This window comes from Pantoea sp. CFSAN033090 (assembly GCF_001264395.1).
GTDB lineage: Bacteria > Pseudomonadota > Gammaproteobacteria > Enterobacterales > Enterobacteriaceae > Pantoea > Pantoea agglomerans.
In genome coordinates this window covers 1-57,509 of the sequence record NZ_LGYX01000010.1, presented here as the reverse complement: position 1 = coordinate 57,509, position 57,509 = coordinate 1, and the positions used below count along the sequence as shown (strand labels likewise).

At 54.8% G+C, this 57,509-nt stretch carries 51 protein-coding genes, 1 tRNA gene, 3 pseudogenes and 1 riboswitch (1 of these 56 running past the window's edge); of the genes and pseudogenes, 26 read left to right on the top strand and 29 right to left on the bottom strand.

Annotated features, from left to right (window positions below; translation table 11 throughout):
* The 3 genes in view from AFL22_RS11520 to AFL22_RS11510 are tightly spaced (at most 7 nt apart) and all read left to right on the top strand, a layout consistent with a single transcriptional unit that may run on beyond the window.
* Positions 1-134, top strand: partial view of a molecular chaperone gene (locus AFL22_RS11520; RefSeq protein WP_010671112.1) — the 3' portion only. It extends 565 nt beyond the left edge of the window; only the last 134 of its 699 coding nucleotides appear in the window; its start codon lies off the left edge, out of view; it ends in the stop codon at positions 132-134.
* Between the two features lie 7 nt (positions 135-141).
* A complete protein-coding gene (locus AFL22_RS11515; RefSeq protein WP_052271474.1) occupies positions 142-2,589 on the top strand; it encodes a fimbria/pilus outer membrane usher protein in 2,448 nt (815 codons plus the stop codon).
* Complete coding sequence (locus tag AFL22_RS11510) at positions 2,586-3,563, top strand: spore coat U domain-containing protein (RefSeq protein ID WP_010249011.1); 978 nt, start codon at positions 2,586-2,588, stop codon at positions 3,561-3,563. The genes AFL22_RS11515 and AFL22_RS11510 overlap by 4 nt, the downstream gene beginning before the upstream one ends.
* Here AFL22_RS11510 and AFL22_RS11505 read toward each other — a convergent pair.
* The 3 genes from AFL22_RS11505 to exbB all read right to left on the bottom strand — a co-directional run bounded on the left by AFL22_RS11505 (position 3,560) and on the right by exbB (position 6,269).
* A complete protein-coding gene (locus tag AFL22_RS11505) occupies positions 3,560-4,882 on the bottom strand; it encodes an MFS transporter (protein WP_010671115.1) in 1,323 nt (440 codons plus the stop codon). The two genes, AFL22_RS11510 and AFL22_RS11505, sit on opposite strands and share 4 nt — an antisense overlap.
* 235 nt (positions 4,883-5,117) lie before the next feature.
* Positions 5,118-5,540 (bottom strand): TonB system transport protein ExbD, encoded by a 423-nt coding sequence (exbD, locus tag AFL22_RS11500; RefSeq protein ID WP_010249013.1) that lies wholly within the window; start codon positions 5,538-5,540, stop codon positions 5,118-5,120.
* A 6-nt stretch (positions 5,541-5,546) separates the two neighbouring features.
* Complete coding sequence (gene exbB / locus AFL22_RS11495; RefSeq protein ID WP_022623877.1) at positions 5,547-6,269, bottom strand: tol-pal system-associated acyl-CoA thioesterase; 723 nt, start codon at positions 6,267-6,269, stop codon at positions 5,547-5,549.
* 352 nt (positions 6,270-6,621) lie between these two features.
* On the opposite strand from exbB, the gene AFL22_RS11490 reads away from it, so the two are divergent.
* From AFL22_RS11490 to AFL22_RS11470, 5 genes are all read left to right on the top strand, one after another.
* Positions 6,622-7,593 carry a TRAP transporter substrate-binding protein gene (locus tag AFL22_RS11490; protein ID WP_052271473.1) on the top strand — a complete coding sequence of 324 codons (972 nt, stop codon included), beginning with the start codon at positions 6,622-6,624 and terminating at the stop codon, positions 7,591-7,593.
* Between the two features lie 48 nt (positions 7,594-7,641).
* Positions 7,642-8,148, top strand: a complete 507-nt coding sequence (locus AFL22_RS11485; protein ID WP_010249016.1) for a TRAP transporter small permease — start codon at positions 7,642-7,644, stop codon at positions 8,146-8,148.
* Between the two features lie 14 nt (positions 8,149-8,162).
* The gene (locus AFL22_RS11480; protein WP_010671118.1) at positions 8,163-9,449 is read left to right on the top strand and encodes a TRAP transporter large permease; all 1,287 of its coding nucleotides are present in this window, start codon (positions 8,163-8,165) and stop codon (positions 9,447-9,449) included.
* A 135-nt stretch (positions 9,450-9,584) separates the two neighbouring features.
* Entirely contained in the window at positions 9,585-10,775 is a 1,191-nt protein-coding gene (gene metC, locus AFL22_RS11475) for a cystathionine beta-lyase (RefSeq protein WP_052271472.1), read from the top strand.
* Positions 10,776-10,985: 210 nt separating this feature from the next.
* Positions 10,986-11,648 carry a DedA family protein gene (locus AFL22_RS11470; RefSeq protein ID WP_010249020.1) on the top strand — a complete coding sequence of 221 codons (663 nt, stop codon included), beginning with the start codon at positions 10,986-10,988 and terminating at the stop codon, positions 11,646-11,648.
* A 32-nt stretch (positions 11,649-11,680) separates the two neighbouring features.
* Here AFL22_RS11470 and AFL22_RS11465 read toward each other — a convergent pair whose 3' ends face one another.
* On the bottom strand, positions 11,681-12,589 hold the full coding sequence (locus AFL22_RS11465; protein ID WP_010249021.1) for an AraC family transcriptional regulator: 909 nt from the start codon (positions 12,587-12,589) through the stop codon (positions 11,681-11,683).
* Between the two features lie 204 nt (positions 12,590-12,793).
* Here AFL22_RS11465 and dkgA point away from each other — a divergent pair, with 204 nt between their 5' ends.
* Positions 12,794-13,618 (top strand): 2,5-didehydrogluconate reductase DkgA, encoded by an 825-nt coding sequence (gene dkgA / locus AFL22_RS11460; protein WP_010249022.1) that lies wholly within the window; start codon positions 12,794-12,796, stop codon positions 13,616-13,618.
* 98 nt (positions 13,619-13,716) lie between these two features.
* Here dkgA and ftsP read toward each other — a convergent pair whose 3' ends face one another.
* From ftsP to AFL22_RS11440, 4 genes are all read right to left on the bottom strand, one after another.
* Entirely contained in the window at positions 13,717-15,147 is a 1,431-nt protein-coding gene (ftsP, locus tag AFL22_RS11455; protein WP_010249023.1) for a cell division protein FtsP, read from the bottom strand.
* A gap of 141 nt (positions 15,148-15,288) precedes the next feature.
* On the bottom strand, positions 15,289-16,026 hold the full coding sequence (locus AFL22_RS11450) for a 1-acylglycerol-3-phosphate O-acyltransferase (protein ID WP_010671121.1): 738 nt from the start codon (positions 16,024-16,026) through the stop codon (positions 15,289-15,291).
* Positions 16,027-16,071: 45 nt separating this feature from the next.
* Positions 16,072-18,345: a DNA topoisomerase IV subunit A gene (gene parC / locus AFL22_RS11445; RefSeq protein ID WP_052271471.1), complete on the bottom strand. Its 2,274-nt coding sequence runs from the start codon at positions 18,343-18,345 to the stop codon at positions 16,072-16,074.
* 192 nt (positions 18,346-18,537) lie between these two features.
* Complete coding sequence (locus tag AFL22_RS11440; protein WP_061703106.1) at positions 18,538-19,302, bottom strand: transporter substrate-binding domain-containing protein; 765 nt, start codon at positions 19,300-19,302, stop codon at positions 18,538-18,540.
* Positions 19,303-19,470: 168 nt separating this feature from the next.
* On the opposite strand from AFL22_RS11440, the gene AFL22_RS11435 reads away from it, so the two are divergent.
* Together AFL22_RS11435 and AFL22_RS11430 are read left to right on the top strand one after the other, a co-directional pair.
* Positions 19,471-20,052: an NAD(P)H-dependent oxidoreductase gene (locus AFL22_RS11435; RefSeq protein WP_010249028.1), complete on the top strand. Its 582-nt coding sequence runs from the start codon at positions 19,471-19,473 to the stop codon at positions 20,050-20,052.
* Between the two features lie 48 nt (positions 20,053-20,100).
* Positions 20,101-20,409 carry a putative quinol monooxygenase gene (locus AFL22_RS11430; RefSeq protein WP_010249029.1) on the top strand — a complete coding sequence of 103 codons (309 nt, stop codon included), beginning with the start codon at positions 20,101-20,103 and terminating at the stop codon, positions 20,407-20,409.
* Between the two features lie 296 nt (positions 20,410-20,705).
* On the opposite strand, the gene AFL22_RS11425 is transcribed toward AFL22_RS11430, so the two are convergent.
* The 6 genes from AFL22_RS11425 to nudF form a co-directional block, all read right to left on the bottom strand.
* A complete protein-coding gene (locus tag AFL22_RS11425; protein WP_010671124.1) occupies positions 20,706-21,605 on the bottom strand; it encodes a LysR substrate-binding domain-containing protein in 900 nt (299 codons plus the stop codon).
* Between the two features lie 94 nt (positions 21,606-21,699).
* Positions 21,700-23,595 carry a DNA topoisomerase IV subunit B gene (gene parE, locus AFL22_RS11420; protein ID WP_010249031.1) on the bottom strand — a complete coding sequence of 632 codons (1,896 nt, stop codon included), beginning with the start codon at positions 23,593-23,595 and terminating at the stop codon, positions 21,700-21,702.
* 49 nt (positions 23,596-23,644) lie between these two features.
* On the bottom strand, positions 23,645-24,226 hold the full coding sequence (yqiA, locus tag AFL22_RS11415; RefSeq protein ID WP_033772614.1) for an esterase YqiA: 582 nt from the start codon (positions 24,224-24,226) through the stop codon (positions 23,645-23,647).
* A 3-nt stretch (positions 24,227-24,229) separates the two neighbouring features.
* Positions 24,230-25,057 carry a 3',5'-cyclic-AMP phosphodiesterase gene (gene cpdA, locus AFL22_RS11410; protein ID WP_010671125.1) on the bottom strand — a complete coding sequence of 276 codons (828 nt, stop codon included), beginning with the start codon at positions 25,055-25,057 and terminating at the stop codon, positions 24,230-24,232.
* A gap of 42 nt (positions 25,058-25,099) precedes the next feature.
* Positions 25,100-25,525: a DUF1249 family protein gene (locus tag AFL22_RS11405; RefSeq protein ID WP_008925735.1), complete on the bottom strand. Its 426-nt coding sequence runs from the start codon at positions 25,523-25,525 to the stop codon at positions 25,100-25,102.
* Positions 25,522-26,157 carry an ADP-ribose diphosphatase gene (nudF, locus tag AFL22_RS11400; RefSeq protein ID WP_033758832.1) on the bottom strand — a complete coding sequence of 212 codons (636 nt, stop codon included), beginning with the start codon at positions 26,155-26,157 and terminating at the stop codon, positions 25,522-25,524. Before nudF ends, AFL22_RS11405 begins: the two co-directional genes overlap by 4 nt.
* Before the next feature lie 213 nt (positions 26,158-26,370).
* Between nudF and tolC the strand changes: the two genes are divergently transcribed.
* The 3 genes from tolC to AFL22_RS11385 all read left to right on the top strand — a co-directional run bounded on the left by tolC (position 26,371) and on the right by AFL22_RS11385 (position 29,819).
* Positions 26,371-27,837, top strand: coding sequence for an outer membrane channel protein TolC (gene tolC, locus AFL22_RS11395; RefSeq protein WP_052271470.1), 1,467 nt, complete (start codon positions 26,371-26,373; stop codon positions 27,835-27,837).
* Positions 27,838-27,979: 142 nt separating this feature from the next.
* Entirely contained in the window at positions 27,980-28,651 is a 672-nt protein-coding gene (locus AFL22_RS11390) for a DUF1190 family protein (protein WP_010249037.1), read from the top strand.
* 7 nt (positions 28,652-28,658) lie between these two features.
* The gene (locus tag AFL22_RS11385) at positions 28,659-29,819 is read left to right on the top strand and encodes a glutathionylspermidine synthase family protein (protein WP_033769850.1); all 1,161 of its coding nucleotides are present in this window, start codon (positions 28,659-28,661) and stop codon (positions 29,817-29,819) included.
* Positions 29,820-29,870: 51 nt separating this feature from the next.
* Here AFL22_RS11385 and ygiD read toward each other — a convergent pair whose 3' ends face one another.
* Positions 29,871-30,656: a 4,5-DOPA dioxygenase extradiol gene (ygiD, locus tag AFL22_RS11380; protein WP_052271469.1), complete on the bottom strand. Its 786-nt coding sequence runs from the start codon at positions 30,654-30,656 to the stop codon at positions 29,871-29,873.
* A 235-nt stretch (positions 30,657-30,891) separates the two neighbouring features.
* On the bottom strand, positions 30,892-31,548 hold the full coding sequence (ribB, locus tag AFL22_RS11375) for a 3,4-dihydroxy-2-butanone-4-phosphate synthase (protein ID WP_022623886.1): 657 nt from the start codon (positions 31,546-31,548) through the stop codon (positions 30,892-30,894).
* Between the two features lie 110 nt (positions 31,549-31,658).
* A riboswitch (FMN riboswitch) is annotated at positions 31,659-31,816 on the bottom strand.
* 171 nt (positions 31,817-31,987) lie between these two features.
* On the opposite strand from ribB, the gene AFL22_RS11370 reads away from it, so the two are divergent.
* Positions 31,988-32,377 (top strand): accessory factor UbiK family protein, encoded by a 390-nt coding sequence (locus AFL22_RS11370; RefSeq protein WP_052271468.1) that lies wholly within the window; start codon positions 31,988-31,990, stop codon positions 32,375-32,377.
* A gap of 39 nt (positions 32,378-32,416) precedes the next feature.
* Here the strand turns inward: AFL22_RS11370 and hldE are convergent, their stop codons facing one another.
* From hldE to AFL22_RS11355, 3 genes are all read right to left on the bottom strand, one after another.
* Positions 32,417-33,841, bottom strand: coding sequence for a bifunctional D-glycero-beta-D-manno-heptose-7-phosphate kinase/D-glycero-beta-D-manno-heptose 1-phosphate adenylyltransferase HldE (hldE, locus tag AFL22_RS11365; RefSeq protein WP_031590883.1), 1,425 nt, complete (start codon positions 33,839-33,841; stop codon positions 32,417-32,419).
* 70 nt (positions 33,842-33,911) lie between these two features.
* Positions 33,912-36,764: a bifunctional [glutamate--ammonia ligase]-adenylyl-L-tyrosine phosphorylase/[glutamate--ammonia-ligase] adenylyltransferase gene (gene glnE / locus AFL22_RS11360; RefSeq protein WP_052271467.1), complete on the bottom strand. Its 2,853-nt coding sequence runs from the start codon at positions 36,762-36,764 to the stop codon at positions 33,912-33,914.
* A gap of 33 nt (positions 36,765-36,797) precedes the next feature.
* On the bottom strand, positions 36,798-38,108 hold the full coding sequence (locus AFL22_RS11355) for an inorganic triphosphatase (RefSeq protein WP_052271466.1): 1,311 nt from the start codon (positions 38,106-38,108) through the stop codon (positions 36,798-36,800).
* Between the two features lie 272 nt (positions 38,109-38,380).
* Here AFL22_RS11355 and AFL22_RS11350 point away from each other — a divergent pair, with 272 nt between their 5' ends.
* Entirely contained in the window at positions 38,381-39,001 is a 621-nt protein-coding gene (locus AFL22_RS11350) for a TIGR04211 family SH3 domain-containing protein (protein ID WP_010671133.1), read from the top strand.
* A 158-nt stretch (positions 39,002-39,159) separates the two neighbouring features.
* Positions 39,160-40,392 carry a multifunctional CCA addition/repair protein gene (locus AFL22_RS11345; protein WP_052271465.1) on the top strand — a complete coding sequence of 411 codons (1,233 nt, stop codon included), beginning with the start codon at positions 39,160-39,162 and terminating at the stop codon, positions 40,390-40,392.
* Between the two features lie 15 nt (positions 40,393-40,407).
* On the opposite strand, the gene bacA is transcribed toward AFL22_RS11345, so the two are convergent.
* A complete protein-coding gene (bacA, locus tag AFL22_RS11340; RefSeq protein WP_052271464.1) occupies positions 40,408-41,226 on the bottom strand; it encodes an undecaprenyl-diphosphate phosphatase in 819 nt (272 codons plus the stop codon).
* 191 nt (positions 41,227-41,417) lie between these two features.
* A complete protein-coding gene (folB, locus tag AFL22_RS11335) occupies positions 41,418-41,777 on the bottom strand; it encodes a bifunctional dihydroneopterin aldolase/7,8-dihydroneopterin epimerase (RefSeq protein ID WP_052271463.1) in 360 nt (119 codons plus the stop codon).
* 108 nt (positions 41,778-41,885) lie between these two features.
* Between folB and plsY the strand changes: the two genes are divergently transcribed.
* Entirely contained in the window at positions 41,886-42,491 is a 606-nt protein-coding gene (plsY, locus tag AFL22_RS11330) for a glycerol-3-phosphate 1-O-acyltransferase PlsY (RefSeq protein WP_010249063.1), read from the top strand.
* A gap of 226 nt (positions 42,492-42,717) precedes the next feature.
* Here plsY and tsaD read toward each other — a convergent pair whose 3' ends face one another.
* Entirely contained in the window at positions 42,718-43,731 is a 1,014-nt protein-coding gene (tsaD, locus tag AFL22_RS11325; RefSeq protein ID WP_052271462.1) for a tRNA (adenosine(37)-N6)-threonylcarbamoyltransferase complex transferase subunit TsaD, read from the bottom strand.
* A gap of 278 nt (positions 43,732-44,009) precedes the next feature.
* Between tsaD and rpsU the strand changes: the two genes are divergently transcribed.
* The 3 genes from rpsU (at position 44,010) to rpoD (ending at position 48,373) form a co-directional block, all read left to right on the top strand.
* On the top strand, positions 44,010-44,225 hold the full coding sequence (gene rpsU, locus AFL22_RS11320; protein ID WP_001144069.1) for a 30S ribosomal protein S21: 216 nt from the start codon (positions 44,010-44,012) through the stop codon (positions 44,223-44,225).
* 118 nt (positions 44,226-44,343) lie between these two features.
* On the top strand, positions 44,344-46,089 hold the full coding sequence (gene dnaG / locus AFL22_RS11315) for a DNA primase (RefSeq protein ID WP_052271461.1): 1,746 nt from the start codon (positions 44,344-44,346) through the stop codon (positions 46,087-46,089).
* A 442-nt stretch (positions 46,090-46,531) separates the two neighbouring features.
* Positions 46,532-48,373 carry an RNA polymerase sigma factor RpoD gene (rpoD, locus tag AFL22_RS11310; protein ID WP_010678531.1) on the top strand — a complete coding sequence of 614 codons (1,842 nt, stop codon included), beginning with the start codon at positions 46,532-46,534 and terminating at the stop codon, positions 48,371-48,373.
* Between the two features lie 74 nt (positions 48,374-48,447).
* Here rpoD and mug read toward each other — a convergent pair whose 3' ends face one another.
* On the bottom strand, positions 48,448-48,966 hold the full coding sequence (mug, locus tag AFL22_RS11305; protein ID WP_052271460.1) for a G/U mismatch-specific DNA glycosylase: 519 nt from the start codon (positions 48,964-48,966) through the stop codon (positions 48,448-48,450).
* A complete protein-coding gene (locus AFL22_RS11300; protein WP_052271459.1) occupies positions 48,963-49,547 on the bottom strand; it encodes a TetR/AcrR family transcriptional regulator in 585 nt (194 codons plus the stop codon). The genes mug and AFL22_RS11300 overlap by 4 nt, the downstream gene beginning before the upstream one ends.
* Positions 49,548-49,685: 138 nt before the next feature.
* Here AFL22_RS11300 and AFL22_RS11295 point away from each other — a divergent pair, with 138 nt between their 5' ends.
* The 3 genes from AFL22_RS11295 to AFL22_RS11285 all read left to right on the top strand — a co-directional run bounded on the left by AFL22_RS11295 (position 49,686) and on the right by AFL22_RS11285 (position 51,846).
* A complete protein-coding gene (locus AFL22_RS11295) occupies positions 49,686-50,477 on the top strand; it encodes an SDR family oxidoreductase (RefSeq protein ID WP_052271458.1) in 792 nt (263 codons plus the stop codon).
* 202 nt (positions 50,478-50,679) lie between these two features.
* Positions 50,680-50,755 (top strand) — tRNA-Ile (locus AFL22_RS11290).
* A gap of 368 nt (positions 50,756-51,123) precedes the next feature.
* Positions 51,124-51,846 (top strand): HNH endonuclease signature motif containing protein, encoded by a 723-nt coding sequence (locus AFL22_RS11285; protein WP_052271457.1) that lies wholly within the window; start codon positions 51,124-51,126, stop codon positions 51,844-51,846.
* Positions 51,847-51,985: 139 nt separating this feature from the next.
* On the opposite strand, the gene AFL22_RS23430 is transcribed toward AFL22_RS11285, so the two are convergent.
* Both AFL22_RS23430 and AFL22_RS11280 read right to left on the bottom strand, forming a co-directional pair.
* Positions 51,986-52,204, bottom strand: a complete 219-nt coding sequence (locus AFL22_RS23430; RefSeq protein WP_072123913.1) for an ogr/Delta-like zinc finger family protein — start codon at positions 52,202-52,204, stop codon at positions 51,986-51,988.
* Positions 52,205-52,269: 65 nt separating this feature from the next.
* Positions 52,270-52,702: pseudogene (locus tag AFL22_RS11280) on the bottom strand (phage late control D family protein); the annotation flags it as partial.
* Between AFL22_RS11280 and AFL22_RS23425 the strand changes: the two are divergent.
* Positions 52,697-53,053, top strand: a pseudogene (locus tag AFL22_RS23425) (oxidoreductase); the annotation flags it as partial. The pseudogenes AFL22_RS11280 and AFL22_RS23425 overlap by 6 nt on opposite strands.
* A gap of 53 nt (positions 53,054-53,106) precedes the next feature.
* Positions 53,107-54,096 (top strand): annotated as a pseudogene (locus AFL22_RS11275) (phage portal protein).
* Between the two features lie 91 nt (positions 54,097-54,187).
* Here the strand turns inward: AFL22_RS11275 and AFL22_RS11270 are convergent.
* From AFL22_RS11270 to AFL22_RS11260, 3 genes are all read right to left on the bottom strand, one after another.
* The gene (locus AFL22_RS11270) at positions 54,188-54,856 is read right to left on the bottom strand and encodes a retron system putative HNH endonuclease (RefSeq protein WP_052271456.1); all 669 of its coding nucleotides are present in this window, start codon (positions 54,854-54,856) and stop codon (positions 54,188-54,190) included.
* Between the two features lie 9 nt (positions 54,857-54,865).
* Positions 54,866-56,491, bottom strand: coding sequence for an AAA family ATPase (locus tag AFL22_RS11265; protein WP_052271455.1), 1,626 nt, complete (start codon positions 56,489-56,491; stop codon positions 54,866-54,868).
* On the bottom strand, positions 56,488-57,509 hold a 1,022-nt coding region (locus AFL22_RS11260; protein WP_347230944.1), incomplete at its 5' end, for a retron St85 family RNA-directed DNA polymerase. The genes AFL22_RS11260 and AFL22_RS11265, both read right to left, overlap by 4 nt.

Genomic DNA, 57,509 nt, shown 5'->3' with positions numbered 1-57,509 from the left:
GCAAACTGGGCGAAGGCTTGTACGGCTATGTGCTGGCTGACAGCTATCACCGCTGGCCGCTTACCTCGCCGGTGAGCGGCGAACTCACCGCAGAGGTTAACAAGAGCCAGTGGCGCAGCGCTGCCCAGAAGTAAGCGCTGAATGAGACCGTTTTCCCTGCATCCCTGCACGCTGGCCGTGGCCAGCGTTATTTACGCTTTTACGCCGGATCCTGTGCTGGCGGAGACTTACTCATCCCTGCCCCCGCCGCCCAGCCTGCAGACCAGCAGCAACGGTCAGCAATATATGCTGGAGCTGGTGATTAACCAGCAGGAGAACGGCAATATTGTGCCGGCAGAGCAGCGTGATGGTCATTTCTGGATTCGCAGTGGCGATCTGCAGCGTGCCGGCCTGCCAGCGGATAAGCTGGGCCAGCAGCCGCAGGTCGATGTCAGCAGCCTGCAACCCATCAAAGTAGAGTATGACGCTGCGCGACAGCGTCTGCTGCTGACCGTACCGCCTGAGTGGCTGCCCGGTCAGGTGATTGGCGAGGCGAAGAACGGACCGCGCTATCCGGGCCGTACCAGCAGCGGCGCGCTGATTAATTATGATCTTTACGCCAGCCGCACGGATAACAGTGGCTCCCGCCTGTCCGCCTGGAACGAACTAAGGCTGTTTGGTGATGCCGGTCATTTCTCCACTAACGGCGTCTGGCAACAGCAGCTGGAAGGCAGCACGACTTATCAGGATGATGGCTATATCCGCTACGACACCTGGTGGAGCAATGAAGATGAGAATGCGGCGGTAAGCTGGCGAGTCGGCGATCTGGTCACCGACTCGCTGGCCTGGAGCAGCAGCGTGCGGCTCGGTGGCATCCGCGTCGGTCGCGACTTCAGCGTCCGTCCCGATCTGGTGACCTATCCGCTGCCCGCCTTTTCCGGTCAGGCCGCCGTGCCTTCCACCGTCGATCTCTTTATCAACGGCTATCGCTCCAGCCAGGCGAACGTGCAGCCTGGCCCCTGGTCGATGACCAATGTGCCATTCGTTAACGGCGCAGGTGATGCCGTGATCACTACCACCGATGCGGTTGGCCGCCGTGTCACCACCACCATGCCGTTTTACGTCTCCAGTAACCTGCTGAAATCGGGGCTGTCGGACTACGCCTTCTCTGCCGGGGCAATCCGCGAAAACTATGGCATAAAGAACTTCGATTATGGTGAGGCAGCGGCCAGCGGCTCTTATCGTTACGGTATGACCGACTGGCTGACGCTGGAGAGCCACGCCGAAGGCAGCGAAACGCTGGCGATGGGCGGGCTGGGTGGTCAGCTGCGCGTCGGCAGCTGGGGCGTGGTCAACGGCGCGGTGGCGCAAAGTCAGCTCGATGGCGAGAGCGGCAGGCAATATAGCTGGGGATATCAGTACAACAACCGCTGGTTCAACATCGGCACTCAACAGACCCAGCGCAGCAGCGACTTCGGCAATCTGGCGCTGGTCGGCAGCCGTGCCGGTAGCCAGGCGGATAGCCGCTACGCACTCTCACGCCGCAGTGCTCAGTACAGCGCCAGCGTCTCGCTGAACCGCTTTGGCAGCGTCGGTGCCGCTTTCATCGACATCACTGACGGTCAGGGCGATCGCACCCGGCTGTGGAACCTCTCATGGAGTAAAAACCTGTGGGGTAACAGCAGTCTGTATGTCTCGGCCAGCCGCGATCAGCAGGAGAAAAGCTGGACCGGAGCGATTTCGCTGGTGATCCCGTTTGGCGAACAGGGCAGCGTGGCCCTCAGCAACGAACGCGACCAGCGTGGCCGCGACAGTCAGCGCGTTTATGCCTCACGCGCCATGCCCAGCGACGGCGGGTTCGCCTGGGATGCCTCCTGGGCGAATCAGAGCGGAGACAGCGGCGATTATCGTCAGGGCAGTCTGCGCTATCGCAACAACCAGATTGATACCTCGGCGGGCTTCTATGGCGATGATGATAACCTCACCCAGTGGGCCGATCTCTCGGGTGCGCTGGTGTTAATGGACAACAGCGTCTTTGCCGCTAACGAGATCAACGACGCCTTTGTGCTGGTGAAGACCAACTATCCCGACGTTAACGTGCGCTACGAGAATCAGTCGATGGGACGCACCAATCAACAGGGTTATCTGCTGGTGCCCGCCATCAGCAGCTACTACCCGGCCAAATATGATATCGACACCCTCGACCTGCCGGCAGATATGACCACGCCACGGGTTGAGCAACGCTTTGCGGTGAAACGCCAGAGCGGCTATCTGCTCAACTTCCCGGTGGAGAAACTGCGCTCAGCCAGCGTAATCCTGGTCGATGCGCAGGGCCAGCCGCTGCCGGTATCAAGCCTGGTGCAGCGTCCCGATCATCCCACCGGGTATGTCGGCTGGGATGGCATCGTCTGGATGGAAGATCTCACCGCCAGTAACCCGATGCAGGTGGTGACGCCCGATGGCCGCCAGTGCGAAACCGAACTGCGCATCGCCAGCGGTCAGCCGCAGGCGCTGAAAACTTACGGCCCCCTGACCTGTGCGCTGCCCGCCCCTGCCGCAGGCAGCGCCCCCTCTCCCGCTGAATCTTTTACGTCCGGAAACCGACCATGATGAAATCTGTGATACTGGCTGGCCTGCTACTCTTACTGCCGTCGCTGGGCTACGCCGCCTGCGCCCTGCCCGCATCGACCGCCAGTTTCGGTTCAGTCACGACTTTTGTGGCGAACACCACTGTCAGTTCCACCACCACCAATGCCAACGTCAACTGTGGCGCGGGTGCCGGGCTGTCGCTGCTGGGCAATAACCAGATCACCTTTCAGCTGACGGGCGCGACCAATAGCAACGGCACGCGCGGTACGCTGAAACGCAGCGGTGATACCGGCAGCGATAACGTGCCGGTGCGGCTCTGCACCGACACGGCCTGCGCTACTGAACTGACGATTGGCGGCACACCGTTTGTCTATGGTTCGCAGACCCTGATCAACCTGGCGGGTTTGCTGGGCAGCCTTAACTTCGCCATTCCGGTCTATCTGCGCACCGTTCCCGGTCAGGTGGTCGCCGCCGGGACCTACCAGCTGACGCTGAATATGGCTGTGACTTATCGCATCTGCACCAGCGTTGCGATTGGCAATATCTGTTTAAGCGAGCAGAACGGCAGCGGTGTCATCCCGATTAATATCACCGCCATTCTTACCAATGACTGCACCACCATCACCGCGCCGAATATCAGCTTTGGCAGCGCGCCGCTGGTCGGCAGCTTCTCCGCCGTGTCACAGACCATCAATGTGTTGTGCAGCAAAGGCAGCACCTATACCGTCGGGCTGAGCAACGGCAGTTATCCGGTGGGCAGCGTCAGGAATATGGCGAGCGGCGCGAATCGGCTGAGCTATGAAATTTATAAAAGCACCACCAGCAATCGCTGGGGATCGGCAGGCACTGAACGCTGGAGCAGTACCACCTCGACGGCGGTATCCACGGATGGACTGACGCGCGGTTTTAACTACACCGCGCGCATCCTGACCACGCAGAACACGCCGCCAGCCGGAAACTACAGCGACAGCGTGGTGGTCGATTTGTCGTTTTAGAGTGAAGCACTGACCGGCGTGCCGCTGTGACGGGTCTGATACTGCTTCACCATCCGGCCAATCAGCAACGTGCCGATTAACCCACAGACTGCGGCAAAGGTCAGCCAGACGCCCGGCATCGCTTTGTCACCGGTGGCGTGAATCAGATAGCTGGAGATGGCAGGCGTAAAGCCGCCAAACAGCGCCGTCGCCAGGCTGTAAGCCATAGAGAAACCGGCGGCGCGCACTTCAGCAGGCATGATCTCCGCCAGATAGACCACCATCGCGCCGTTATAGCTGGCATAGAGAAACGACAGCCACAGTTCCGCTTCCAGCAGGTGGGCGAAGCTGGCCGATCCCACCAGCCAGTGCAGCACCGGCCAGGTGGTGACAATCATCAGCAGGGTAAAAATGATCAGCAGCGGACGGCGTCCGACGCGGTCCGACAACGCCCCCATCAGCGGCAGCCAGATGAGGTTTGAGACACCGACACAGAGCGTCACCAGGAACGCCTGCTTGTCACTCATCATCAACACCGTTTTACCAAAGGTCGGGGTAAAGGCGGTGATCATGTAGAACATTACCGTGGTGGTGACCACCATCAGCATCCCCGCCAGCACCAGCGCCCAGTTACTGGCGACGGACCGCATGATTTCCGTCATGCTCGGATGATGTTTACGTTTGCTGAACGCCTCGGTCTCTTCCAGCATCCGGCGGATATAGAACAGGAACGGCACAATCAGACAGCCGATCACAAACGGGATACGCCAGCCCCACTCCGTCACCGCCTCTTTCGCCAGCAAATGATTCAGCATCAGACCCAGCAGAGCAGCAAAGATCACCGCAATCTGCTGGCTGCCCGACTGCCAGCTGACGAAAAAGCCTTTGCGTCCTTTGGGCGCGACTTCGGCCAGATAGACCGACACGCCACCCAGCTCCACGCCCGCCGAGAAGCCCTGCAACAGCCGTCCCAGCAGGATCAGAATCGGCGCTGCCACGCCCAGGGTGGCGTAGCCCGGCACCAGCGCGATGGTCAGGGTGCCCATCGCCATTAAGCCCAGCGTCAGCAACAGCCCTTTACGACGACCATGATGGTCGATGTAGGCACCGAGGATGATCGCCCCCAGCGGGCGCATCAGGAAGCCGGCACCGAAAGTCATCAGGGTCAGCATCAGGGAGGCAAACGGGTCATCGCCGGGAAAGAAGGTTTTTGAAATGGCAGTAGCGTAGTAGCCAAACACCATAAAATCGTACATCTCCAGGAAGTTACCACTGGTGACGGTGAAGATGGTTCGGGCGGCACTTTTCGGCGGCTTTTGTAAAGACGGGGTGTGACTCATAACGGCTTCCTGTTGTTTTTTAGCCGTTTTAGCCTGCCTGATGCGGGATTAATGTGACCTGGCTCACCATTGCACTTTACAAATCTATGTACATAAGTAACAACCAATTAACAATTCAGCTCAGGCAGCATAAGTGATTACCCTGGCCCTGATTTGCCTGATTTTATAGGGCTGGAGAGCAGCCATAAAAAAAGGCGACCTGAACAGTCGCCTTTTTCCTGAGCCGGATAACCCGCTATTTCTTCACGGTTTCCATGCCCATCAGACCAATTTTAAGATAGCCCGCCGTGCGTAGCTTATCCATCACGCTCATCAGCGTTTCATAATCGACTGACTTATCCGCCTGGAAGAAAATGGTGGTCTCTTTGTTGCCCTGGGTCTGGTTAGTCAGCACGTTAACCAGCGACTCCGGCGTGACCTGATCGTTACCGACGTAAAGCTGCTTATCCGCTTTAATCGACAGATAAACCGGCTTTTCCGGGCGCGGCTGTGGCGCGCTGGTTGAGGCGGGCAGATTGACGCGTACGTCGACCGTGGCCAGCGGCGCGGCCACCATAAAGATGATCAGCAGAACCAGCATGACGTCGATAAACGGCGTCACGTTGATCTCATGCATTTCACCATCCGTTTCCAGATCGTCGTTTAATCGCATTGCCATAAGAACTTACCCTAAGCGCAGTTTCTGAGCCGTCGCAGGACGCGGAACATCAGTGGCGACGGTGCCCAGATCGATATCACGGCTCTGCAGCAGCATCACCTGAGCGGCGACATCACCCAGCGAGGCTTTGTAGTTGGCGATCATGCGGGCAAAGACGTTGTAGATCACCACCGCCGGAATCGCAGCGATCAGGCCAATCGCGGTTGCCAGCAGCGCTTCGGCGATACCTGGTGCAACAACCGCAAGGTTCGTCGTCTGGGTTTTAGCGATGCCGATAAAGCTGTTCATGATGCCCCATACGGTGCCGAACAGGCCGATAAACGGCGCAACCGAACCGATGGTGGCCAGGAAGCCATTGCCCCGGCCTGCATGGCGGCTGAACGCAGCGACGCGGCGCTCAAGGCGGAAACTGGTACGATCTTTAATCCCGTTGGTATCTTCCACGCCAGCCGACAGTTCAAGCTCATTCTGCGCATCATTCAGCAGCACCACACTGTGGCTGTGACCGGTAAACGACTGGGCAATGCGGGCGGCGTCATTCAGATTGCGGGCTTCGCCCAGCGCCAGATGCTCGCGCTTCAGACGGCGCTTAGCGGCGCTGAGTTCGGCATATTTGCCGAAGAAGATCGCCCAGGTCACCACTGAGGCCAATAACAGGCCAATCATGACCACCTTTACCACGATATCGGCATGTTGATACATGCCCCAAACGGAGAGGTCCGTTTGCATCAAATCACTGGCTACCACGCTGCTTCTCCAACTTCTGATTCAGGGATGCGAGACAAGCGCGAATAATAGCAAAACGACGGCGAATTGATAGTAGTTCTCATTAGTATTTACAAAGCTGATCGCCGCCATTTACCCGCAATTGACCAGGTTTAAACACTTTTGACAAGGATGTTTCGAAAATGTGAAGTTGCATGAAAATTTATTAAAACATCGTTTCAAAATGTGATGGCATTCATTCAATCAGCATTGCCGCATTTTACTGGCGCGCGTTTTCACTATGCTGGCTCCACACGGTTCTCTCCGGTTAGCCCCCGACGCCGGACGCCGTCCTACCTCAGCGGGAGACAAAATAATGAGAATGACGAAAACATGCCTGGCCAGTGCCCTGGCGGTGATGATGATGAGCGCCACCGCCACGGCACAGGTGATCAAAGTGGCTGAAGTCCAGCCTGCCGGTTATCCGACCGTGGTCGCCCTGCAGCACATGGGCGACAAACTCAAACAGGCCACCGATGGACGGCTGGAGATGAAGCTCTTCGCCGGTGGCGTGCTGGGGGACGAAGATCAGACGCTGCAACAGGTGCAGCTGGGCGCAATCGACATGATCCGTGTGTCGCTGGCGCCAGTCACCTCGATCGCCCCGGAAACCAGCGTGCTGACCCTGCCCTACATTTTCCGCGACATTGACCACATGCACAAAGTGCTGGATGGCGAGATAGGCCGCGAGATTGCCGACAAATTCGATAAAGATCCCAACGCCCGCATGGTGTTCCTGGGCTGGACCGATGCCGGTGAGCGCAACATGATCACCAAGAAGCCGCTGGCAAAACCGGAAGATCTGAAAGGCATGAAGATCCGGGTGCAGAACAGCGCCATCTCATTGGCGACGCTGAAAGCGATGGGCGCGAATCCGGTGGCGATGGGCGTCAGTGAAGTGTTCAGTGCGATGCAGACCGGTGTGGTCGATGGCACCGAGAACAACCCACCGACCTTTGTCGCCCATAACTATATGCCAGTGGCGAAGTACTACACCCTCAGCGGCCACTTTATCCAGCCAGAGATGATCCTGTTTTCAAAACGCGCCTGGGATCGCCTGGAACCTGAGGATCAGGCGCTGCTGAAGAAGCTCGGCAAAGAGGCGCAGGATGAGGAGCGCCAGCTCTGGGCGACCTATACCGAAGAGTCGATCGCCAAAATGAAGGCAGGTGGCGTCACCTTCCAGCAGACCGACCGTGACTACTTCGTCAAAGCGACCCAGCCGGTGCGCGATCAGTTTGGCGGCAAATATCAGGATCTGATGACCCGGATCGCTGAGGTGAAATAACCCTTCCGCGCCACACTGCCGTGTGGCGTGCTTAATCAGGTATCAATTATGGCTGCTTATACACGTCTGATGGATGGGCTCTATCTGCTCTGCATGCTGGTGGCCGCCGTGGCACTGATGATTATGGTGACGGTGATCCCGATCGGGATCTTCGCCCGCTACGTGATGAACGGCGCGCTCTCCTGGCCGGAACCGGTAGCCATTATCTGCATGATCATTTTTACGTTTATTGGCGCACCGGTCGGACTGCGGGCCGGAACGCATATCTGCGTTTCCATGGTCACCGATCGCCTGTCACCCGCCCGGCAGCGCCTGATGCTGCGCGTCAGCGATCTGCTGATGATCATCACCTGTCTGGTGATCTTTCAGGCCAGTTACAGCCTGTGTGAAGCGATGTGGGTGCAGACGCTCGCTTCATTACCGGCAGTAACTTACGGCGAGATGTATCTGCCGATTCCGATTGGCGCGATCTTCACCCTGCTGTTTGTTGTTGAGCGATTGCTGACCGGCGATCAGAGCCAGCGGCCGATTGTCACGCTGGGCGGCACCCACTAACGCGGAGCAGAAAAATGGATGCATTGATCTTGATAGGCAGTTTGCTGGTGTTGCTGATGGTGGGTTTTCCGGTCGCCTTTGCGGTGGGGCTGAGCGCCTTTATTGGCGCCTGGTGGATCGATCTGCCGCTGGAAGCGGTGGTGATTCAGGTGACCAACGGCATTAACAAATTTTCGCTGCTGACTATCCCGTTCTTTATTCTCGCGGGTGCGATTATGGCGGAGGGCGGGATTGCCCGGCGGCTGGTCAACTTCGCCTATATCTTTGTCGGCTTTATTCGCGGTGGCCTGTCGCTGGTGAACATTGTCGCTTCCACCTTCTTTGGCGCGATTTCCGGCTCATCGGTGGCGGATACCGCCTCGATTGGCTCGGTGATGATTCCGCAGATGGAGGAGAAAGGCTATCCGCGTGATTTCGCTGCCGCAGTAACCGCCAGCGGCTCGGTGCAGGCGGTGCTGACGCCACCCAGCCACAACTCGGTGATTTACTCGCTGGCGACCGGCGGCATGGTGACCATCTCCTCGCTGTTTGTTGCCGGTATCTTTCCTGGCCTGCTGCTGGGTGGCTGCCTGATGATAATGTGCCTGGGTTTTGCCCATAAACGCGGCTATCCCAAAGGAGAACGTATTCCGTTTCGTCAGGCGCTGAAAATCTTCTTCGACGCGTTCTGGGGCCTGTTTACCGTGGTGATCATCATGGGTGGCATTCTCTCCGGCATCTTTACCGCCTCGGAGTCCGCCGCGATCGCCTGTATCTGGGCCTTTTTCGTCACCATGTTTATCTACCGCGACTTTAAATGGAACCAGTTGCATATCCTGCTGTTCCGCACCATTAAAACCGTTACCATCGTGATGGTGCTGATCGCCTTCGCGGCCGGATTCGGCGCGGTGATGACCTTTATGCAACTGCCGACGATTATCACCGAGGCGTTCACCAGCCTTTCCGATAACAAATATGTGATCCTGATGTGTATCAACATCCTGCTACTGGTGGTGGGAACGCTGATGGATATGGCACCGCTGATCCTGATCCTGACGCCAGTGCTGTTGCCGGTCGCCACCGCGCTTGGCGTCGATCCGGTTCACTTCGGCATGATCATGCTGACCAACCTCGGGATCGGCCTGATCACCCCGCCGGTCGGTACGGTACTGTTTGTCGCCAGTGCGGTCAGTAAGCAGAAAATCGAGCAGGTGGTCAGAGCCATGCTGCCGTTTTACGGCATGCTGTTTATCGTGCTGATGCTGATTACCTATATTCCCGCCATCTCCCTCTGGTTACCGCGCCTGATGGGCGTGATGTAGCGTCGGCAAAATCGGGTCCGGTGGCGGACCCGATTTTCATCCTGCGAAGCACTCTGATAATCACCATTGAGTCTCAACCCTGCTGGTCGTTTCGTGGTAACGTGAGGGCTTAGTCAGAAGCGGCAAAGGCGACTCATGACCACCAGAAAAATTGATACCACGCTCGTCAGTGCAGGACGCAGCAAGCGTTATACCCAGGGCTCGGTGAACAGTGTGATTCAACGGGCCTCCTCGCTGGTTTTTGATACGGTCGCGGAGAAGAAACGCGCCACCGCCGGTCGGGCAAAAGGCGAACTCTTTTATGGCCGTCGTGGCACCCTGACGCACTTTGCACTGCAGGATGCGATGACGGAGCTGGAAGGCGGCGCAGGCTGTGTGCTCTACCCCTGCGGCGCGGCTGCCGTGGCGAACGCGATTCTGGCGTTTGTCGAGGCGGGCGACCACGTGCTGATGAGTGGCGCAGTCTATGAACCGACCCAGGATTTCTGTACTAAAATCCTGACTAAGCTGCAGGTTTCAACGGGCTGGTTCGATCACTGCATCGGCAGTGAAATCGGTGAGCTGGTGCAGCCCAATACCCGGGTCGTTTTCCTGGAATCACCGGCCTCTATTACGATGGAAGTTCAGGATATTCCGGCGATTGTGGCGGCGGTTCGCGCCAAAGCGCCCGAGGCGATCATTATGATCGACAACACCTGGGCAGCCGGTATCTTATTTGATGCGCTGGCGCACGACATCGATATTTCGATTCAGGCGGGCACCAAATATCTGATTGGTCATAGCGATGCGATGATCGGCACGGCGGTCGCCAATGCGCGCTGTATCGATCAGCTGCGCGAGAACTCCTATCTGATGGGTCAGATGGTCGATGCCGATACCGCCTACATGGCGAGTCGGGGGCTGCGCACGCTGGGCACCCGTCTGCGTCAGCATGAAGAGAGCGCGATTCAGGTGGCAGAGTGGCTGGCAGCGCGTCCCGAAGTGGCGCGGGTTAATCACCCGGCGCTGGCGCAGAGCAAAGGTCATCAGTTCTGGCAGCGTGATTTTAACGGCAGCAGCGGCCTGTTCTCTTTTATCCTGCAGGAAAAACTCAGCGCACCCCAGCTGGCGGAATATCTCGATCACTTCCATCATTTCAGCATGGCTTACTCCTGGGGCGGCTATGAATCGCTGATCCTGGCGAATCAGCCGGAAGAGCTGGCCGCGATTCGTCCGGCGGGTGGAGTCGATTTCACCGGTACGCTGGTGCGACTGCATATTGGTCTGGAGCACGTTGACGATCTGCTGGCTGACCTGGACGCCGGTTTTGCGCGCCTGACGCGTTAATAAATTCAGGCAAAAGATAAACAGACGCTAAACAGAAGATGAACCGGGTAGCGGCCACCCGCAGAGTTTGCCGGGCTGCTGCTCATTTATTGTTAAAATTTATCCCAGACCGTTCAGGTCATCAGTGAGGTCGCTGCATTTATTGCGCAGCGCCGCGACCGATTGCCTGAATGCAGACGGATAGTTCCTTGTGACGTGATGGAATAGCAAATGGGTGTTTTACACGAGATTGTCCACGCGCTCTGGCATCAGGATTTTGCCGCGCTGGCAAATCCGGATGTGGTGTGGGTGGTGTACGGCGTGATGTTCCTGACGCTGTTTCTGGAAAATGGGCTGTTACCCGCCTCTTTCCTGCCGGGCGACAGCCTGCTGCTGCTGGCGGGTGCGATGGTGGCAAAAGGGGTGATGGATTTTGTGCCGACGATGGTGATCCTCACCACCGCCGCCAGCCTGGGCTGCTGGCTGAGCTATCTGCAGGGTCGCTGGCTGGGAAATACCCGGCTGGTGAAGAGCTGGCTGATGCATCTGCCCGCGCAGTATCACCAGCGTGCCTGGAATATGTTTAACCGTCACGGCCTGATGGCGCTGCTGGTCGGCCGTTTTCTGGCCTTCATCCGGACGATCCTGCCGACCATGGCGGGCATTGCGGGCTTGCAGAATGGTCGCTTTCAGCTGTTCAACTGGCTCAGCGGCGTGCTGTGGGTCGGCATCGTCGTGACGTTTGGCTATGGCATCAGCCAGGTGCCGTTCATCAAGCGTCATGAAGATCAGGTGATGGCGATCCTGATGATACTGCCGATGGTGTTGCTGTTTCTCGGGCTGTTCGGCAGCATTCTGGTTATCTGGAAAAAGCGTCGGCAGAAACAGGCCTGACGTCAGCGCGTAGCATCAGGATCCGCCGCCACTCAGGCGGACGGATCCGCTACCGTCTGCCGCACACGATTCACCTCTTCCCCTGGCGTCACGCCAAAATAGCGCTTAAATTCCCGCGAAAACTGTGAGGGACTTTCATAGCCAACCCGCACCGCCGCCGCACTCGCTTTCAGTCCATCGTGCAGCATCAGCAATCGCGCCTGATGCAGGCGATATCGCTTGAGATACTGCAGGGGCGAGGTCTGCGTAACCGCTTTAAAGTTATGATGAAAGGCTGAAACGCTCATGTTCACTTCCGCCGCCAGCGCATCGACGCTGAGGTTTTCCGCATAATGATTCTCAATCCGTCGCAGGGCACGCGCGATCAGGCTGAATTGCGTCTGTCGGCTCACCAGTGAGAGCAGCGCACCACCAATCGGGCCAGTCAACACGTAGTAGATAATCTCCCGCACAATGTGCGGCCCCAGCACCCGCGCATCGCGCGGCTGGGTCATCACATCAAGCAGCCGCTCAGCGGCACACAGCATCGGTTCCGTCAGCCACGCCGAGTGGATCCCCGAGGTCTGCGGCTGCGGCTGGAACTGATCGTCATCGCCGATTTCAATCAGCAGATCCTGCAGGCTAGCGGTATCGACATTAAGGCACAGCCCGGCAATCGGCACCTCTGGCGAGGCCCAGGTTTCGCACTCCACCGGCAGCGGCACCGTGAGCATCAGGTACTTGCTGGCGTCATACTGAAACACTGTGCTGCCGAGATAGCCGGTTTTGCTGCCCTGAAACAGGATCACAATGCCGGGCTGATACATCATCGGCGTACGGGGACGATATTGATTAGCGTAAATCAGCGACACATTTTCGACCGGGCAAAGACGGTCGTGACCATGGGTCATTAATGTGACGACCTGCTGCGCCAGCCGGTGACACAGGGCATCGTGCGCCATAGCGACTCCTTTTACGGGCAAAAAACCAGTGTGCCGTGCGAATGCCTGAATCACCAGCAGCCTGGAGAATCAGGCAAGAAATTTACCGGATCGGGCATGGCGGCAGAACCACTGTTGTTGCCTCAGCTAAGCAGGCTGAGAATTGTTGGCTAGACTTAAGCACAGTGAAATCTCACGGATTAACCGCAACGGAAAGGAGCAACTATGGCAGACCAACCCATTATCAAACTGCGCGATGGCAATATGATGCCGCAACTCGGACTCGGTGTGTGGCAGGCCAGCATTGAAGATGCACGTCATGCGGTGCTGAAAGCGCTGGAGGTCGGCTATCGCTCAATCGATACCGCCGCCGCCTATAAGAATGAAGAGGCGATTGGCCAGGCACTGCAGGAAACTGACGTGCCGCGTGAAGAGATTTTCGTGACCACCAAACTCTGGAACGACGATCAGCAGAACGTTCAGCAGGCGATGGAAACCAGCCTGGAGAAACTGAAACTGGAGCAGGTTGATCTCTATCTGATGCACTGGCCGTGCCCTGAAAAAGACAATTATGTCGATGCCTGGAAGAAGATGATTGAACTGCAGCAGCAGGGGCTGACTAAAAGTATCGGCGTCTGTAACTTCCATGAGGCGCATCTGAAGCGACTGCTGGATGAAACCGGTGTCACGCCGGTGGTGAACCAGATTGAGCTGCACCCGATGCTACAGCAGCGCACGCTGCATGCGTGGAACGCACTGCATCAGATCCAGACCGAATCCTGGAGTCCGCTGGCGCAGGGCGGCAAAGGGGTCTTCGATCAGGAGATCATCAAGTCGCTGGCTAAGAAATATGGTAAGACGCCGGCACAGATCGTGATCCGCTGGCATCTGGATAGCGGCCTGGTGGTGATTCCGAAGTCGGTGACACCAGCCCGCATTGAAGAGAACTTTAAGGTGTTCGACTTCCGTCTGGACAAGCATGAAGTGAGCGATATTGCGAAGCTTGACAGCGGCAATCGTCTGGGGCCGGATCCGGAAACCTTTAACTAAGGCTGGGCGTCACCAGGTGACCTCACCTTATCTGCCCTGCGGCTGGGGCAGCTAACGATTAACGCGGTCAGGCGGGTTCTTCCTGCCTGACCGCGCTGTTATGCGCTGGGCTGCACCACCAGCTGACCGGCAGTGCCGCGGTCGGCCAGCTCCAGCGTCTGACTGTAGTAGACGAACGGGAAGTGATCTGACGAACTTTGCGGGAAAGTGACCATCAGTTCCACGCTGCCATCGACCCACACCGTATCTTTCCAGCCACGATCTTCGCCCATCGGTTGCGCACCATTCACACTTTTAATCAGGAACATCACGCCCTGGATATGCAGCGACTGTGGCCGGTCAGCATGCAGGATCCAGCGCTCAAAGGTGCCCTGCTGTGCCGTGGTGTCAATGCGGCTCATATCCCAGATCGCGCCGTTAATGCCCGGCATGCTGTCACCGATGCGGAATTCACGGGTGCGAACCGCCACGCCATCCAGAATCTGATCGGCCAGCAGCCGCATCGGCAGATTATCCGTCACCAGCGGCAGCAAGCCGGTTGGCCGCAGCGTCAGGATCAGGGTTGACGTCAGAATGGAGGATGGCTCAAAGAAGCCGCGCAGCCGATCCATAATGCCCGCCGCCGTACCTGCGGTAATCGACACTTCATCGCCCTGCGACATATCCACCAGCACTTCGCGGCGTTCGCCTGGCGCCAGTGACAGGCGCTGCACCGCCACCGGCGCAGGCAGATAGCCCTGATCGCTGGCGATGACCATAAACGGGCGATTGTCGCTGAGCACCATCTCATAGCGGCGCGCATTCGAGGCGTTCAGCAGACGCAGACGCACCCAGCCGCGTGATACCTCCACAAACGGATTGCGTACGCCATTCACCAGCAGCGTGTCGCCCAGGAAACCGCCATCCTGCGGTGGGTCATAGACCGGCGTGGCAAAGTTATCGAGCCGCTTGTCCTGAATGATAATCGGGAAGTCATCGACGCCGTAATGCTTCGGCAACGGCAGCTGCCTGCCAATATCATCTTCCACCAGCCACATCCCCGCCAGTCCGTTATAGATGTGCGGAGCCATGCGGTTCGGCGTGTTGGCGTGATACCAGCAGGTTGAGGCCGCCTGACGAATCGGCAGCACCGGCGACCAGTCGACACCGGCTGACATCATACGCGGCGCGCCACCCATCAGCGCGCCCGGCAACTGCAGGCCGCTGATAGTCATGGAGACCGGCTCGTTCAGACGGTTGCTGTAGATCAGCTTAACGTCATCGCCGCTGTAAACCCGGACGGTCGGGCCAAGATAGAGGCCATTAATGCCCCACACCGGCACTTTGTTGTTGTCGCCATTAAAAGACCAGTGGCTGCGCTGCATTGTCAGGAACAGCGGCTGGCCGCGACGGGATTCCAGCAACGGCGGAACCGGAAGTGGCGTATCGCCATTAGCTGAAGAAGCGGCACGCGCCGCATGAGGTAGTACACTGGCGCTAAGCGCCGCTCCGGCAGAAAGCTGGATGAACTGACGTCTGCTGAAAGACATAAAACTTCTGACCCTTTACGCGTGGCGCTAAGCGCCGACCCTGTTTTTATTGATCTGTTTTTGCTGTGCTGCGTTCACGGCGGGCGGACGTGCCCCGCCGTGCGGCATCCCTGCAGGATAGTTCGGCGAATGGTTCGCCGGTCAGATATTTCCGTTTTTTTCGCGTTCTGCGACTTCGGCGTTCAGCTCTTCCAGCTTTGCCGCCATCAGTTCGCGACAGTGGGTCGCCAGCTTACGCACCGACGACGACTCGAAAGCCTTTACATCAATCGGTGGCAGCATCTCAACGATCACCAGCCCGTTTTTCCAGCGATTGAGGTTGATCTTGCCATGCGTGTTAGAGACCACAATCGGAATGATCGGCACACCCGCCGCCACAGCGGCGTGAAAGGCACCGGTTTTAAACGGCAGCAGGCCACGACCACGGCTGCGCGTTCCTTCCGGGAACATCCAGATGGAGATGCGCTTACTGTTAAACTCATCCACCAGCTGACCGATCGTGCCGCGTGCTTTTGCACGGTCATCGCGATCAATCAGCAGGTTACCGGTCAGCCAGTAGAGCAGGCCAAAAAACGGCACCCACAACAGGCTCTTCTTGCCCACCGTCACCGTACAGGGCTGCACCATTTTAGCCGCGGTGACCATGTCATAGTTGTTCTGATGGTTCGCGATGTAGATCGCATTACCATAATTCTCAGCACCTTCCGGTCTGCGCAGTTCTACTTTAAGGCCAAATACCGTCGACAGTTTGCCGAACAGATGGCCAAATGTGGCGACATGACGCGGATTGCGCGGTGAAAACAGACACCAGATACAGCCAGATATACAGACTAAGATCGAATAGATGACCACAATAATGGCACGCAGAATCAGTAACATAGTTCCCTCATTGAGCCACGGCTGACGCGGTGTCAGCCGGGTAGTTTACGCTTCGCTATCCGGGCTCGCCGGACGCGCAGGCGCATCCAGTTCAACACGATCAATTTTTTGCAGGCCGCGCGGTAACAGCGTACCGCGACGTCCGCGTTCGGCGCGGAATTTTTGTAGCTCTTCACTGCGCAGCAGCATTTTACGCTTGCCTACGTGCAGCGTGATAGCGCTGCCCGGCGGTAAAATCATCAGCCAGGCCAGTTTGTCCTGACCGGCGGCCGCTTCCGCGGATGGAATCGAGATGATTTTGTTGCCCTTGCCTTTCGACATCTGCGGCAGCTCCCCGACCGGGAACATCAGCATCCGTCCCGCCTGGGTGATCGCCAGCAGCATGTCATCTTCATGATGGACGGCCATCGGCGTCATCACACGGGCGTTTTCCGGCAGCGTCAGCAGCGCTTTACCGGCGCGGTTGCGCGACACCAGATCGCTGAAGGTACAGATAAAGCCGTAACCCGCATCAGAGGCCATCAGCAGGCGCTGATCATCCGGCTCCATCAGCACCTGTTCAACTACCGCACCCGGCGGTGGCGTCAGCTTGCCGGTCAGCGGCTCGCCCTGCCCGCGCGCTGAAGGCAGCGACGTCGGATCCAGAGTGTAGCTGCGGCCGGTGGAGTCGATAAAGGCCACCGGCTGATTGCTCTTGCCGCGTGCCGCAGCCAGATAGCTGTCGCCGGCTTTGTAGCTGAGTCCGGCAGGATCGATATCGTGGCCTTTGGCGCTACGCACCCAGCCCATCTGCGACAGCACAATGGTCACCGGTTCAGACGGCACCAGCTCGGTTTCGCTCAGGGCTTTGGCTTCTTCACGCTCACGCAGCGGCGAGCGACGATCGTCGCCGTAGCTGGCGCTGTCAGCCTGTAACTCTTTTTTCAGCAGGGTGTTCATCTTGCGTTCAGAGGCCAGCGTGGCCTGCAGCTGATCGCGCTCTTTTTCCAGCTCCGCCTGCTCGCCACGGATCTTCATCTCTTCCAGTTTTGCCAGGTGGCGCAACTTCAGTTCGAGGATCGATTCGGCCTGGGTTTCGCTGATGCCAAAGCGTGACATCAGGACCGGCTTAGGCTCATCCTCAGTACGGATGATCTCGATCACTTCATCGATGTTCAGGAACGCAACCAGCAAACCTTCCAGGATATGCAGGCGGCGCAGCACGCGATCCAGGCGGTGATTCAGACGACGTTTGACCGTATCTCGGCGGAACACCAGCCATTCGGTCAGGATCTCATGCAGATTTTTCACCGCCGGGCGGTTATCCAGCCCGATCATGTTGAGGTTAACGCGGTAGCTCTTTTCCAGATCGGTGGTGGCGAACAGATGGTTCATCACCTGATCGAGATCGACGCGGTTGGAGCGCGGAACGATCACCAGGCGGGTCGGGTTCTCGTGATCCGATTCATCACGCAGATCCTCCACCATCGGCAGCTTTTTATTGCGCATCTGGTTCGCAATCTGCTCCAGCACGCGCGCGCCCGACACCTGATGCGGCAGCGCGGTAATCACCGCCTCGCCCTCTTCCTTCTTCCAGACTGCACGCTGGCGAATCGAGCCGCGACCGGTCTGATAGATTTTGCGGATTTCATCACGCGGCGTGATGATCTCCGCCTCTGTAGGATAATCAGGCCCCTGGACAATATCCAGCAGCTGTTCCAGCGTGGTTTTCGGCGAGTCGATCAGTGCGATGGCGGCCTGAGCCACTTCGCGCAGGTTGTGCGGCGGAATATCGGTCGCCATACCCACGGCAATCCCGGTGGTGCCGTTCAGCAGAATATTGGGCAGGCGCGCCGGTAACATCTTCGGCTCCTGCAGCGTGCCATCAAAGTTCGGCTGATAATCGACCGTCCCCTGACCCAGCTCACCCAGCAGCAGCTCGGCATATTTTGACAGGCGGGATTCGGTGTAACGCATCGCCGCGAACGACTTGGGATCATCCGGTGCACCCCAGTTACCCTGGCCATCGACCAGCGGATAACGGTAGGAGAACGGCTGCGCCATCAGCACCATCGCTTCATAACAGGCGCTGTCGCCGTGCGGATGGTATTTACCCAGCACGTCACCTACGGTACGCGCCGATTTTTTGAATTTTGCGCTGGCGCTAAGTCCCAGTTCGGACATGGCGTAGACGATACGTCGCTGAACCGGCTTTAATCCGTCGCCAATGTAAGGCAGGGCGCGGTCCATGATGACGTACATCGAATAGTTTAAGTACGCATTCTCGGTGAATGTGTGCAGGGCAAGACGCTCTGCACCATCCTGAGTCAGTTCACTCATTAATTTCTCATCCTCACATCGTGGCCCACAACGGCGGGACACCCGGCGGTGGTTTGGCGAGGATAGTACCTTATTCGCTGGTGTTAGTCACAGGGGAAGCGCGGGAGAGCAGGCGTCCCGCCGCGCGATTTTATGTGCCGGAGGCACGCCGGATTCAGACCGGCAAGTGTCTGACCTCTCTGCGGAAGTGGATCAGGGCTTTGCGCCCATCCACTGGCGGGCAATGTCACGATATTCGCCTGTGGCGGTGCTGAGATGCAGCCACTGATCGACATAGAGCTTCCAGCTGATGTCGTCACGCGGAATCATGTAAGCCTTCTCGCCATACTGCAGCGGTTTGTCGGGATTGATCGCGCAGAGCGTCGGGTAATGTTGCTGCTGAAAACGCGCTTCAGAGGCATCGGTGATCATCACATCCGCCTTGTTGTCCACCAGTTGCCGGAAGATGGTGACGTTATCGTGGAACAGCGTCAGTGAGGCCTTTGGCAGGTGGCTGTGCACAAAGGCTTCGTTGGTGCCGCCTGCCGGTTCAATCAGCCGCACGTCAGGCCGGTTGAGCTGTTCGATGGTCTGGAAGCGATCTTTATCGCTGCAGCGCACCAGCGGGATTTTGCCATCCACATCCAGCGGCCGGGCGAACCAGGCGGTCTGCTGGCGTTTCAGCGTGACGGAGACGCCGCCGACGGCGATATCACACTGCTTTGCCAGAAAATCGGGCATCAGGTTTTTCCAGCTGGTTGGCACCCACTCCACTTTCGCGCCGAGCGAGGTAGCCAGCGCGTTCGCCATGCTGATATCCAGCCCTTCATACTGACCATCGGGTCGCAGGTAGCTGTAAGGCTTGTAATCGCCGGTGGTGCAGACCTTAAGCGTTTTAGAACTGAGGATGGTGTCGAGATGAGATTGTGCCTGGACAGCACCGGTGGCCAGCAGCAAAGAGAGGACAATTTTTTTCATTTTGCGTTTTTCTATAATTGTTTTCACAGTGAGTTTGCCTGCAGATGGTGCCATAAACCGGCGCATTGTTGCTTCCACAGCAAAAGTGTTGTGATCAACCTCCCATTTTTCTGCGACCGCAGCGCGCGTAAGCTAAGCGCCATATTCAGGAAATGAGGCAAACAATTCATGAGCAAGATTTTAATTATCGATGGCGGCAAAACCTTTGCCCACTCTAAAGGCGAACTGAACCACACGCTGACCGACGTTGCGGCCAGCCAGTTGCGTGACATGGGGCATGAGGTGTCTGTGACCCTGGCTGACAGCGACTACGTGGTCGCCGATGAAGTGCAGAAATATGTCGATAGCGATGTGGTGATTTATCAGATGCCAGGCTGGTGGATGGGCGAGCCGTGGACCGTGAAGCGTTATATCGATGAAGTCTTTACCGAAGGCCACGGCTCGCTCTACGCCAGCGATGGCCGTACCCGTTCTGATGCGGCAAAGAAATATGGTTCCGGCGGTCTGCTGCAGGGCAAAAAATATATGCTGTCACTGACCTGGAACGCGCCGCTGCAGGCCTTTACCGATCCGGAGCAGTTCTTTGAAGGCGTCGGCGTCGACGGTCTTTATCTGCACTTCCACAAAGCCAACCAGTTCCTGGGCATGGAAGCGCTGCCGACCTTTATCTGCAACGATGTGATTAAAGCGCCGGACGTGCCACGCGATATTGCCGCTTATCGGACCCATCTTAGTCGCGTTTTTGCGTAAGATGGCTGGGGGATACCCCCTATTTTCCCATGAAAGAGGAATTCGCGAATGTTAACAGTCGTTGCTGAAATTTGTGTCAAACCCGGTCGTCGTCAGGCCGTGCTGGATGCGGTGAAAAAACTGATCCCGCTGGTTTTAGAAGAAGAAGGCTGCCATCAGTATGACGCGCTGCTGGACCATCAGGCGCAGGTGCCGTGGAAGCAGAACTCGCCGGACTCCATTTTTATGCTGGAACAGTGGGAAACGCTGCGTCATCTGGAGCAGCATCAGCAGATGCCGCACATGGATGCGCATCGCGCCATCATTAAAGATGATGTGGTGGATGTGAAGATTCTGGTGCTGGAACCCAGCGCCTGATTCGTGCTGAAGGCTTAACCCCTTTTCGGTAAAAGGGGTCAAGGCTGCTGACAACCTCAAACCTGAGTGCCTCTGGCAGCAATGAATTAGCTCAACGCGAAGGGAACACGGTCAGAAGAGGAAAGCGTCCCGCGCCAGGGATGGCGCGGGTAGAGCGACCAGGGACTGGCTTGAGCGTCTTTCCGATCTGACCGTGTTCCCTGTGCAAGCACAATCTCACAGCGAATCCGGCCAGACTTGCCAGCATCTCCAAACCCCTGCCCTATGACAGGGGTTTTTTATTATGCCAGGAGAGATCACAGCAGCTGACGCCGATCAATCTCGGTGCGGAGAAAATCCAGGAAGCAGCCGATGCGCGAAGAGAGCGTGGTGTTGCGGTAATAGACCGCATGCACCGGCAACCGCAGCTCGCGGGTTTCAGCGGGGAGAACCGGCACCAGCCGGCCTGCCGCGCAATCTTCCCGGCTGACAAAGTCGGAGAGGCGTGCGATCCCCTGTCCTGCCAGCGCCAGCTGCCGGATGGTTTCGCCGCTGGAGGCAGAGATTGTGGGCTTAATGCGCATGAAATCGCCATCAGGCTGCCAGATCGGCCAGACGTTGTGCGCCTCAAGATGGCTGAAGCCGATGATTTGATGCTGCGCGAGATCGGCCACGCTCTGCGGGGTGCCCGCTTTCGCCAGATAGGCCGGACTGGCCATCAGCCGGATCGCACTGCTGCCAAGCATCCGGGCGCGCAGCGTAGAGTCGCGCAGTTCGCCGATGCGAATGGCAATGTCCGTTTGCTGCTCCAGCAGATCGATCAGGATATCGTCGGTATTCAGTTCAAGCTGGATCAGGGGATAGCGGGCGCGGAAATCGTCCACCAGCGGCACAATCACATGCAGCATAAAAGGGGTGGCGGCGTTTACCCGCAGCCGCCCTGACGGCATCTCGCGCCGCAGGGCTATCTGCTCTTCGGCCTGCTCAACCGAGGCCAGGATCTGTCGCGCATGCTCCAGAAAAACCTGTCCCTCTTCGGTCAGCGCCAGCCGTCGGGTGGTGCGATGCAGCAGGGTGGTCTGCAGCTTGCTCTCCAGCCGGGACAAAGCCCGGCTGATGCCCGAACTGGTCTGCGCCAGCTGGGATGCCGCCGCGGTAATGGAACCGCTGTCCACCACCGCCACCCAGGCACGTAACTCTTCCAGGGTAATTTTCACAAGGATTACTGTCTCTGCTCTGAATCTGCCGGGTTCTCCGGGGATGTGCTGGCTGAAGCACAAAGAGAACAGGACGCTTTCGCGTCCTGTTTTTTTACACTTCGATATCGGCCTTGTCGCCTTTTTCCTGCAACCAGTTACGCCGGTCTTCGGAGCGTTTCTTCGCCAGCAGCATATCCATCATGCGCAGCGTCTGGTCGATATCCTCTTCACTGATGGTCAGCTGTACCAGACGGCGGGTATTCGGATCCAGCGTCGTTTCACGCAGCTGCAAGGGGTTCATCTCACCCAACCCTTTAAAGCGCTGAACGTTAGGTTTGCCCTTTTTGCGTTTCAGCTGCTCCAGCACGCCCTCTTTCTCATCTTCATCCAGCGCGTAGTAGACCTCTTTACCGAGATCGATACGGTAGAGCGGCGGCATGGCAACGTAGACGTGTCCGTTTCTGACCAGTGAACGGAAATGTTTCACGAACAGGGCACACAGCAGCGTGGCGATGTGCAGACCATCCGAGTCCGCATCCGCCAGAATGCAGATCTTGCCGTAGCGCAGCTGTGAAAGATCTTCGCTGTCGGGATCGATGCCGATCGCCACGGAAATATCATGCACTTCCTGCGACGCCAGCACCTCATCGGAAGAGACTTCCCAGGTGTTAAGGATCTTGCCCTTAAGCGGCATGATCGCCTGATATTCACGATCGCGCGCCTGCTTGGCCGAGCCGCCTGCCGAGTCCCCTTCGACCAGGAACAGTTCTGTTTTATTCAGATCCTGCGCGGTGCAGTCTGCCAGTTTGCCCGGCAGCGCCGGACCGCTGGTGAGCTTTTTACGCACCACTTTTTTGGCTGCCCGCATACGTCGCTGGGCGCTGGAGATCGCCAGCTCAGCCAGCTGCTCTGCGATCTGGATATTCTGGTTCAGCCACAGGCTGAAGGCATCTTTTACCACGCCAGAGACAAAGGCTGCGCACTGACGTGAAGAGAGGCGCTCTTTGGTCTGCCCGGCGAACTGCGGATCCTGCATCTTCACCGACAGCACGTAGGCGCAGCGATCCCAGATATCTTCAGCGGAGAGCTTCACGCCACGCGGCAGAATGTTGCGGTATTCGCAGAACTCGCGCATCGCATCCAGCAGCCCCTGGCGCAGGCCGTTGACGTGAGTCCCGCCCTGCATGGTCGGGATCAGGTTAACGTAGCTTTCAGTTAACAGCTCACCGCCTTCCGGCAGCCACAACAGCGCCCAGTCAACCGCTTCCACATCGCCAGCAAAGCTGCCGACAAACGGTTTTTCCGGCAGCGTCGGTAAGCCATTCACCGCTTCGCACAGGTAGTCAGTCAGGCCATCTTCGTAGCACCAGGTCTGTTCGGTATTGTTCAGCTTGTCTTTAAAGACAATCTCAACGCCAGGACAGAGCACCGCTTTGGCTTTCAGCAGATGTGATAAGCGTGACACCGAAAAACGTGGGCTGTCGAAGAAGCTTTCATCGGGCCAGAAATGGACGCGCGTGCCGGTGTTGCGTTTAGCCACCGTGCCGGTGACCGTGAGATCCTGGACTTTGTCGCCATTCTCAAACGCCATGTCATAGATTTCGCCATTACGGCGCACCGTGACTTCGACGCGTTTTGACAGGGCGTTAACCACCGAGATACCGACGCCGTGCAGGCCGCCCGAGAACTGATAGTTTTTATTGGAGAACTTGCCGCCCGCGTGCAGACGACACAGGATCAGCTCGACGGCAGGCACGCCCTCTTCCGGGTGAATATCCACCGGCATGCCGCGACCATCATCAATAACTTCCAGCGACTGGTCAGCGTGCAGAATCACTTCAACCCGCTTCGCGTGGCCGCCCAGCGCCTCATCGACGCTGTTATCAATCACTTCCTGACCCAAATGGTTGGGCCGCGTCGTATCGGTGTACATCCCCGGGCGACGGCGAACAGGCTCAAGGCCAGTCAGGACCTCAATGGCATCCGCGTTATAGTTAGATTGACTCATCGTAAATGTCTGATTAGAAGGGTGAAATGGGGTGCGATTTCCGCATTACTCAGGGATGATTCAGACCGAGAAAGTCCAGAATCTGCGGGAAATGGCGCTCGAATCCAGTAAATGCATGATTTCCGCCCTCTTCTACCGTGTGACGGCACGCGCTGTAATAGTCGAGCGCCTGACGGTAATCGAGAACTTCATCGCCGGTCTGTTGCAGCAGCCAGAGTAAATCGGGCGCTTCCAGCGGTTCAATCTGCATTACTTTCAGATCGTAAATGTGGCGTGACTCTAACACATATTGCTGGCCGGTGTAGGGATTCTGATTTTCGCCCAGGAAATCCGCCAGCAGCTCAAAAGGCCGCACCGCGGGATTGACGACCACAGCAGGCAGCATAAAGCATTGCGACAGCCAGGTGGCGTAATAACCGCCCAGCGACGAGCCTACCAGCCCCAGCGTTTCGCCGCTGCGGCTCAGTACCAGATCTTCCAGCATTGCGGCGGCATCGGCCGGAAACGTCGGCAGCTGGGGCACGATCATTTCGATCTCCGGATGCTGCGCCTCTAACCATTGCCGGAACTGCGTCGCCTTAGCCGACTGCGGCGAGCTGTTAAAACCGTGCAGATAGAGTAATACCGCCACGCGTCAGTATCCTTCTGAGTCTAAATCGGGACGAAAAGCGTCGGTGTCGAGCCGGTTAACCTCGGTCTCAAGGCCGCCATCCGGATACAGCGTGAACCAGCGCCAGCCTGGTGCCACGGTGTCGATCGTAAAGCTGGTGCAGTGCGGTTTGAACTGAACGCAGGTTGAAGGGGTGGCCAGCACACGACGACCGTGCCACTCAACATCCAGCTCCTGGTGAATATGACCACAGACCAGCGTCCGGGCTAACGGGTAATGCTGTAACACCGCATCAAGCTGATGTGAGTTGCGCAGGCTGTGCTGATCGAGCCAGGTACAGCCAGAGGCCAGCGGATGGTGGTGCAGCAGGACCAGCGTATGACGTTGCGGATAGCGGGCCAGCGCGTTATCGAGCCACTCCAGCTGATAATCGCTCAGCATCCCGTGCGGCACACCCGAGACCTGGCTGTCCAGCAACACAATCTGCCACTGCTCACCCACCAGCACCTGCTTGTGGGCATTGATATGAGCGGCTGCCAGCGTGTCGAACATCGCGGGTTGAAAATCATGATTACCGGGCAGCCAGACGCAGGGCCGCGGCAAACGTGAGATGCCCTCAGCAAAATGCTGATAGGCTTCGATAGAGTGATCCTGGGCGAGATCGCCGGTGGCGATAATCAGGTCGTAATCGCGATGTTGCGCAATAATCGCATCCAGCACCGCTTTATAGCTCGACCAGGTGTTCACCCCAAGCAGCGATTCATGTTTTCCCGCGAACAGGTGGGTATCCGTGATTTGCAAAATCCTGATTTCGGAACCGTTCGCTGCAGGAAGAGTTAGCAGGCTATCCAAAGCGTTTCCTTCGTCTCCACGCCATTTACTGCATTATACGCATCAGCAGACCGGAACTGCCATCGCACCATGTGCCAGGCAGTAGCGCAGCCAGTCTGCGAGAAACTGGTTTATCTGATGTTTTTCATCGCGCTGATGCAATTTTTTATTAGGATAATCATAGCGCGCTTTGAAACGATAGATCTGTTGAGTTGAACACACTTCGGCGACCATCGCATCGTGATAGAGCCTTACCGACATCGAGGGCAGACTCCAGTAACTCACGGCAGGCGCGACCTGGCGGATCTCCACCAGCGTGGTGTAGCGTGTGGACTCCTGGATCGTCAGCTGATAACGGGCGCCACTCACCTGATAGATCACCGATTCTCCCGCCTCATCGTTACGCGGCAGCAGGCGGCGTAACTGGGCGAAATTGGTTTCGCAGAGCCGCATCATTTCGGGAAAGTCAGGGGTATAGCGCTGTTTCATTTTTGTATCCACTCTTCGCGTAGTTTCTCATGGTGCAACGCCAGCCATTGCAGGGCGATGACAGACGCCGCATTGTCAATTATCCCCTCTTCCACCCAGCGGTAAGCCTGTTCGCGGCTCACCACATGGACAAGAATATCCTCATTCTCTTCCTCCAGACCATGGCATCCCTCTGCCTGGCTGGCATCCACTTCCCCAATCAGCACCGACAGACGTTCGCTGGTGCCGCCAGGGCTGGCCAGATAGTTAAGCATGGGCTTAATCCGGCCGACCTCTAATCCTGCTTCTTCAACGGCTTCACGGCGCACGACCTGCTCAACAGATTCACCGGGCTCAATAATGCCGGCAACCATCTCCAGCAGCCAGGGCGAAACACTGCTGTCATAAGCCGGGATGCGGATCTGTTCAATCAGCACCACTTCATCGCGTAAGGGATCATAAGGTAGCAGCACGGCGGCATGTCCGCGCTCAAAAACTTCGCGCTGTACTTCCCCACTCATTTCGCCGTTAAACTGGCGGTGGCGGAAGCGATAACGTACGACGGAAAAAAAACCATCATAGACGGTTTCGCGTGCAATAATTTCTACATCGTTTTTTGTGAAAGTCACAGGGGATTTTTTTTCTTCCGGCATCATCGGGTTCCTTATGCAGATTGAGGTGGAGCGAAAAAAGCCTGTAACCGTGCTCCATGTAAGTGGTTCTTTCTGAATTATTTACGTAAATTAGGGGGAGAAGGCACGTTCAGCCAACTTATCTCACAGTTGCCCTCTGCTAGAATCGGCGATAATTTTTTGGCTTACCCGGCAGCGCACCCACTGCAATTTGCTGCAACAAAAGGAATGCAAATGAAAAAACTGCTCCCATTTTTTATTGGGCTGAGCCTGGGCGGTTTCAGCTTCGCCAGCCAGGCCGAAGACCTGCTTCAGGTTTATCAACAAGCACGTCTGAGCAACCCGGATCTGCGCAGCGCCGCTGCCGATCGCGATTCTGCCTTTGAGAAAATCAACGAAGCGCGTAGCCCATTATTACCCCAGCTCGGCCTGGGTGCAGACTACACCTATAACAACGGCTATCGCGACAGTAGCGGTCTCCATTCCAACACGACCAGCGGCTCGCTGCAATTAACCCAGACTATTTTCGACATGTCGAAATGGCGCGCACTGACCCTGCAGGAAAAAGCTGCCGGTATCCAGGATGTGACCTATCAGGTGGCGCAGCAGGATCTGATTCTGAACACCGCGACCGCCTACTTCAACGTGCTGAAAGCGATTGATACCCTTTCTTACACCGAAGCGCAGAAACAGTCGATCTATCGCGAACTGGATCAAACTACCCAGCGCTTTAACGTTGGCCTGGTTGCCATTACTGACGTACAGAACGCCCGTGCGCAATATGACAGCGTGCTGGCTAACGAAGTGACCGCGCGTAATAACCTCGATAACAACGTGGAAACGCTGCGTCAGATTACCGGCATGGACTACATGTCGCTGGCGTCGCTGAGCATTGATCGCTTCAGAACCGATAAGCCCGAACCGGTCAGCGCGCTGCTTAAGCAGGCGGAAAGCCGTAACCTGTCCCTGCTCTCTGCGCGTCTGAACCAGGATTTAGCCCGTGAGCAGATCCGCTCCGCTGAAGCTGGTCACATGCCGACGCTGGGTCTGACGGCCTCTACCGGCATGTCGAACAGCAAATATGGCGGCAGCCGTGCGAACCAGAGCCAGGGCTCTACTGACTCCATTACCGGTACTAACCAGGTGGGTCTGAGCTTCTCACTGCCACTCTATAGCGGCGGCAGCGTCACCTCTCAGGTGAAACAGGCACAGTACAGCTTCGTCAGCGCCAGTGAATCGCTGGAAAGCGCGCACCGCTCTGCGGTTCAGACAGTCCGCTCATCGTTTAACAACGTGAATGCTTCTATCAGCAGCATCAACGCTTATAAACAGGCCGTGGTCTCTGCGCAAAGCTCTCTGGATGCGTCAGAAGCGGGCTATCAGGTTGGTACGCGTACTATCGTTGATGTGCTGGATGCAACCACCGTGCTCTACAACGCTAAGCAGCAGCTCTCTGATGCGCGCTATAGCTATCTGATTAACCAGCTGAATATCAGCTATGCGCTGGGTACGCTCAATGAGCAGAGCCTGCAGAAACTGAACAGCCAGCTGGGTAAAGAGATCCCGACCTCACCGGAAACGGTAGCACCGGAAAATGCACAGCAGACCGCGCGCGTGGATAGCGGTCCGGCGGCAACCGGCTCTTCTGAGGCAGCGCGTCCTGCGGCTCGCCACAGCAGCGGTAATCCTTTCGGTAATTAATGAGCGGACGGGCTGCTTTGCGGCCCGTCTCTCTGTTGAACGTATAACTAAGTAAAGATCCCTGTTGTATCAGGCCTCCAGCTTCAATTTTACCCCCCCATCCCCTATTCTATGCGCTACCTTTGGGCACAGGATAATCATAATGAAACGCACAAAATCTATTCGCTATGCCGCTTTTCGCAAAAGCTGGCAGGCACGCCATTTAACGCCCGTTGCTATCGCCGTTTCGGCGGTATTTATGCTGGCTGGTTGTGAACAGAACGACGAAACAGTTTCGATGTACCAGAATGCCGATGACTGTTCAAAAGCCAATCCGGGCCAGAGTGCGCAATGTACTACCGCATTCAATGAAGCGAAAAAAGAGGCGGAACGCACCGCGCCAAAATATGCCACGCGTGAAGATTGTGTCGCTGAATTTGGTGAAAACCAGTGTCAGCAGACACCGGCTCAGGCGGGCGTGGGCACCACTAATGCCGAATCGCAGCAGAGTGGCGGCAGCTTCTGGATGCCACTGATGGCAGGTTACATGATGGGTCGCATGATGGGCGGTGGTTCGGGCTTTGCACAGCAACCGCTCTTCTCACCGAAAAATGCCCGCAGCCCGGCCAATGGTCAGTTTGTTGATGCATCAGGCCGTAATTATGGTGCAGCAACATCCGGCAAAAGCATGACCGTGCCGAAAACGGCGCTGGCACCAAAACCGGCTACCACCTCCACCATTACCCGTGGTGGCTTTGGTGAAACCGTCGCGAAGCAGAACAGCATGCAGCGTAGCAGCGCCAGCGGCACTTCCAGCCGCTCAATGGGAGGCTAACGCCCCGATGGAACGCATTGCCATTTCAGAGCGCCCAGGCTGGCGCGAAAAAGCCACCGAGTTCGGTTTTCGTTTTCACACCATGCATGGTGAACCCTACTGGTGTGAAGATGCTTATTATCAGTTCACGCTGGCGCAAATCGAGCATCTGGAAGATGTGACCGCTGAATTACATCAAATGTGCCTGCAGGTGGTGGAAAAAGTGGTTAACAGCGAAGCGCTGCTGGCTAAATTCCGCATTCCTAAACACACCTGGGATTTTGTGCGCGATTCATGGCATCAGCGTCAGCCTTCGCTTTACTCTCGTCTGGATCTCGCCTGGGATGGCAAAGGCGATGTAAAGCTGCTGGAGAACAATGCCGATACGCCGACCTCGCTGTATGAAGCGGCATTTTTCCAGTGGCTGTGGCTGGAGGACCAGCTTAACGCCGGTCAGCTCCCCGCAGGCAGCGATCAGTTTAATAGCCTGCAGGAAAAGCTGATTGAACGCTTCGCCGCGTTACATCAGCAGCACGGCTTCAACTGGCTGCACTTCGCCTGCTGCCGTGACACCGACGAAGATCGCGGCACCGTGCAATATCTTCAGGATTGCGCCACCGAAGCGGGACTGCCGAGTGAGTTTCTTTACATGGATGAAATTGGACTGGGCGAAAAAGGGGAATTTACCGACGCCCAGGATCAGGTGATTAGCAACCTGTTCAAGCTCTATCCGTGGGAATTCATGCTGCGTGAGATGTTCTCCACCAAGCTGGGCGATGCTGGCGTGCGCTGGCTGGAACCGGCCTGGAAAAGCATTATCTCGAATAAAGCCTTACTGCCGCTGCTGTGGGAGATGTTCCCGAATCACCCTAATCTGCTGCCCGCCTGGTTCGCGGAAGATGACGTGCCGCACATGGACAAATATGTGGTGAAGCCGCTGTTTTCACGTGAAGGTGCCAACATTCGCATCGTGGAAAATGGTCAGGAGATCGCCCGCGTCGATGGACCCTATGGCGAAGAGGGAATGATCGTCCAGCAGTTCCATCCGCTGCCTAAGTTTGGCGACAGCTATACGCTGATTGGCAGCTGGCTGATTGACGATCAACCGGCCGGTATCGGCCTGCGGGAAGATCGCGACCTGATCACGCAGGATCTTTCCCGTTTCTATCCGCACGCTTTTATTGGTTAATGCAGCGCGATAATAACAGGCCAGCTTCTGGCCTGTTTTCTTCTGGCTTCCCTAACCTACCTGAACCGACAACATGCTGATCGCCCCCATCTCCATGCCATCAACCGGAATGCTGATGGCGTCATCTGGCTGACGTGCGCCAAGTACATAGAGCAGCGGCAGATAGTGCTCAGGTGTCGGATTAGAAAGCGCCGCACCAGGATGATCCATAAACTTAACCAGCGGATGAGAAGCAGCATCGCTCTGCACCGCCAGGTTATCGCGGACAAACTGTTCAAAACTGCTGGCCCATGGATAAACTTCGCTGTTGCCATCCCAGCGCACTTTACGCAGGTTATGTACCACGTTGCCGCTGGCAACGATCATCACGCCCTGATCGCGCAGTGCAGCCAGTTTCTGGCCCATCTCAAAGTGCCATGCCGCAGGTTTGGTGCCATCAATGCTTAGCTGGACCACCGGAATATCGGCCTCCGGATACATCTTGATCAGTACACCCCAGGAACCATGATCCAGTCCCCACTCGTGATCCAGCGTCACCGCAACGGGCGCTAACTGCTCCACCAGCTGCTGCGCCAGTTCAGGCGATCCCGGTGCCGGATAGCGCGTATCAAACAGCGCCTGCGGAAAGCCCCCAAAATCATGAATGGTCTCAGGCTGTGCGATTGCCGTCACGGCGGTACCGCGCGTATACCAGTGCGCCGAAACCGCAATAATCGCGCGTGGACGTGGCAGAGTATCGCCCAGGTGACGCCACGCGGCGGTATAGCGATTCTCTTCAAGGGCATTCATCGGGCTGCCGTGACCCAAAAACAGCGCTGGCATTCGTAACTGGCTCATTCGTGATCCCCGGGATCGAGTATTTGATAGCCATTACGATACGCGCATCCGCTGCTTTATCACGCGGATAACCATGATGGTGATCATCAGGAAATTTGAATGAAATTTTACGTAGCAGGTTTAACAGCGTTTCGACATGAAGGAAAGAGGAGTAGTCAGCGGTCAGGCCGCGCCATCCCTGGGCGGCAGGAAGAAAAACAGGCCCAGGAGGGGCCTGTTTATCGCGGCAGCCAGATTAGCTGGCGTGGCGTGTTTCGTGCGCGCGACGCCAGGCGATCAGATCTTCGATGGTCACCACCGGCATGTTGTGCTGACGGGCGAACGCAATCGCTTCTGGCGCATGGGCCATGGTGCCATCGTCGTTGGTCAGTTCGCACAGCACACCTGCGGGCTTAAAGCCGGCCAGGGTGACTAAATCAATAGTCGCTTCGGTATGCCCGCCACGGGTTAATACGCCGCCTTCGCTGGCACGCAGCGGGAAGACATGACCAGGGCGATGCAGATCGGTGGGTTTGGCATTGTCGGCAATGGCGGCGCGGATGGTGGTGATACGATCCTGCGCGGAGACGCCCGTGGTGACGCCTTCTGCGGCCTCAATGGTCACGGTGAAGCCAGTGCCGAAAGAGCTGGTGTTGTTTTCCACCATCATTGGCAGATCGAGCTGCTGGCGACGCGCTTCGGTCAGGCAAAGGCAGACGATGCCGCTGCCGTGACGGATAGTCAGTGCCATCTGTTCAACGGTCATGGTTTCTGCGGCGAAGATCATGTCGCCTTCGTTTTCGCGATTTTCATCGTCGAGTACCATCACACCGCGTCCCTCACGCAGGGCGGCGATAGCACGTTCTACACGCTGTTCAGGCGTGCCAAATTCAGAAAGTAGCGTCTGATTCATGGTAATAAAAACCTTAAAATGTATGGGTTACCAGAATCAGGGCGTGCTTAGGAGTGACGTCAAAAAGACGTGGCAATAACGTGAAGCAGACACAATTGTCCGACAGATGTCGTTACCCTCTCCCATCCGGACTGTAACCGTCGGCCCCGGAATTACACCGGATCTGCTGACCTTTACCTCTCTTTTCATCAAGATAAAGCGCTCGCGGGCTTTCAGCCGAAGCTGATTTACCGCCGGTGGGGAATTGCGCCCCGCCCTGAGAATAAGCACTTTAACTATAACGCCGATCGTTTGAGGCGGCAATCATCAATAGCGCAATTGCTTTTGCATTTCCTGCGTTACCGATTTGAGGTTTATCCTTTTCATTTCTGGCATTACACTTAACACTTATTACGTTGGTAAACACGCTGACACAGCTCCCCGTAACCAGGAAATCATCATGATCGACACGAAAAAAATTGAACAACTTGCCCGTCAGGTTCACGAAGCGATGCCTAAAGGTGTTCGTGAGTTTGGTGATGATGTCGAAAAGAAAATTCGTCAGGTTCTTCAGGCGCAGCTGACCCGGATGGATCTGGTCAACCGTGAGGAGTTTGATGTGCAGACGCAGGTATTACTGCGTACACGTGAGAAGCTGGCGGCGCTGGAGCAGCGTCTGGCGCAGCTGGAAAGTCAGGGTTCATCAGCCGGTACGCCGCCGACGGCAACCGCACCAGTAACACCTGCTGCCGCGACCACACCATCAGCCGCCGTAGCGACCTCATCTGCAGCCTCGCCGTCACCGGTTGCGGACGTGGTGAAACCTGTAGTGGACAACAAGCCAGAGTAAGCCCTTAAGCGGGAGCGCGGCTCCCGCTTACGCCGCGCTTTAGCTGCCGCGGATGGTTTTGATAATGTTAGTAGTAGAGATACCATCTTCGAAGTTCAGCACCTGAACGTCGCCGCCATTTGCCCACACTTCTTTGCTGCCCGCGATATCTTCCGGCTTGTAATCTCCCCCTTTGACCAGCAGGTCAGGGAGAATGCCCGCAATCAGCCTCTGCGGCGTATCCTCTTCAAATACCACCACCCAGTCGACTGCTTCCAGCGCGCCCAGCACGATCATCCGGTTTTCCTGCGGATTCACCGGACGGCTTTCGCCTTTCAGACGTTTAGTCGACGCATCGCTGTTCACCGCGACAATCAGTCGATCGCCGAGCTTGCGGGCATTTGCCAGGTAGGAGACATGACCGGCATGCAGAATGTCGAACACGCCGTTGGTCATCACCACTTTTTCTCCACGGCGGCGGGCCATCTCAACGGCGGCTTTTAACTGCGCTTCGGTCATGATGCCGAAACCCTGTTCCGGGCGGGCATGAATCGCATTTTCCAGCTCAACGGTGCTGACGGTGGACGTACCCAGTTTACCCACCACCACACCCGCAGCCGCGTTGGCCAGGAAACAGGCTTCTTCCAGCGAATCACCGGCCGCTAATGCCGCCGCCAGCACGCCAATCACCGTATCGCCGGCACCGGTCACGTCATAGACTTCCTGTGCCTGGGTGGGCAGATGCAGAGGCGCTTTGCCCGGCTGCAGCAGCGTCATGCCATTTTCTGAACGGGTCACCAGCAGCGCGGAGAGGTCAAAATCGGCGATCAGCTGGGTGCCGCGCGCCACAATTTCCTCTTCGTTTTTACATTTGCCGACCACGGCTTCAAACTCAGAGAGGTTCGGCGTCAGCAGCGTCGCGCCACGGTAGCGCGCAAAATCGGTGCCTTTCGGATCAATTAATACCGGTACGCCCGCTTCGCGCGCCAGAGTAATCATGGTCTGCACGCTGGAGAGCGCACCTTTGGCGTAATCGGACAGCACCAGCGCACCCGCGGCGGCCAGTGACTCACGCATTTTCTGGTGAATCGGCTCCGGATCGACCTGATCAAAGCCCTCTTCAAAATCGAGACGGATCAGCTGCTGATTACGGGAAAGCACGCGCAGTTTGGTAATGGTCGGATGGCTTTTGACCGCCACGAAGTCACAATGCACGTTGACGTCTTTCAGCGTGTTACTCAACACACGCGCCGCATCATCTTCGCCAGTCAGGCCAATCAGGCGCGACGCGGCACCGAGTGCTGCAATGTTCATCGCCACGTTTGCCGCGCCGCCAGGGCGCTCTTCAACCGTGTCCACTTTCACCACCGGAACCGGCGCTTCAGGGGAGATACGGCTGGTTGGGCCATACCAGTAACGATCCAACATTACATCGCCAACAACCAGCACTGAGGCTTGGCCGAACGCGGGCAGAGTCACTTTCATTCCAGACACTCCAGACTGCATTAAAAATAGTGCGCGGATGATAGCACAGTTGCGATTTGTGCTATCAGCATCACGCCAGGATAGACGCAGGCGTTATCAGCCAGCGCTGCCAGCTGCTCAGAACCGTCTGCCGCTCCGCTGCATAGGCCTCTGGCTCAACGTGGCCGGGCTGTTCCTGCAGGGCGCGATGGTGCAATGCGTCACGCAGCGTCACATAAGCCTGCGTCAGCGCCTGTGCTTCATCGGCGGGCATTTTATGGTACTTCGCCATCAGCTCGAAAATGCGCACATTGTCAGACCAGCGCGTCAGTTCAGGCTGCTCAGCGGCGTAGCGTAAGACAAGATATTGGGCGATGAATTCAATATCGGTGATGCCGCCCGCGTCGGCTTTGATATCCCAGCGACCTTTATGTTTGTTGCTGAGGTGTGTGCGCATCTTTTCACGCATCTCACGCACTTCCGTTTGCAGCGCTTCGGCGGCACGTGGCAGCGACAGAATCGCCTGACGAAGCACGCTGAAACGTTCACCCAGTGCCGCCTCGCCAAAGACGACGCGTGCCCTGACCAGCGCCTGATGCTCCCAGGTCCAGGCTTCACTGCGCTGATACTCTTCAAAGGCCTCAAAGGTACTGACCAGCATGCCCGCCGCGCCCGAAGGACGCAGGCGCGCATCCACTTCGTAGAGAATGCCGGAGGAGGTGCGGGTACTGAAAAGATGCATGATGCGCTGGGCGAGGCGCAGATAGAACTGGCGGCCATCGATGCTGCGCTCCCCTTCTGTCACCGCGTCTGCCGGGCAGTCATGCAGGAACACCAAATCGAGGTCAGAACTGTAACCCAGCTCCCAGCCCCCCAGTTTGCCGTAGCCCAGCACGGCAAAACCGCGTTCATGTTCATTACTCAGATGCGAAGGACGGCCGTAACGCTGCACCATCATATTCCACGCCTGGCGCACCACAGATTCGATAATCGCTTCAGCCAGCCAGGTGAGATGATCGCTGACTTTCATCACCGGCAGCGTTCCGGCGATGTCGGCGGCAGCAATACGCAGATGCTGTGCCTGCTTAAACTGCCGCACCGCTTCCAGCTGCTGCTCTTCGTCCTCGGTAGGGATGCGCAGCAGATACTGTCGCAGCTCATCGCGATAGGCATCGGTGGCGGTTGGCTGATAGAGCGTGGCGGGATCGAGCAGTTCATCCAGCAATAAGGGATGACGCGCCAGCTGGCTGGCTATCATCGGTGAGGCGGCGCACAGGAGAATTAAGTGGCGCAGCGCACCGTGATATTCGGTCAGCAGCTCCAGATAGGTGCTGCGGGTCAGCACGCCGATCAGCAGCGGCGTCAGGCGGCCGAGCGTCACCGCCGCATCTTCACGCGGGCAGACTTCGCTCAGCAGACGCGGCATCAGCTGGTCCAGCGCCTGACGGCCACGCGGGCCGATGGTGCGCCGGTTGATATCCTGACGAAACGCCTCCAGCGTCTGGTGCAGCGTAAGCCGCTGCTCGTCACTGAGCTGCGGCACCAGCGGCGCCAGTTCGCTATCCTCCAGCTGGTCCTGCCACAGCACCTGAAACTCTGCCAGCTCACGCTGATCGCCAATCTCAGGGGTATCTTCGCCAATCAGCTCGTCGAAGATAGCGCGCACCGCCGCCATCTGGCCGTCGAGCCGGGTCATCAGAGCAGGCCAGTCGGCACAATCCATCGCCCACGCCAGCCGGGCGCGATGCAGTTCATCCTCTGGCAGGGTCTGGGTCTGCTCGTCGCCCAGGCTTTGCAGCAGATTCTCTAGCCGCCGCAGGAACAGGTAGGCAACACGCAACGCATCGACCTGTTCCGCGGGCAGCAGGGCCAGGGCTTTGATCGCCTCCAGCGTCGGCAGCAGTGAGCGCAGCTGTAATGAGCGCTCACGCCCGCCGCGAATCAGCTGGAATACCTGCACGATAAATTCGGTTTCACGGATGCCGCCCGCACCCAGTTTGATATTGTTTTTTAGCCCGCGTCGCCGCACTTCGCGGCTGATCATCCCTTTCATGTTACGCAGTGACTGGATCACGCTGAAGTCGATGTAGCGGCGGTAAACGAATGGCCGCAGCATCTGCTGCAGCTCCAGGCTCCAGCGATCGTGGTCATCACCCATCAGCCGCGCCTTGACCATGGCGTAACGCTCCCAGTCGCGTCCCTGCTCCTGGTAATAATCTTCCAGCGCGGCAAAGCTCATCACCAGCGGGCCGCTGTCGCCAAACGGGCGCAGCCGCATATCCACCCGATAGACAAAACCATCCATGGTGGGTTGATCCAGCACTTTAATCAGCCGCTGTCCCATGCGGGTAAAGAACTGAGCGTTGTCGAGTTCACGCCGTCCGCCACGCGTTGTGCCGTTTTCCGGCCAGGCAAAAATCAGGTCAATATCAGAAGAAAAATTGAGTTCGCCGCCGCCCAGCTTGCCCATGCCCAGAATCAGCATCGGCTGCGCGTCGCCGTCCGCATTACAGGGCGTACCAAAATCACGACAGCAATCCTGATAAACCCAGTCACGCGCCCGGCTGATCAGCACTTCGGCTAATGCGCTGAGCTGTTGCAGGCTCTGTTCGGTTGTGGCGTGCTGCAGAGACTGCATCCAGGCGATGCGTACCAGCATACGGCGACGAAACAGCCGCAGTTCACGCATCAGGCTCGCTTCACTGTCGATGCCGCTAAGCGCCTGATTGAGCCACGCAGAGTAGTGTTGCCACTCATCAGGCTGCGGCGGCTGGTCGAGCATCGCCTGCCACCAATCGGGATGTTGTTGCAGGTTTTCCAGCACAAAATCGCTGAAAGCCAGTCCGGCAGCCTGCTCCGGGCTTAACGAAGCCAGCGGAACCCCAATCTGTCGGGCGGCCTCTTCGGCCTGGTCGCGTAGCAACGCGGGAAGTGCTGACAACATAACTCCCTCCTTGATGGCGTGACGGAATGTCCTTTAGCGGCCAGCGCCGCTGGTGAGCCAGAACGGAGGCTGTTTCAGCGCCTGCATCGCCAGCCAGGCTAACCCGGACGTCTGTTTTTCATGAATTGCCGACAGCAGCTGTTGCCACGGGTCGAGCCAGCTGACGACCGCCTCAGACGGATAGAATCCCGCCAGCAGGTGGACGGTAAGCAATTGACGCGCCAGACGGGTAGCTTTGTCCTGATACTCGTTGGGTTGTTTTACCGTGATGAACGTTTCTCTCAGATCGGCGTTGACGCGGCTCAGCATAATGTCGCTGAAGCGTTTATAGGACCCCTGCAGCTTGGCTTCCCCTTTGGCATCGATCCACTGACGCCACTGAGATTCAGCCAGCCAGTGTGTCAGCGCCAGCTGCGTCTCAACCGAGAGGGAAGATAAGCAGAAATTGGCAGCATCCTGCTCTTCATTCACCAGCGTCTCTTCCAGCGTGGTCAGCTGCTGACGCAGCGCACTGCTGGCTTTACGCGGCACCAGCGCACCAAACAGGCTGAACGCCTGACGCAGCAGATCCAGCGCTTCGCGCACCGCATCCTGGGCCGCCGCATTGCCGCGCAGCCAGACTTCTTCATGATATTGCCAGTGATGAAGTCCTGCCGACATCGCGGCCACCATGCCCTGCTCTACGGTGGCTTTGGCGCCCGCTTTCAGCAGCGGGAAAGGCTGTATCTGGCGCGGCGGATTACCCTGCGCCAGCTGATAGCCGCGGGCAGCTTTGCTCAGGCTGCCCATACGCAGACCGCCCAGCGCCACCAGCTGCTGTGCGAAGGCCAGCAGATCCTGGCGTTCGCCACGTTTCAGCTCCAGCTCGATCTCGCACAGCGGTTCGCTGAGATCACCTGCCGTGACCTCGCCCTGATCAAACGCCACTTCAATTTCACTGTTGCCTGTGGTGATCAGCCAGATCTCGCGCTGGAAATGGGTGGTGAACAGGGGCTGCAAGCGCGGCTGCAGCGCTGCGACATCGGTGCCCTGCGGCCAGATCTCTGCCGGCAGGCGTGCAATGTCCAGAACCGGTTCGCTGAGCTCAACGTTGTATTCCGGACGCTGATGCAGTCCGCCGAGCGTCTGCCCCGCCGCTTTCAGCGTCATTTCATAACGCTGGTCTACGCCGCGGATACGCAATCCCATATTCCAGCGTCGTAGCTGGTTGTCGTCGGTTTCAAAGTAGATGTTGGTCAGCTCGCGAGCAGCCTGATGCTGATGCGGCAGAGTGGAGAGCAGTTCAGCCAGTTTCCCGGCCGCCTGTGGAGTTGCAATGAACTTTAGTTCGATTTCGATGGTCATAATTTTTTATTCACTACGCCGCTGGCACTTAAGAGGGTGTTTCCTGCATATTTCAGGCGATTATCAGCAGGTTACTCAAGCTGTCGCCTGGAGGGCAAGGGGTTATCAGGCGAAGATTAATGCACAGAAGCCGCGCTGTCTCTGCTTTCTTTGCTCTTTCGCAGACCTTTTCGCACTCTCATGAGACCAGGATAGTTCTCATTCAGATTTATGCGAGGCCTCTCCAGACTGTGCCGGTAAATTTTTAGTCAGACTAAGCCAAACGAAATCGAATGAAAAAAATTACTCTCGCTGGACTCACTTTGCTGGCCCTTAGCACCCTTGCACCTGCCCATGCCGAAGAAAAACGCTATGTTTCTGATGAACTTTCAACCTGGGTTCGCAGCGGACCGGGCGATCAGTTTCGCCTGCTCGGTAAGCTGAACGCCGGGGAAGAGGTGCAGCTGTTACAGACCAACAATGACACGCATTATGGCCAGATCCGTGATTCGGAAGGCCGTACCACCTGGATTCCCCTGTCGCAGCTCAGTGCTAATCCGAGCCTGCGCACCCGGGTGCCTCAGCTTGAGCAGCAGGTGAAAGATCTGACCGCCAAACTGGATAACATCGACAACAGCTGGAACCAGCGCACGGCTGAGATGCAGAACAAAGTCGCCAGCAGCGACGGCGTTATCAACGGGCTGAAAGGCGAGAATCAGAAGCTGAAAAATGAGCTGATCGTCGCGCAGAAGAAAGTCAGCGCCGCTAACGTTCAGCTGGATGATAAGCAGCGCACCATCATCATGCAGTGGTTTATGTATGGCGGCGGCGTGCTGGGCGTCGGCCTGCTGCTGGGCCTGTTACTGCCGCACATGCTGCCGCGCCGTAAGAAAAGCGATCGCTGGATGAACTGACACCATTTAGCCGGATTTGAGCAGGGGATCGCAGGATCCCCCTTTTGGCATGTCTGCAATCCGGGGAATCTGTGCAACAATAAAATGAGATGCACCGCTGATTTCAGGCGCGGGATGCGCCCGGCGTGCAGGTCATTTCTTTTTCTCTGGAGTTTTGCGTGAAGACGTTTCTTGTTGGCGGTGCGGTGCGTGATGCGCTGCTGAATCTGCCGGTTACAGACAAAGATTGGGTGGTGACAGGTTCCACGCCCGAAGCCATGCTTGAGCAGGGCTATCACCAGGTCGGTCGCGATTTTCCCGTTTTCCTGCATCCCGTCAGTCGCGAAGAGTATGCGCTGGCACGTACCGAGCGGAAAAACGGGAAAGGCTACACCGGTTTTGTCACCTGGTCCGCGCCCGACGTGACGCTGGAGCAGGACTTACAGCGCCGCGATCTGACCATCAATGCGATTGCGCAGGATGAAAACGGCGTGCTGATTGATCCTTATAATGGCCAGCGTGATATTGCCCTGCGCCTGCTGCGTCACGTCTCTGACGCCTTCAGTGAAGATCCGCTGCGGGTACTGCGCGTTGCGCGCTTTGCGGCGCGTTTTGCCCATCTCAACTTTCGTATTGCCCCCGAAACTCAGCTGCTGATGCGGCAGATGGCCGAAAGCGGCGAGCTGTCGAATCTCACTGCTGAGCGGGTGTGGAAAGAGACGGAAAAGGCGCTGAGTTCCCGTAATCCGCAGGTCTATTTTCAGGTCCTGCGCGACTGCGGTGCATTGCAGGTGCTGTTTCCTGAGCTGGATAATCTGTTTGGTATTCCTGCGCCGATTAAGTGGCACCCGGAAATCGATACCGGTGTTCATACGCTGATGACACTGGCGATGGCCGCCGCCCTCTCCAGTGAGATCGAGGTGCGCTTCGCCACGCTGTTCCATGACGTCGGCAAGGCGCTGACGCCGCCTGAGTTGTGGCCCAGCCACCACGGTCATGGCCTGGCGGGCGTTCCCCTGGTCGAGGCGCTGTGCCAGCGACTGCGGGTGCCAAACGCGATTCGCGATCTGGCGCTGATTGTGACCGAATTTCACGACGTGGTGCACACCATTGAACGGCAATCTGCCGCGTCGCTGGTAGCACTGTTTGACCGAATCGATGCCTGGCGTAAGCCGCAGCGCGTTGAGCAGATGGCGCTGACCAGTGAAGCGGATGCGCGCGGGCGAGCCGGACTGGAGAGCATGGCTTATCCGCAGGGCGACTATCTGCGTCGTGCTTTTGCGCTGGCGCAGGCGGTGCCGACCAAAGCGGTGGTCGAAGCGGGATTTAAAGGTGCAGAAGTGCGGGAAGAGTTGACGCGACGACGGATTGACGCCGTCGCGCAGGGTCTGGCGATTACGCAGCCTGACTAGCAGGCTGCGTGAGCTTTACATGAAGACCATGTAAACCGCGGCTGCCACAATAAAGCGGTAGATCGCGAACGAGACAAATGAGATGCGTTTGATCAGCTGAAGGAAGGCTTTAATCGCAATCAGCGCCACGATAAACGCCGTGACAAAGCCCACCGCGAACATCGGGAAATCCTCCATCGTCAGGAAGCCGATGCTCTTGTACAAATCCAGTACGGTTGCCCCCATCATCATTGGCACTGCCAGGATGAAGGAGAACTCCGACGCGGCATAGCGGCTCACGCCCATCAGCATGCCACCGGAAATGGTTGCACCGGAACGTGAGAAGCCCGGCCACAGCGCTAAGCACTGGAAACAGCCAATCATCAACGCCTGACGATAGGTAATATCATCGACGCCCACCGCTTTCGGCTGTTTTGGCTTAAGGTACTCAGCTGCCAGCAGCAGCACACCACCTACCACCAGGGCGTACATCACGTTGATCGGATTAAACAGCGTTTTGATCTGATCGTGCAGCACCAGACCCACGACCACCGCCGGTACCATACCCAGCAGGATATGGATCAGCGACAGACGGCCAGTGCCGACGCCTTCATGTTTGACTTCGCCAAAGTGGATGCCGATCAGGCCAAACAGACGGCGCCAGAACATCACTACTACAGCCAGAATCGATCCTAACTGGATCACAACTTCAAAGGTCTCGGCTTTTTCACCCTCAAAGCCCAGCAGGTGACCCACTATAATCATGTGCCCTGTGGAAGAGACCGGTAAAAATTCGGTCAGCCCTTCCACAACGCCCAGGATTGCAGCTACCCAAAGCTGATGAATATCTGCCATCAAATGTTTCCTCTATCCGTTTCAAAACCATTAAAAAGGCGGTAGCGCGTGGCTATCGCCTGAAATCATGCCGCTATCAGCCTGAATTAAACCTTAAGGTCTACACCATTTCGCCTGCTGTAACGAAACGGTACACGCTATGACAGACAGTAATTTGGTTTGGTTTCATTGTGATGGCAATCACATCGTATTTATTTAGGAATAGTCCCGCGCTCAATTCGCACGCCAACCTGTGCTGCCTGGGCTACAGCCCCCGGTTTGCTTACCTTTATGCGGACGCCAGGCGAATTGAAACGGTTCATCAACAGATCCGCGATTTCTTCAGCAACCCGTTCAACCAGCGCAAAACGACTGCTGGTAAGATGCGTCAGAATCGCCGAGGAGACATCCGCATAGCTGAGACAATCTTTCACATCGTCGCTGCTGGCCGCCAGACGGTTATCCCAGGCCATTTCGACATCGAGCACCAGCTTCTGCTGTATGCCCTGTTCCCAGTCGTAAACGCCAATAGTGGTGAAGACCGTGAGTTGTTCTATAAATACGATATCCATGATGAGAGTCTCTGTTTTTGGCTAAGCCGGATACCACTTCCGGCTGATTATGCGTATTATCCACGGTTAAAGAGATCAAAACGACCCTAAAGGGAACGGTACGGTGTTATGAGTGCTTTCGCGCTTGGTATGATTATTTTCGCGTATCTTTGCGGTTCGATTTCCAGTGCGATTCTGGTTTGCAAACTCGCTGGCCTGCCCGATCCTCGCACACACGGTTCCGGCAATCCGGGTGCCACTAACGTCCTGCGTCTGGGGGGTAAAACCGCAGCAGCCAGCGTATTAGTGTTTGATGTGCTGAAAGGGATGGTGCCGGTCTGGCTGGCCTATCTGATGCACGTGACTCCGCTCTATCTCGGTCTGACCGCCATTGCCGCCTGTCTGGGTCATATCTATCCGGTGTTCTTTCACTTTCGCGGTGGCAAGGGTGTGGCGACGGCATTTGGCGCGATTGCGCCGATTGGCTGGGACTTAACCGGGCTGGTCACCGGCACCTGGCTGTTAACGGTCTTACTCAGCGGCTATTCCTCGCTGGGTGCCATCGTCAGTGCGCTGATCGCGCCTTTTTATGTCTGGTGGTTCAAACCGCAGTTCACCTTCCCGGTTTCCATGCTCTCCTGTCTGATCCTGCTGCGTCATCACGACAATATTCAGCGGCTGTGGCGGGGTCAGGAAGGCAAGATCTGGAAGCGCAAAAAGAAATCTCAGCCATAAAAAAAGCTGGCCTGAAGGTGTCGACAAAGTCTGGCTTTATGTCCGCGACTGCGCAGGAAACAGGGTCAGATCGGAAAGACGCAAAAGCCGTCATCCCTGACCGCTCGGCCCGCGCCATCCATGGCGCGTGACGCTTTCCTCCTCTGACCCTGTTCCCTGCGCGTTGAGCTTATCCGTTACGGCCAGATTCCCCCAGATGCAGGCTTGTGAGCCGGCTTTTTTCACATCAGATGGCGGGCAGTTCCGACAGCGGCCAGCGCGGTCGCACGCTGACGCTTAACTCTCCCCGCGTTCCGCCTTTTAACCGCACCATGCCCGCATACGCGATCATCGCACCGTTATCGGTACAGAACTCCGGGCGGGCGTAGAACACTTCACCGCCGCGCTTTTGCATCATGATCGCCATCTGCTCGCGCAGTGTGCGGTTAGCGCTGACGCCACCGGCAATCACCAGACGCTTAAAGCCGGTCTGATCCAGCGCACGCTTACATTTGATCGACAGCGTATCCACCACCGCATCTTCAAAGGCGCGGGCGATGTCAGCACGGGTCTGAGCATCATCATCATTGGCGCGGATGGTATTAGCGGCAAAGGTTTTCAGGCCGGAGAAGCTGAAATCCAGGCCCGGACGATCGGTCATCGGACGCGGGAAGGTAAAACGTCCCGCCGTGCCCTGCTGCGCCATCTTCGACAGCATTGGCCCGCCCGGATAATCCAGCCCAAGCAGCTTGGCCGTTTTGTCGAACGCTTCACCCGCGGCATCATCGATCGATTCACCCAGCAGCGCGTATTCACCAATGCCGGTGACGCTAATCAGCTGCGTATGTCCGCCCGACACCAGGAGTGCGACAAACGGAAATGCCGGCGGATTCTCTTCCAGCATCGGCGCCAGCAGGTGGCCTTCCATATGGTGGACCGGCACGGCGGGGACTTTCCAGGCAAACGCCAGGGCGCGACCAATGGTGGCACCAACCAGCAGCGCACCGACCAGTCCAGGGCCTGCCGTGTAAGCCACCGCGTCGATCTGCTGCGGCTCCAGACCGGCCTCTTTCAGCGCAGCCTGAATCAACGGCACGGTTTTACGCACGTGATCACGTGAGGCCAGTTCCGGCACCACACCGCCATAATCGGCGTGCAGTTTTACCTGGCTGTAGAGTTGGTTAGCCAGTAATCCGGCCTCGTCATCATAGATTGCGATGCCGGTTTCATCGCACGACGTTTCAATACCCAGAATTCGCATTGCATCACCTCATTCTTGCGGCGCGCAGTTTATCACAGCAATTGGATGTGCAGCGCGGGCATCCACCGTAAAAAGTCATTTTCTGTCGGCTAAAGAGTGCGCTATACTCCCGCCCCTGGAAAAACCGGCAGCCGCACAGGCAAACGCTCCTGTTGGTTTCAAATTATCCATGGTGCTTTACAAACCAACTTGAGTTGGAGTAAAATGCTGCACCATTTTGAAATGTGCTGGCGCCGCAGTCAGCAGCAAAAACCGAATTTTATCGAGGTGAGAGTTACATGCCGGTAATTAAAGTACGTGAAAACGAGCCATTTGACGTAGCACTGCGTCGCTTCAAGCGTTCATGCGAGAAAGCAGGCGTTCTGGCTGAAGTTCGTCGTCGTGAGTTCTATGAAAAACCGACTACCGAACGTAAGCGCGCTAAAGCGTCAGCAGTTAAGCGTCACGCCAAGAAACTGGCTCGCGAAAACGCACGCCGCACTCGTCTGTACTAAGTCGTTCCGGAGGTCCGCCTCCACCGCGTGATTCACGCAGACAGAGTCAAGTAAAAGGCCGTGCTTTCCGAAAGGAAGCGCGGCTTGTTGCCGTTTATGAGCTGAAAATCTGGGGCGTATGGCTGGACGAATTCCACGCGTATTTATCAACGATTTACTTGCCCGCACGGATATCGTGGATCTTATCGATGCCCGCGTTAAGCTGAAAAAGCAGGGTAAGAATTTCCATGCGTGCTGTCCTTTCCATAATGAAAAAACGCCCTCTTTCACTGTAAACGGCGAAAAGCAGTTCTATCACTGTTTCGGCTGTGGTGCACACGGCAACGCTATCGACTTTTTAATGAACTTTGATCGTCTGGAGTTTGTGGAAAGTATTGAAGAGTTAGCCACTTCCCACGGTTTAGACGTGCCTTACGAAGCAGGCAGCGGGCCCAGCCAGATGGAACGCCATCAGCGCCAGAGCCTGTATCAGCTGATGGAGAACCTGAACGGTTTTTATCAGCAGGGTCTGCAGCAATCCAGTGCGCAGCCAGCACGCGACTATCTTGATCGTCGTGGTCTGAGCGCCGAAATCATCAATCACTTCGCCATAGGTTACGCGCCAGCCGGCTGGGATAACGTTCTCAAGCGTTTTGGTAAGCAATCGGAAGATCGCGAGTCATTGATGGAAGCGGGCATGCTGGTCAGCAATGACAAAGGCCGTACTTATGACCGGTTTCGCGACCGCGTCATGTTTCCGATCCGCGATAAGCGTGGACGCGTCATAGGTTTTGGCGGACGCGTGCTGGGTAACGATACGCCGAAGTATCTGAACTCGCCGGAAACACCTATTTTCCATAAAGGCCGCCAGCTCTATGGCCTCTATGAAGCCGTTAAGAACCATCCTGAACCCGCCCGCCTGTTAGTGGTTGAGGGATACATGGACGTGGTTGCGCTGGCGCAGTACGGGATAGATTATGCCGTCGCGTCATTAGGCACCTCCACCACTGCTGAACACATTCAGTTGCTGTTTCGCAGTACCGACACCGTGATCTGCTGTTACGACGGCGACAGGGCTGGTCGTGAAGCGGCCTGGCGTGCGCTTGAAACCGCATTGCCTTACATGAATGATGGTCGTCAGCTACGCTTTATGTTTTTACCCGATGGTGAAGACCCGGATACGCTGGTACGCAAAGAGGGTAAAGACGCCTTCGAAGCGAGGATGGAGCAGGCGATGCCGCTCTCTTCGTTTTTATTTGATAGCCTGCTGCCGCAGGTGGATCTGAGCTCACGCGACGGAAAGGCGCGCCTGAGCACGCTGGCTTTACCGCTGATTACGCAGATCCCTGGTGAGACCTTACGTATTTATATGCGTCAGGAACTGGGGAATAAACTGGGTATTCTTGACGACAATCAGCTTGAAAAGCTGATGCCGAAGCTGGCCGCAAACGGAACGACGCCGGTAGCGCCACCGCTGAAGCGTACCACTATGCGCGTGCTGATCGCGTTGCTGATTCAGAGTCCGCAGCTGGCCACCCTGGTGCCTTCGCTTGATGGGTTGTCTGAGTCAAAAATGCCGGGTTTACCGCTATTTATTGAATTAGTGGGCCGTTGTAATGAGAATCCTGGATTGACCACCGGTCAGCTACTAGAGTTATATCGCGGAACAAATTTTAGTCAGACGCTTGAAACACTGGCGATCTGGAACCACATGATAGTAGATGAGGAAGCCGAAGCGGTGTTTCAGGACTCGCTGGCCAGCATCTACGACTCTGCTCTTGAAGAGCGCCTGGAGTTTTTGATTGCGCGTGAACGCACCCAGGGACTGAGCGCCGATGAGCGCCGGGAACTCTGGACTCTCAGTCAGGCGTTTGCCAGAAAGTAACTGTTTTCAGCACGCTGCCCGTTCTGACAGATGAAAGGGCAGATTGCCTGTTTTAGTGCCGCTGACACCCGTTTCGCTACCGTGAACAGTCCGGGACCGAAATAGTCCGCAGTACCAGGTTTAAAGGCCTCTGGCGTAGAGCCGGGTCCTTAGCACACATTTTAAAGGCCGCAGGCGTCGAAGCCAGTCTGGTCACCGCCAGCGCACAGCTTCCGGAGCGTACTGAAGTACGTGAGGAAAGCGAGCACTGCCGGGGAGCAGAATGGCGAGTAAGCCAGGCCATTAGCACAGAGTTTATACAAGCGGCTTAAGTGCCGATTACTGATGGGCAAAGCCCACGCCGCGACGAAGGCAGCGGCAAGAATTAAATGCCTTTACTGCTATTGTTGGCTCGCTGCCGACCGACACCAATCTAATTTAACAGAAGTGTGGATACCGTCTTATGGAGCAAAACCCGCAGTCACAGCTCAAGCTTCTTGTCACCCGTGGTAAGGAGCAAGGCTATCTGACCTATGCTGAGGTCAATGACCATCTGCCGGAAGATATCGTCGACTCAGATCAGATCGAAGACATCATCCAGATGATTAACGACATGGGTATTCAGGTGGTTGAAGAAGCCCCGGATGCCGACGATCTGATGCTGAACGAAAACAGCTCCGATACTGACGAAGATGCCGCGGAAGCTGCCGCTCAGGTGTTATCCAGCGTTGAATCTGAAATCGGGCGTACCACTGACCCGGTCCGCATGTATATGCGTGAAATGGGTACCGTTGAACTGCTGACGCGCGAAGGCGAAATTGACATCGCTAAGCGTATTGAAGACGGTATCAACCAGGTTCAGTGTTCTGTAGCCGAATACCCTGAAGCGATTACGTATCTTCTGGATCAGTACGACAAAGTTGAAGCAGGCGAATCACGCCTCTCCGATCTGATCACCGGTTTCGTCGATCCTAACGCAGAAGAAGATATCGCCCCAACGGCAACGCACGTGGGCTCTGAACTTTCTGATGCCGATCGTAAGGACGATGAAGAAGAAGATGAGGAGGATGATGACAGCTCCGACGACGATAACTCAATCGATCCGGAACTGGCACGCGAGAAGTTTTCTGACCTGCGTAAGCAATATGAAACTACCCGCGCAGTGATTAAAAGCAAAGGTCGCAGTCATGCTGCCGCCGTTGCTGAAATCCAGAACCTCTCTGATGTCTTCAAGCAGTTCCGCCTGGTACCGAAGCAGTTCGATTACCTGGTAGGCAGCATGCGCACCATGATGGAACGCGTCCGTACGCAGGAACGTCTGATCATGAAGCTCTGTATTGAGCTGTGCAAAATGCCGAAGAAAAACTTCATAACGCTGTTTACCGGCAACGAAACCAATGAAACCTGGTTCAAAGCCGCACTGGCCATGAACAAGCCGTGGTCTGAAAAGCTGCTGGAAGTGCAGGATGACGTGACACGTTCCCTGCAGAAACTGGCGCAGGTTGAAGAAGAGACCGGTCTGACCATTGAACAGGTCAAAGACATTAACCGTCGCATGTCGATCGGTGAAGCCAAAGCACGTCGCGCCAAGAAAGAGATGGTGGAAGCTAACCTGCGTCTGGTTATTTCGATTGCCAAGAAATATACCAACCGCGGTCTGCAGTTCCTTGACCTGATTCAGGAAGGTAATATCGGCCTGATGAAAGCGGTAGATAAGTTTGAATATCGCCGTGGTTACAAGTTCTCAACCTATGCGACATGGTGGATCCGTCAGGCTATCACCCGCTCTATTGCTGACCAGGCGCGTACCATCCGTATTCCGGTGCATATGATTGAGACCATCAACAAGCTCAACCGTATTTCACGCCAGATGCTGCAGGAGATGGGCCGCGAACCCACGCCGGAAGAGCTGGCTGAACGTATGCTGATGCCAGAAGATAAAATTCGCAAAGTGCTGAAAATCGCTAAAGAGCCGATCTCCATGGAGACGCCGATTGGTGATGATGAAGATTCACATCTGGGCGATTTTATCGAAGACACCACGCTTGAGCTGCCGCTGGATTCTGCTACCTCAGAGAGCCTGCGTTCTGCGACCCATGACGTGCTGGCTGGCCTGACCGCCCGCGAAGCGAAAGTGCTGCGCATGCGTTTCGGTATCGATATGAACACTGACCATACGCTGGAAGAAGTGGGCAAACAGTTCGACGTTACGCGTGAGCGTATTCGTCAGATTGAAGCCAAAGCTCTGCGTAAACTGCGCCATCCGAGCCGTTCGGAAGTGCTGCGCAGCTTCCTCGACGATTAAGTCAGACAAAAACCCCGGTTCACCGGGGTTTTTTATGCCTGCCTGTTACTGCCTCTCCCCTGCCCTGCGCAGATTCATTCGCTCCCCGCATGCAGTTCCACATAGAGCTGACGATAAGCCTGGACCATCTCGTCCAGAGATGCGCGATTAAGGCCGCTGGGATTCGGCAACACCCATACCTGCGTTTTCCCCATACATATCGGCTGTTTGCCCCATTCGACTTTGTTCTGCTTAAAAGCACGACGAAACGCATCCTTACCCAGAATCGCCAGCGCAGCCGGCTGGTAATCCAGTACCTTTTCCATCAGCCGTTTGCCGCCATCGCGCAGCTCATCAGGCGCTAACTCACTCGCCTGCACTGTGGGCCGCTCAACCAGCATGGTGATGCCGCAGCCGGTCTCCGTTAAGCGCTGCTCCTCTTCCGGCTTCAGCTGCTGCTGGGTGAATCCGGCCAGATGGATCACTTTCCAGAACCGGTTGCCGGGATGCGCAAAGTGAAACCCCTGATGGGCGGTTGACTGACCCGGGTTAATGCCACAGAACAGCACATCAAGATCGGAGGTGATGATGTCGCGGATCGCGTGTTCACTCATGCCGCCACCTCCAGCGTGCGCTGCTTCAGCGCATCGCGGCTGCGTTGCAGCATCTGGCTGGCCTGCTCAGCATCCGGACAGGCTCGCGCCAGCGCCAGCGCACCAACCATCTCTGCGAGCATGCTGGAGGCCAGCGCTTCCGCATCGGGCAACTCCAACTCACGTAATATCTGCGCCAGACCGGCATGCATCGCATTAAAGCCCTGTGCGAAGATCTGCCGTGTCGGCTGTGGAAGATGAGCCACTTCACTCACCAGAGCGGCTAATGGACAGCCCTGTGCCGGCGCATTGCGATGCGCCTCGGAAAGATAGCTATCAATAAAATCTGCCAGCTGCTGCGCTGGCTGGGTCACGGACTCCGCAGGCTTGAAGGTATCGGCTTCAGCAAACATATGCTTCAGCACCTCCTCAACCAGCTCCTCGCGTGAGGTAAAATGCGCATAAAAACCGCCGTGTGTCAGACCGACCCGCTTCATCAGCGCCGCTACACCAATTCCTTCGGTGCCGGTTTCACGCATCACGCGCGCCGCCTCATCAAGGATACGCCGCCGCGTATGCGCTTTGCTGCTCTGCTTCTCCATCTCATCTCCTGCGGTGTCTGCTACGTAGCGTCTGGCTATTATAGTAATTATTACGGTCATCATATTCCAGCTTGACGACAGATATGATGATCGTCATATTGATGGCTATTATGACGACCATCATACGAGGAAAAAGAGATGTCACAATCAGGCACAGCTTTAATCACCGGCGCATCCAGCGGTATCGGTGCGACCTATGCAAAACGACTGGCAGCACGCGGTTATGATTTGATTCTGGTCGCACGCGATCAGGGGCGGCTCACCACCCTGGCTGACGCACTGGCAAAGCAGCACGATATTCGGGTGACGGTTATGGCGGCTGACTTAACGCACGAGCAGGATCTGCAACGCGTGGAGTCGGAACTCGCGAACAACGCACAGATTACGCTGCTGCTGAACAACGCGGGCATGGGCGTTGAGGGTGAGTTTCTGGAGGCGGACATCACACGCATTAACAGCATGCTGGCGTTAAATATTCTGGCCCCCACCCGTCTGGCACAGACGGCTGGCCGGGCTTTCAAAGCGCGCGGTAATGGCATCATTATCAATATCGCGTCTGTGCTGTCGCTGGTGCACGAGATGTTCAACGGCGCTTATAACGCCACTAAGTCTTACGTACTGACCCTGACGCGTGCAATGCAGCGTGAACTCGCAGAGAGCGGCGTGCAGGTACAGGCGGTGTTGCCCGGTGCGACCCGTACGGAGATTTTCGACCGCGCAGGCCAGTCTATTAATGACATCCCGGCTGAAATGCTGATGGACGTTGATGAGATGGTGGACGCCGCGCTTGCCGGTCTCGACAGCAAGGAGACGGTAACCATTCCGGCGCTGGAAGATCTGCAGATGTGGCACGACTACGATCAGGCACGTGGCACGATGGTTCCTCATCTTTCGCGGAATCAATCAGCATCCCGTTATCGGCAGCGCTGAGTCAGCTATCAGCCATAATGACTGAAGTCCGGTTTCACTAAAGGCGCGGAGAAGCATTATCCGTGCCTGTTTGCGACTTCGGGATCGCGGTTCGCCAGATTTGTTATAGAAATCAGCAGGTAAATCACTGCTGCTTATTTCAGCAACCGGTGGCTGAGTGCTGGATTGCCCTGAAGAGATACTTTATAATCCCCGCTCCGCTGGCCCCTTAGCTCAGTGGTTAGAGCAGGCGACTCATAATCGCTTGGTCGCTGGTTCAAGCCCAGCAGGGGCCACCAAATTTTTAAATTAAATCATGAAGTTAAGCCGCAAACCCTGCGGCTTTTTTATCAGCTGAAAATTGTTTTGGCAGCAAAATGGCAGCATGCTTTTCCGCATATTTTTATACATCCATCGCTTGTTGTATAAGCGAGTTAATAGAATATGCATTAAGGAATGGATTTGGTTAGTTTAGAAGTCAAAAATTTTGATTATGAACCGGATTGAAATGCCCGCTACAGAGACTATGGAATAAGTGAAATGGAGCTATACCAATTCATATATCATCTTTTAAAAAGCTATGAATTATATATCTAATTTACTAACTTTAACTGATATCGACTTGTGACAGATTTTAATTTCAAAAATATAAGAACTGGAGATAAAAATGCCATTTAAGCCAAAAATTGCCGAAATGATAGCTTATAGAGCTGCTTATATTTGCAGTAATCCAGAATGTAATACTTTGACCATTGGGCCAGCACTGAATGATACATCACTAAAAAATAAAAAAGGCGAAGCTGCACATATCTTTGGTGAAAAAACAGGCGCTGCCAGATTTAGTGCTAACCCTAGTATTGATATTGATAGTATAGAAAATGGGCTTTGGCTATGTGCAAACTGTCATACTCTAATAGATAAAAACAATGGAATTGACTACTCTGAGTCACAACTTTTCGAGTGGAAAAAAGAGCACGAAGAAACAATTTCAGTAATTCTAAGAACACATAAAAGCCCCATACCCCTCATATATCGGCAGTCTAAAAATCGAAAAATTGCTCAAAATATTGTTGAGCTTATGTGCACAAAGGGCGTTTATTTCCATAGCCACTGTGCTGAAAGAGAAGAATATGCTACTAAGTCAATAATTGAATTAAGAAAGGCCATCCAAAAAGAGATGCGAGATATTGACGCAGACAAACGCTTAAAAGGTATCATTCAAGGAATTCAGGATGCAAATAGAGAGTTCATGAATGAACTTTCTCAAGACCACAGTATGTTCCACACACATTTAGAAATATTGCGTATGAAAATTTATCGTCAACTTAAACGTCTAAGGGATGAGATTGGGTGTGATATTCCAGTGCCAATTTCCGCGTATGTTAATTGACCATCAAGCAAAATAAAAAAAGCCATTCTTATAGAGTGGCTATCTATTCTTTTTTATCACTCCTTCAAACAAATAATCACAAAAATAATTGAAATTAAAAAGGGGAATACATTGTGGAAGAATCAGCAAATAACAGCGTTTAAAGCCATAACGATTGTTGCCGGTTACCTCCCGAATATGGTGGTACTGGCTTAAAACTGCCCGGCCACATGATGATCTCTGACACGGTCTCATGAGATTTAAACGTGCAGCTGCAATTGATGTTCTGGCACTGGTTGTATCGTTCTTTAGTTATTGTTGATACCTGAAAACTGCTGCAGGTATGTGCAGCATTCACGCACAAAGGGCAATTCATCATAACGTCATCTCCAAAACCCAATTGAGATTAATATTATCCAATTTAACCAATTTGAGATAACACAAATCCATTTCAAGTGAATCTATTTTCACTTCAAGCTCAATACTTGTTGTATATCCGTTCTCGGCACTAAGCCCATGCGTCAGCGTCGTGATTATCCACTCCTCCGCATCAATTTGCTGCTTGAAGCCGCTGACCTTCACCGGCATTTCCGTGTAAAGCTCAGCGCGTCCTTTTACCAGCTGAATGGAAACGTCACTGCAAGGCGCTGCAGGCGTCCCCACTGCATTTTGGCAGCCCGCCTGCATTGCCCCGGTTCGCGTAAGTGCGGCTCAGTACCAGCACGTTTTCATCCGTGCCGATCAGGTAATCGCCCTGCTTCGCCTCCGGTTCCTTCTTCTTTGCCGTGGTTTTACGTCGCCTGCGCTTCACCTTCGCCACTGGTTTTTTTGCCGGTTCTCGGATATGCAGCAAGCTGGCTATCACGCCGGTGTAGGCATCGACTCCACCGGCGTCGGGCTTGGCGTGTATGAAAACGTCAAAGCGTTTTTCCCGCAGGTGAAGGAGTTTGTCTATAACCCGAACGTGAAAAACACCCCGGCGCTGAAGGCTTACGACACCATCGCCAGCGGGCGGCTGGCGTTTGACGCCAGCCACCTCGACATCGCGCAGTCATTCATGTCTATCCGCAAGGCCACAACGGCCAGCGGCAACCGTCCGACCTATGAAACCAGCCGCAGCGAGGAAGTCAGCCACGGCGATTTAGCCTGGGCGACCATGCACGCGCTGGCAAACGAGCCGCTGCAGGGACAGGCGGCACACACGCAGAACATTGTGGAGATTTACTGATGAGCAAACGCAGGAACCGCACCCGCACGCAGCCCGTGCCACAGCCGGATAACATGACCAGCGGGGCAGCGTCGGAGGCGTTTACCTTTGGTGACCCGATCCCGGTGCTGGACCGCCGCGAACTGCTGGACTACGTGGAGTGTGTTATCAATGATCACTGGTATGAACCGCCCGTAAGCGTCGACGGGCTGGCGCGCACGTTCCGCGCCGCCGTGCATCACAGCTCACCCATCAGCGTAAAGTGCAATATTCTGGCGAGTACCTTTATCCCTCACCGCCTGCTGAGTCAGCAGGCGTTCAGCCGCTTTGCGCTGGATTACCTGATTTTTGGCAATGCCTATCTTGAGAAGCGGACCAGCCGCCTCGGTAACGCGCTGAAGCTGGAGCCGTCGCTGGAGAAGTTCACCCGGCGCGGCCTTTACCTGGACACGTATTGGTATGCGCACTATGGCATTAACACGGAGCCGTATGAGTTTGCGAAGGGCTGCGTGTTTCACCTGATGGAACCGGACATCAATCAGGAGATTTACGGCCTGCCGGGCTACCTGTCTGCCATCCCGTCGGCGCTGCTGAACGAGTCGGCTACGCTGTTCCGCCGCAAGTATTACCTGAACAACAGCCATGCGGGCTTCATCATGTACATGACCGACCCGGCGCAGAGCCAGCAGGACGTGGACAACATCCGCAACGCCATGAAAAGCGCGAAGGGCCCTGGCAACTTCCGCAACCTGTTTATGTACAGTCCGAACCGAAAAAAGGACGGCATTCAGATCATCCCGCTGTCATAGGTGGCGGCGAAGGATGAATTTCTGAACATTAAGAATATGAGCCGCGACGACATGCTGGCCGTACATCGCGTACCGCCTCAGCTGATGGGGATTATGCCGAATAATGTTGGGGGGTTTGGGGATGTGGAGAAAGCAAGTTTAGTGTTTGTACGTAATGAGCTGATGCCTCTACAAAAGCGATTGCAGGAATTGAATAGCTGGTTAAATGAAGAAGTAATTCGCTTCGAGACATACAGATTGCAAACTGAAGAATAAAAAAATTGACATTGTTGTTAAGCTATAGCAGCCACTAACTGTGGCTGCTTTAAATGAATTTCATGTAACACCTAAAAATCACTCTTTATTTTCAAGCTAAAAAATCCTCAAAAACATGTTTGTGAGCGGTTATAAATTCGTGATTCTTAATGCTTTCGTAATATTCATCACGAACTAAATCACGAGCGTCTGAAACATCAGCTCCTTCCTCAATTAACTGCCTGGCAATGTTGGCATAAATTTTTATTGACTTAATGCCTCGATTGATTGCAGCATTACGCTCTGCACGCACACCACCTGCGTTAGGTTTTAAATTGAAGACTTTTAATGTCACTTGAGCAACATGAGACATTCTCGGACCTATGTTAGGTCTTATTTCGACATCACCATTATAAAAAAATCTAAAATAAAGCTCTGGATTCAACTCATCCATCTTTAACAAGTCCGACTCACTATAATCTTGCTTATCCTTGAAAAAACCACAACGTTGCTTTTCACCACACGATCCAAATAAATTTTCCCAAGCAAAAGTTAAGTGTGGGTGAATACCCTTCCTCAAAAAATGTTCAATGTGCTTATCGCCTTCCTTTTTAAAATCTATTCTTCTTTCACAATAAGCGCATAGGTTGCCTTGCATTTTTTTCAACTCAACCCATATAAGACGTTTATGAGCACTCGATAGAGTGTCCCAATCATCGTTTTGATGATTAAAATTTCTCAAAATAGCTGGGCCATCCACCGGCCTTACTAGAAATCTCATAAGTGAACCTCAACTCTGTGTTTTTTTGTTTTTCAATTTTTGTTTAAAATTAACTAGCGATATTAGTTCATCACACTCAAGAATCAGAGGATGCGTTTTACCGAAATGGCTATCTAACTTAGCTCTTAGAGAAGTGCCTTTTTCATCATTAAATTCGCCAAGCTCGATTAGTTTTTTATATTCATTTAACCACGCCACCTCTTTTAGATGGGGGGTTGGGTCTGTTTTCATGCCATACAAAAGGGCATCGTTATTAGTTAAGCCTTTAGTTTGATATCTAGGACTAACAATTTTTATCTCTTTCTCACCAAATTCGTTTAAAGATTCTTCAAGAATCCTAATGCATCTTTCAGGGACAGTTGAAATCACTTGAGGGCTATGCGTCGAAATGATGAATTGAAGATTGGGGAAAGTTGTCAACAACCTTTCAATAATTTGCTGTTGCCAATGTGGATGTAAATGAAGGTCTATTTCATCAATTAATACTATACCTCGCCCTTCGAATGGATTTTCTAACATTGGGTTTAGTAAGGATAGTCTTCTTGCTAAATCACCAACAAGTGTCAAGATAGTTTTCTCGCCTTGGGAAAGTTGTTGGGCATCGAGTTCTACATTGTCCTTAGTCAAAACAAGTTTGACATCACTTTCCCCATAGACCAAATTGATACTTTCAAACTCAGGTAAAAATTTAAGGATAGCATTAGTCACGCTTTTATAAAAGGCTGATGAATTTAACAGGTTATTATCATTGGCGTTAACCTTTTGAAGCATGATCCTTTTTTCTTCACGGCTGATCTCTAGATTAGAAATAACATTTTTATCTATACCGGTAATTGAAGATAATTGATTAAGCGTTCCAGTAATGCTTTCTATTTCCTTAATAAGCAAATCAGCACTACCGTATAAGTCAGAATTTTCATGTGCAGCTTTGTTACGGAGAAAAGTAAGCCAGCTCAAGAAATCTCCAAAATCATTTCTATCGAAAACTATATCTTCATAATCTTCAAATTTTGACCAAGAGTTTTTATTTTTAATGGGCTTTCTTTTGTTATCGACACCCCCCCCGACATTTGATCTCACTATGGAATAATAAGCCATTAAAGGAAGGCTTGAATTTTTCATAAGCGTATTAACATGCCGATACATAGTCGCAATTTCTTTTATTTCCTGTAGTTCATTCTTCCTTTTAAATGAAACGCCTTCTTTTGCATTAGTAATGAGCAGGTTGCAATTATACTGTTGAATCTTGAACGTTGAAGCAATAGATGCATAATGAGCATCTGGAGAATTATTAATTTCGAAATCTTTAATATAGGTTCCCGGCTTGTCTTTTTTTTGAATGTTTGACCTTAACCAGCTGAGCGAAATAGCAATTGCATCAAGTAACGTTGTTTTTCCGTATCCGTTATCTGCAACAAATACAGTTAAATCATCTTCTAAAGTAACAAACACTTCTCGTAATCTTTTAAAGTCACTAACTGATAATTTTTTTAGATATAAATTATCGTTATTGAGAGCTTCATTTAATACTCTCAATTGTTGAGAGTTTCTTATAATGTTAGCAGGTAAATTACCTTCAATCATTTCTAAGAAATCAGAAAAGATTATGTCTAGTCTTTTTTTTGATTCACTCACCTGGCCCCCTCCGCTAGAAACTTATTGATTAAATCATGTCCGTATTTTACCTTCATTCTGAGGATAAAATCAGGCTCGATATGAATGCAATATGACAGCAATCCTTTTGCATTAAGTACTTCTTCTTCCGTAAGCTCATTCAAGCTGTACCTAAATATCAATGATGATAGATGCCTTTTTTTCTTACGACCGATAGAAAGCTTCCCTTCATTTGTGATTGTCACTCCAGTGATATGCCGGTTATGTGCTTTAGATGAGAAGACTGTTTTCGACTCATTAACGGTCAACCCGGAAGCATGTTCTGCAAGCAGTGCTTTAACGATGCGTGGAATGACAAATAACATGCCTTTGCTTGATGTAGAAAAAGTAATATCATCAGCATATCTTGTGTAAACAACACCCATGCTAACGCAAAATTCATGCATTGCTTTATCAAATTCATACATAACGAAATTACTAATAAAAGGTGAGCTAGGCGCACCTACACTCAAAATATGAGTTTTGCTTCTTTTTTGCCCAGGCTTCCAGAATAAAAAATCGCGTAAAAGACTTTCATCTTTTCTTGTAATATTAAAGTCAAGTTTATTCAATTTCGCAAAAAATAATTCAGGCTTAACCTTATTAAAAAAATTTTGAAAATCCATCTTTAATAAATAGTCATTTCTCTTATGTCTATTTGCATTATCTTTAATACTGATATTGTTTTGATAAGCGGTTGCAGATGAATGAACTGGTAAAAAGTCTTTTAGGTAAGCAACCAATGTTCTTTGTATTTCTTTTATTTTCTTTGTGGGCTGTGCGATTACTCTAAACCCGGTAGTGCGCTTCGGGATGTAGTAAACGCGATACCTTTTTGGAGCTTTTGCTGCAATCACTGATAACTGAAGAGTGGTTACTTTGTGTTTTTCACATAATAATTTTTCTATTTGCATAGTGAATATCTCAAAAACTGCTCGCTGCAAGAATCTGCAGCGAGCATTGCCCTTTACTAAAGACAGCGAAAGACACGCACTTCGCC

Bases quoted from the DNA above. Each gene is read 5' to 3' on its own strand.
- parC (WP_052271471.1), bottom strand. From the start codon at position 18,345: ATGAGTGAACTGACTCAGGATGGTGCAGAGCGTCTTGCCCTGCACACA.
- tsaD (WP_052271462.1), bottom strand. From the start codon at position 43,731: ATGCGAATTCTGGGTATTGAAACGTCGTGCGATGAAACCGGCATCGCA.
- rpoD (WP_010678531.1), top strand. From the start codon at position 46,532: ATGGAGCAAAACCCGCAGTCACAGCTCAAGCTTCTTGTCACCCGTGGT.
- AFL22_RS11295 (WP_052271458.1), top strand. From the start codon at position 49,686: ATGTCACAATCAGGCACAGCTTTAATCACCGGCGCATCCAGCGGTATC.
- rpsU (WP_001144069.1), top strand. From the start codon at position 44,010: ATGCCGGTAATTAAAGTACGTGAAAACGAGCCATTTGACGTAGCACTG.
- AFL22_RS11465 (WP_010249021.1), bottom strand. From the start codon at position 12,589: ATGGCGCACGATGCCCTGTGTCACCGGCTGGCGCAGCAGGTCGTCACA.
- AFL22_RS11430 (WP_010249029.1), top strand. From the start codon at position 20,101: ATGTTAACAGTCGTTGCTGAAATTTGTGTCAAACCCGGTCGTCGTCAG.
- hldE (WP_031590883.1), bottom strand. From the start codon at position 33,841: ATGAAAGTGACTCTGCCCGCGTTCGGCCAAGCCTCAGTGCTGGTTGTT.
- exbB (WP_022623877.1), bottom strand. From the start codon at position 6,269: ATGCAAACGGACCTCTCCGTTTGGGGCATGTATCAACATGCCGATATC.
- tolC (WP_052271470.1), top strand. From the start codon at position 26,371: ATGAAAAAACTGCTCCCATTTTTTATTGGGCTGAGCCTGGGCGGTTTC.
- AFL22_RS11405 (WP_008925735.1), bottom strand. From the start codon at position 25,525: ATGAAACAGCGCTATACCCCTGACTTTCCCGAAATGATGCGGCTCTGC.
- dnaG (WP_052271461.1), top strand. From the start codon at position 44,344: ATGGCTGGACGAATTCCACGCGTATTTATCAACGATTTACTTGCCCGC.
- ygiD (WP_052271469.1), bottom strand. From the start codon at position 30,656: ATGAGCCAGTTACGAATGCCAGCGCTGTTTTTGGGTCACGGCAGCCCG.
- AFL22_RS11480 (WP_010671118.1), top strand. From the start codon at position 8,163: ATGGATGCATTGATCTTGATAGGCAGTTTGCTGGTGTTGCTGATGGTG.
- metC (WP_052271472.1), top strand. From the start codon at position 9,585: ATGACCACCAGAAAAATTGATACCACGCTCGTCAGTGCAGGACGCAGC.
- folB (WP_052271463.1), bottom strand. From the start codon at position 41,777: ATGGATATCGTATTTATAGAACAACTCACGGTCTTCACCACTATTGGC.
- AFL22_RS11355 (WP_052271466.1), bottom strand. From the start codon at position 38,108: ATGACCATCGAAATCGAACTAAAGTTCATTGCAACTCCACAGGCGGCC.
- AFL22_RS11300 (WP_052271459.1), bottom strand. From the start codon at position 49,547: ATGGAGAAGCAGAGCAGCAAAGCGCATACGCGGCGGCGTATCCTTGAT.
- AFL22_RS11485 (WP_010249016.1), top strand. From the start codon at position 7,642: ATGGCTGCTTATACACGTCTGATGGATGGGCTCTATCTGCTCTGCATG.
- AFL22_RS11440 (WP_061703106.1), bottom strand. From the start codon at position 19,302: ATGAAAAAAATTGTCCTCTCTTTGCTGCTGGCCACCGGTGCTGTCCAG.
- AFL22_RS11350 (WP_010671133.1), top strand. From the start codon at position 38,381: ATGAAAAAAATTACTCTCGCTGGACTCACTTTGCTGGCCCTTAGCACC.
- AFL22_RS11270 (WP_052271456.1), bottom strand. From the start codon at position 54,856: ATGAGATTTCTAGTAAGGCCGGTGGATGGCCCAGCTATTTTGAGAAAT.
- mug (WP_052271460.1), bottom strand. From the start codon at position 48,966: ATGAGTGAACACGCGATCCGCGACATCATCACCTCCGATCTTGATGTG.
- ribB (WP_022623886.1), bottom strand. From the start codon at position 31,548: ATGAATCAGACGCTACTTTCTGAATTTGGCACGCCTGAACAGCGTGTA.
- bacA (WP_052271464.1), bottom strand. From the start codon at position 41,226: ATGGCAGATATTCATCAGCTTTGGGTAGCTGCAATCCTGGGCGTTGTG.
- AFL22_RS23430 (WP_072123913.1), bottom strand. From the start codon at position 52,204: ATGATGAATTGCCCTTTGTGCGTGAATGCTGCACATACCTGCAGCAGT.
- nudF (WP_033758832.1), bottom strand. From the start codon at position 26,157: ATGCCGGAAGAAAAAAAATCCCCTGTGACTTTCACAAAAAACGATGTA.
- AFL22_RS11385 (WP_033769850.1), top strand. From the start codon at position 28,659: ATGGAACGCATTGCCATTTCAGAGCGCCCAGGCTGGCGCGAAAAAGCC.
- dkgA (WP_010249022.1), top strand. From the start codon at position 12,794: ATGGCAGACCAACCCATTATCAAACTGCGCGATGGCAATATGATGCCG.
- AFL22_RS11285 (WP_052271457.1), top strand. From the start codon at position 51,124: ATGCCATTTAAGCCAAAAATTGCCGAAATGATAGCTTATAGAGCTGCT.
- AFL22_RS11470 (WP_010249020.1), top strand. From the start codon at position 10,986: ATGGGTGTTTTACACGAGATTGTCCACGCGCTCTGGCATCAGGATTTT.
- AFL22_RS11390 (WP_010249037.1), top strand. From the start codon at position 27,980: ATGAAACGCACAAAATCTATTCGCTATGCCGCTTTTCGCAAAAGCTGG.
- parE (WP_010249031.1), bottom strand. From the start codon at position 23,595: ATGAGTCAATCTAACTATAACGCGGATGCCATTGAGGTCCTGACTGGC.
- AFL22_RS11435 (WP_010249028.1), top strand. From the start codon at position 19,471: ATGAGCAAGATTTTAATTATCGATGGCGGCAAAACCTTTGCCCACTCT.
- AFL22_RS11505 (WP_010671115.1), bottom strand. From the start codon at position 4,882: ATGAGTCACACCCCGTCTTTACAAAAGCCGCCGAAAAGTGCCGCCCGA.
- exbD (WP_010249013.1), bottom strand. From the start codon at position 5,540: ATGGCAATGCGATTAAACGACGATCTGGAAACGGATGGTGAAATGCAT.
- AFL22_RS11490 (WP_052271473.1), top strand. From the start codon at position 6,622: ATGAGAATGACGAAAACATGCCTGGCCAGTGCCCTGGCGGTGATGATG.
- AFL22_RS11370 (WP_052271468.1), top strand. From the start codon at position 31,988: ATGATCGACACGAAAAAAATTGAACAACTTGCCCGTCAGGTTCACGAA.
- AFL22_RS11510 (WP_010249011.1), top strand. From the start codon at position 2,586: ATGATGAAATCTGTGATACTGGCTGGCCTGCTACTCTTACTGCCGTCG.
- plsY (WP_010249063.1), top strand. From the start codon at position 41,886: ATGAGTGCTTTCGCGCTTGGTATGATTATTTTCGCGTATCTTTGCGGT.
- AFL22_RS11515 (WP_052271474.1), top strand. From the start codon at position 142: ATGAGACCGTTTTCCCTGCATCCCTGCACGCTGGCCGTGGCCAGCGTT.
- ftsP (WP_010249023.1), bottom strand. From the start codon at position 15,147: ATGTCTTTCAGCAGACGTCAGTTCATCCAGCTTTCTGCCGGAGCGGCG.
- AFL22_RS11450 (WP_010671121.1), bottom strand. From the start codon at position 16,026: ATGTTACTGATTCTGCGTGCCATTATTGTGGTCATCTATTCGATCTTA.
- glnE (WP_052271467.1), bottom strand. From the start codon at position 36,764: ATGTTGTCAGCACTTCCCGCGTTGCTACGCGACCAGGCCGAAGAGGCC.